Here is a 46,471-nt window from a genome sequence, read left to right on the forward strand (position 1 = left end):
CTATAAGCGACGATTTCTGGATAATGACGAGGAACATATCATCCTCAAGAATTACTTCACCGAAGATGAGCTAGTTGATATTTTCGCCCGCCGCTTTCACATCGCCCGCTTGATCCACAAAACGTATTACTGGTCAATCCTGCTGAAAAAGGGCGCCGTTTAGAATTGCGCTGACATCTGCGATTCAGTATTGACCGGACCACCCAATTCGTTATATTGCATCAGTTAATGGTGAACATTATGAATGGGAAGAACACCATATGTCCAGACTATCGGTTCTTGTGCTCTTCTTATCTATTCTGAGTACAATATGGCTGGCCTGCGGAGAACCGGATACATCCTTCGGACCGGTTGATCAGACAGAAAGCCCTAATCAAACCGCAAGGGCGACATGGCAGAGTAACGATATCGACAACTATACCATTGACCAAAAGGTTGGTTTCTGGGGACCGGCCGGATTTCAAGGCTGGGTGCAACTGGAGATTGAGGATAATGAGATAGCCGGGGCTGTCAATCTTGGAGAAAACCGGGAACCGGAAAACTACGAAATTATCTGGTTCAGAACAATCGACGATCTGTTTGATCTGATCGAATCTTCGAGCGATGCTGATTACGTTGTTATTACCTATGACAGCATTTACGGATATCCGAACCATATCTTCATTAACGGTAACACCGGTGTGCGTCACGACGAAATTTACTATAAGACGAACTTAATACATGCAGACAACTAGCAACTTCGTTCTTTTCACAATACTGTTTCTGACGTTGTCCCTTTGTTTTCCGTTCTTGGGGCAAGCAAGCGATAACCCTGCACCCCAGCAAGCAGTGACCTACTCACCGGTCATTTCCTTCTATGTGAAACCATACGTAGGAATGTCGTTTGGCAAAACCGAGTATGTGATGGAAATGAATTTCGAGGATGGCTCTGATAACCTGCACCTGAAAAGCCAACTCGAATTCCCACTGGATTGCATGATGGCTGGCGGCACAGCGGGATTCAAGAACAAATCCGCATCCGGACGTCCATTCTGGGTTGAGATCGGAGCCTACACAAATATCGGTGACCCCGGCGGGAAAATGCTCGATCATGACTGGTGGAATCTTCGCACCTACGTAATCGAAAAGTTCTCTTACACCGAATCCAATGTCGAGATGAAATCGCTACTGCTGACTTTGGAGGGGGGAATATCAGTAGCTACACTGGGGACATCGACAGACCTGGCCATTGTTGGCGGTATCTGGTATCACCGTATTGAGCAGGACGTCATTGGCTTCGATGGATGGCAGTTGGATTGGGATACTGGCGAACAGTTCAAAATAGCATTGCTCGACACAATCGTGGGCTTTTATCAGGTCACCTACAAGCTCCCACATGTCGGCCTTCAGCTTGAGTTAACTCCATCTCCCGCGCTTACAGTTCAGGGAAAAACTGCCTTCACGCTGGTCTTCGCATCAGATTTCGATGATCACATGCTACGCGGGAAAACGGCTGTTTCCAGCATAACGGGCAAGGGGTTTATAAGCGAGTTGGACGTGCGTTTCAATCCGGGCGGCAGCAATAGGCATAAGTGGTTTGTGGAAGCCAACTGCGATTTTGTCTATCTAACCTCATCGGGCACTCAAGTACAGGAATGGTACAAGGATGAAATCCAGATTGATCCTGATACGGGAGAAGAAATCGTGATAGTTGAAAAGGGTAAGAGATTCCTCGGGATTCCCCACGATATCAACGCCACACAGTTTCGCCTCGGCTTGTCTGTAGGGATTCGTTTCTGACCCAAACACTTGACGGCTATTGATCTTTGTTCGGCTTGGTCGGAACCACCATAATCGATTTCTCGCGTTCAACCATCACCAGCCCCGGCTTCGCCTTACGCGGTTTGCGTACATACTTTCGCAAAGTATACGCAACCGGCACCGAACTATTGTTACGGGCCTTGCTGAACCAGGCGGTGATTGCTGCCGCTTCCTCGATTTCCCTTTTCGACGGTTCAAACGACTTATTAGGAGCCTTGATTACCACATGCGAGCCGGGACACTGCTGGACATGCATCCATATCTCCCAGGGGCGGGCATATTCAAAGGTAGTTCGGTCGTTGTCACTGCCATCACGGCCGACATAGATGGTCAAGCCGGTAGATAGTGTGTAAGAGCGGAACGGTAAACGCGGCGATACGGTATCCGACCGCTCGGATGTCCGTGGTCGAAGAGCCGATAACTCCGCCTCATATTGAGCAAACGCGGCTTCGTAGTTGTTCTCCAGATCCGAGAACATTTCCTCAAGCGCCCCCAGCTCAGCAGTGCTGATCTCCCCCCGACGCTTCATTATATCAAGCCCTTCACGCCCCTTGCGATACCTTCGGAAATACATCTCGACATTCTCAGCCGGAGACAGAGCCGGATTAAGCGTAATATCAACCGATGGCTCCCCTTCGACATAGACGTCTTTGACTGCTATTTCAGCCATCCCACGTTTCAGCTGGTCGAAGCTAATCTGAAGCAACTCTCCCTGGCGACGATAATGATCGAAATCGGACGCCTCGGCAATATCGGCATCTATTTTCTTGAGTCGCGTCCTCAATCGCTTGATGGCCCGCTTGACCATCTGTATTGTCGTCTTTCGCTCGTCAACTTCTTCGGTTTGCGATTGACGTCTGGTACACATAGCCGCCACTGCCAGCGACAGCGTCTTGAACTTCTCCGGCTGTTCTTCCCAACCCGCCAGTTTAATGGGATAGACCTCGATCCTCCCGCCTGTATAGTAATAACCCGTACCAGCCTCACCGAATCGATCCGCAAGATCACTGATTGTGGTCGCCAACGAGACGACATCATCCCCGGACAGTCCCTCTCTGGCAACACCCGCTCGATGCACCGCCTCGGAAGCCAGCGTTCGGTTAAATCCAAGGACATGCTTCTCAATAACGAACTGCGCTGGAGTTTCGGGATGGTTGCCAAGCAACTCTTTGAGTTGATCTGCCGTCATCCCCAACGGAGAAAGCCCCTCCAGTCCCTTTGGTGGAGAATAGCGAGCACCGGTTTCAAAAGTCCGTCGGCGCAGGCTTGCCTGCACTTCGTTGTCACTATTGAGCAACCAGAGATTGCCATTCGGTCCCAAGGCTTCAGCCACGAGGAGAATCTCTTTTTTCCCCTGACTTATTTTGATTGTTAATATGCGATCCAGACCGATCTGAACCACATCGTCTATGGTACCGGCGTTGAGTTCGAAAAACGGCCAGGGTTTCTCACGGGTTTCCAGCCTGATCTTCGAAGCTGGTACCAAAAATACTCCCGCTCCATGAGGATGATACACAAACCCCAGAGCCAGGCGTCCCTTGCCGGTCTTTACGAACAGGTACGCCGCTCGTTCCTTCTTATAAAATTCAGTCGAGATGATTTTACCGCCAATGAGGTGATGTCTCAACTCGGCAACCAGGGACTTGATGTGCAGCGCAGTTTGCATGGGGCGAATATAGGGGAAGGTGTGGTGACTTTCCAACAAACTATTGCTGACGTGTTCACAATGACGAGAATGATCGGACCAGAAAAGCCACTTCGTAGTCATAAAAGTGAGGGTGGATGGGATCGAACCATCGACACCCTGCTTAAAAGGCAGGTGCTCTACCACTGAGCTACACCCCCAATGACGCCTGGATGGACGCCATCAGACCAACAAGATATGATTTGGATTCCGGTAGTCAAACGGTTTTTGATATTCCGTACGCTGATGGATAAAAAATGATGTCCCTACTGATGAACTCGAAATGAGCCTCAACCACCCGATGGTTAAAGTTGACTGACCTCGACCTCGGTGACATACTTGATCCATGTTTGGCGATTCAAGAAAACTTCTGACCGCGGTTTTGTTCGTCGTGGTGATGATTGTCCTGGTCAATATCGCCTGGTGGATTTTCTACTCGCGAACTGAGCAGCTTCTGGATAACCAGCTAAGCCGACGGCTAACCTCGGTGGCGGGTGCGGCGGCGGCTGTCATAGATTCAGAAACGGCTGACCGCCTTGCGTTTGGTGATTTCTCCGCTTATGTTCGGGTGGCGGACATACTGGAGAATATCCGCGCTGTCGATTCGCTCAGCGAACTGTTCATCATTGATGCCAACTACAACTATCTGTTTACAACCTCGCTCGAAGCGGACAGTATCTATTTTCTGGCCGAACTCAATGGTCGCTATATCGACTCTCTTGTTTTCGGTTCCAGTAGACAAACAATCGCTACTCCCTCCTATCGAACCGGATCGCTACGCCTGAAATCAGCCTTCGCTCCCCTTTTAAACAGCACCGGCTTAGTCGTGGCTGTCCTGGGAGTCGAGGCCAGCGTGGACTATTTCGACGCACTGACCGGACTGAAAGAGAACCTCTACTATTCAACCGCCCTGTCTCTGGCCGGAGGACTGATGCTGGGGGTCCTTTTTTTGATAATCCAGCGACGGCTCAACCGCCTTCAGCAACACCTCTTCCTTAGTGAAACCCAGTCCTATCTGGGACGTTTGGTCGCGGTGGTATCCCACGAGATAAAAAACCCGCTGGCGATAATCAGAGCCTCGGCTGAACGTCTTCGCAAGAAGCAGGATAGCCCGGAGAGTGATTTTGTGATCGAGGAAGTTGACCGCCTTAATGATATCGTTACCGGCTATCTTGATTTCGCGGGTGCCCGACCGGTGAACATTTCTCAACAAAACCCGGAGAAGTTCAACCTGATCGAAATGATTGACTCTCTGACACAGCATTTCCACGACAAGTATCCGGACCAGGAAATCGTCTGGCTCAAGCATTCTGTGCCCGACCGAGTAAATATGTCCGGACATCGCAGAGGACTCCGGCAGGTTTTGCTGAATCTGCTTATTAATGGGGCTGACGCCTGTCTGTCGGCGCAACGTCCTATTGAGATTGGTGTTTCCATCAAAGACCGGGATAACTCAGTGATTCTGGTTATCACGGATCATGGTCCGGGCATTCCCCATAAACAGTTGAAGCACGTTTTCGAGCCGTTCTTTACGACCCGACAGGATGGATCGGGACTGGGGTTACACCTCAGCAAGAAAATAATCGAAGAAATGAACGGCACAATTGTTATTGATTCTCAGGAGAAAACCGGAACCGACGTAACCATTACTTTGCCAAAACAACCGATGAGATAATAATGGCTCGTATACTCGTAGTTGACGATGAACCGAAAATGACCTCTCTGGTCTGCGGTGAACTGGAAGATGCAGGACACCGCGTGACAACCTGTGTCGATCCGGCCAAAGCATTGAACCTGATCGACGAGCACGCCTATGATATTGTCGTCACCGATCTTTCGATGCCGGGAGTATCGGGTTTGGAGATACTCCACAAAGCCCTGAATCAGGCCGGAACCGAGGTCATAATGATGACTGCCTACGGAACAGTCGAAACGGCTGTTGAGGCTCTGAAAAAAGGTGCCGCTGATTATTTACTGAAACCATTCTCACTGGAAGAGCTTGTCTTGCTGGTAGAGAGGCTCGTCAAAAAGCAACAGTTGGAGTCGCTCTCTGGTCACTTTGAACAAGAGCTAAAAACACTCACGTCCAGCAAATTCGTCGGTGAATCTCCTGCCGCACAAAAAGTCAGGGACCTGATCGCCAGAGTAGCCATGACGGATTCGACCGTCTTGCTCACCGGCTGTTCCGGGACCGGCAAGGAAGTAGCAGCACGGATGGTGCATGAGTTGTCCGCTAGGAGGAACCGACCATTTATAGCCGTCAACTGTGCTGCCCTGACCGAAACCCTGCTGGAATCGGAACTATTTGGTCATGAAAAAGGAGCTTTCACTGGAGCGGTTGATCGCAAAAGAGGACGGTTTGAACTGGCCCACACCGGTACTATTTTTCTAGACGAGATCGGAGAAATGTCACTGGGTCTACAATCGAAGCTGCTCCGGATTCTCGAAGAACACCAGCTCGTTCGCGTCGGCGGAGTTGACACCATTGATATTGATGTTCGGGTAGTGGCGGCAACTAATCGTGATTTGAAAGAGCAATTGGGCCAGGGTGCTTTCCGCGAAGACCTATTCTATCGACTCAATGTCTTTCCGATAGAGATGCCCAACCTTATCGATCGACCCGAGGATATTATCCCGCTAGCTGAACACTTCCTGGCTCATATGAACTATCAGCATCAATCGTTGGGCAAGCTAGTTGAGGACCTACTCTTGAAATACGACTGGCCAGGGAATGCTCGAGAGTTGAGAAACGCCATTGAACGAGCCATGATCCTGGCCGGTGATGATCCTCTGTCTACTGAGGATTTTTCACTAGAGGTTGACATTTCCCCACTGAAAGCTACCGACACAACCAACTCAGGGGGATTGGAACAGATTGAAAAACAGATGATTCTTGATGCTCTGGAGAAGACCAAAGGCAACAAAACTGAGGCTGCCAGACTGCTCCAGATCACCCGGCGACGCCTTTACAGCCGGATGAAGGCACACGATATCAGGAATTAGTGAGCCAAATGGTTCGCCGGACGTACCATGCGGTACAAAAAGAAAGATGTGACTGTAACACATATGATCGCAACTCGTTGTCTGACTGTAAGTTTCTAGTGTTTAGACAATTCGGCAGATGGTTTGATACGGTATAGAGCGGATTAAAAGAAGGAGATGAAATAATGACACGTGGAACGCTCAGAAATATCATTCTATCAACCCTTATCACAGTAATGGTTGCTCCGGTTTTGGCTCAGGATGGAGCGATGATTGCCAAGTTAGAGGACGAACTTCAACGTACCGATGAGGTCATCGATCGAGCACGGGAACTCGTCCAGGGTACCAATTCCGCCAAAGCATCGCTGGCCCTTGATCAGGCAAACGAACTTCAGGCCAGAGCCTGGAACAGGTTTCGAGCCAGACGTAATCGAATCGACCTGGAGACTGCAGCGAACCTCACTTTTAAAGCTCGTGAACGGGCTCAGGTAGCCCTTTCGGTTGCAAGACGTACGGCTCAGAACGAGGATGTAGTTGTTCGAGAACTTGAGCATGTTGAAGACCTCCTCGAACGTGCCCGAGAGTGTGCCGCTCAAACCACCGGTTCGTCATTGAAAACCCTTCACCAGTCAGCCCGCGAAAACCTGAATCAGGCCTGGCAACTATACCGCACTGGTCGTCATCAAGCGTCACTGAAACTGGCTACGCAGATCAAGAACTCCGTGAGGAAGTTCCTTCAGAATTGCCAGCGTCGCTCAAATGAAGCAACTCGCTATGACCACTGGACCGAGAGCGTTGGCGAACTCCTGAACCGGGCTCAAGAGATGGCCAGTGGTTGTGATTCCGAATCGGCGGACCAGCTCCTCGACCAGGCCCTGAAGGCACTCAGACTGTCCAAACGACTGGCTGATGAAGGCAAGTACAAGGCGGCTGAAGAGGCTGTCCTCTCGGCCCGGACAATGGCCCGCAAGGCGGTTCGGTTGTGCCAGGGAACTGATCAGATGGAGAACCGGTATATTGAACTCGGTGACCGTATTGATCGACTAGCCGAAAATGTATCGCCATCTGATGATGTCGCCCGTCTTCTCTTGGATCAAGCTCGGCAACAACTCCAGCTGGCCCGGGAACATCTTAATGAAGATCGGGGCAAAGCAGCCACGGCCGCTCTCAAGGCTGCTCAGATGACCATCGGACGACTACAACAGCACCTTGACGGAACTGACAAACTGTAAGGCGCCAGTCAGAAAGGAAATTTTGCGCTCGCGGGGACTTGCGACGAAGATATTCCTGATCCTCTCTCTTGTTGGGATTGGCGGTCCGGGACTTGAAGCCTTGGCCGCCGATATCTCATTTGAGACCGGACTGGGCTACGACTACCTGTCACAGGCCTACTTCCTTGACTCAATAGCAGTGGAGGGGTCTGACACTGTGCTTGCTGACTGGGAATTACGCTCAATCTACCTCAACGATCTCAAGACTCATCTGGGCGTCTCCTGGACCCCATCTGCCCCCGGTTTGATGGAACTAAGGTCATCCTATGAGCAAACCCGAGACTACCTGCGATTGAACCTAGCCGCCGATGTGCGGCATAAGTCCGGCAAGAATCGATTTGACGCATCAGGAGAACTGGAATGGCGCGACCGTTTCCGGGGGGATAATGGTTTTGGGGACAGCTACCTCCGGGCATATCTCCGCACTAAATTCAGGCGACAGCTCACTGGATCCATTGCTGGCGTAGTACAAATACGGACTGAGAACGTCAGTTTCCGAGATCTAAGCGAGCAGAGCTATGATTATCACCGTATTGGTGCCAAATTCGGACTTGAAAAATCCTTCGATAACTTCTCCTTCGCTGGATTGAACCTGTTTGTCTCTACCCGTCGGGTTCCGGATTCCAGCAGTCTGACCTATCTGACAACCGGAATTGAGGGGCTTTTCTTTGGTTCACTACCGACTGGAGAATTGGACCTCTCCCTGCGCCTGGAAGAGAAAACCTATAGCTACTCCAATGAGTACGATGATTATCGCCGCCTGGAGCTTTTGGCCCGCAATCGTCACCAATTGGGGCGTGACTGGCTGGCTAAACAGGAGATCGACCTGGAAGCTTCCCTCTATCGGAAAGAGAGCCTTGTCAGCCTCGACTATGTCCGGCTGGGGCTGGCGTTACTGGCCGGGATTGAAACCGGAAATCTGAGCTTGGCTATTGGTCCCGACCTGGAGCTCCTGGACGAAAAACAGGATGGACTAACGACCGGCGAAGACTACCTTGAAGCGGGCCTCAGGGTCGACCTTGACTACTTCGATACGGGGGTAGTTTTCGGCTCCATCCAGTCAATACTCGGCCGCAGGAATCTCAGCTTCGAAAATGACCTCCAAACCAATTTCACTTTCCAGCGCCTGGATCTTCTTGCCGAAATCAGGATTATTTCTGTCCTCAATCTCAGCATATTGGGCTCCGCTGAATGGGAATGGCACTCCCAGGGCCAGGGACGTACCGCCCTCTACCTCATTTCGACCGGCCTGACATACAGCTTCTAGCCAGTACATTTTTCATAGATTTGCCGCCATCACTGCACCTCACTTTGTGAATGTATTCACAAATCAAGTTGCTTGCGAACACAAATGACATTGTTTGTGAGCGTAATTGGTTTGGTTTAGTTTGTGATTACATTCACAAGACAAGTATCTGCGAACACAAATGACATTGCTTTCGAGGGTAATTGACCTGGTGTAATATGTGAATGTTTTCACAAGACGAGGGGTCTGTAGACACAAATAGCATTGCTTGCAAGCGTAATTGACCTGGCGTAGTTTGTGATTGTATTCACAAGGCGAGGTGTCTGCAAACACAAATGACATTGCTTTCGAGGGTAATTGACCTGGCGTAGTTTGTGATATCATTCACAAGGGGAGTGTCTACAAACACAAATGGCATTGCTTGCAAGCGTAATTGACCTAGCGTAACTTGTGAATGTATTCACAAGGTGACGGATCTGTAGACACAAATGGCATTGCTTACGAGCATAATTGGCCTGGCGTAGTTTGTGAATGTATTCACAATAATAGTCGTAGGGGTTCGAGTTTTATGCCGGTGGTCTTAAGGCAGAACTCTTCAGCGGTTTCGTATCCTCGGATCGGCAGAACTACTCAGGGAGGTCTGTCATGCAGAGCCTGCTTGGAGTTATTTTTAGACAGTTCTGTATGGATTATAAATGGTACAATTAGTATCGCTCTGGCCCTGAATATTGTTACTAAGCTGGCTCGTACATAAAATATAGAAAGTTTTTTCAAATTTCTCTTGACAAACTGGCAGTATTTCGTATTTTGTTGGCGTCTAGGGAAACAGTTGTGTGCTTAGTGCTTCTGTTTTGAGACCGTCGCACCTTTAGTAATGTTAAGTCTGACTTGATGTTACTTCCAACTCAAGCTCGTTAGATCGGTTTTCGTTAAGACATTGAAACCTTGATGGTTAGTTATAACCAGCTGGTTTTATTCGTCTTTTCATAAAGTTTCTTCAAAACAAACTCAGATGATTATGGCTGCGGTAGCTGCTAATTTAGCTTGGTAGTGAATGTAGTTATTTGAGATTGAGTTTGATGGGCCCCGACTCCCTTCCCTTCCGGGTAAAAGATCGGAAACGTTAGGTTAATAGTTCTGGTATATATCAGTTCTGTTTTCCTTAGATAATTGACCTTTTGTTAATAAAGGAGCATTCTAATGATGCAAAAAAGAACGCTATATTCTTTGTTGCTGACCTCCTTTATACTGGTATTTGCGTTTGCGTCGGCGTCAGCCCAAGTGGTGACGATCGAAGACAATACGGTAGCTCGCTGTCAGGCTGGTCAAGAGATCGACATTATGGTGACGAACTCTACTGACATCAGTGCTTTCGAGATCATCTTAGAAGTTGATTTCGTTATGCCTGACACTGCTTTCTTTACCGCTTTTGATTTTGTTTGGGATCCAGGTTTGACGGTATGCACAACCCGCGTGGTTGATATTACCGCTCATTATGATGGAACTCCCGATACTTTACGCATTGCTGGTATGTTAATTGCTGATGACGCTTGCCTTGTCGCTCCGACAAATGTCGTAGTTGGCAAGATAGTGTTCACCACTAATGATGTTTGCGATGGAACGATTGAGCTGAATGGTATTGACTATGTAGGATCGACTGCATGTGGTTGCGCTGTAAATGCAACCACTCAGTTTGTCGACTGTGCCACGACTGCTCTGATCACGGCTACTGTTGAAACCGGTACAGTGACGGTGCAGAATCAAGCACCGACAATCGCTGGTATCAATGATTCAACACTCCACTTTAATGAGACCTATCTTGGCCAAGCATCTGCCAGTGACCTTGATGAAGTCGCCTGTGAGGAGTTAACTTTCAGTAAGGGTACTCCCGCTCCGGCTAATCTGGTTGTTAATGGCGATGGTTCCATAAGCTGGGGTACAACCGGTCCAGACGTTGGTAGTCATGATGTTTGGGTTGTAGTCACCGACAAGTGCGGTGCTACGGACTCGACGAAGTTCGTTATCTGCGTCGAGAATACCCCACCGGTGATCACCTGTGAGGTGGACTGGGAAGATGGAGTTGATCATGTCATATGGGGTGATACAGCTACCGGTCTTGTCAGTGGTTTCGATTCTGATGGTGGACCCAATACTCTGGTGTACTCCGTAGTCAGCTTCGAATGTAGTTACGGTTGCGCGGGCGCTCCACCAACCGAACCTACGATCCATCCGGGCACTGGTATCTGGACGTGGCCTACAGTTGAAGGCGACAACGACTATATAGGCACGTGGAAACTGTGTTTGAAGGTGTCCGACGGTGGTAACCTTGATCCTCCGTGCGCTCCTGAGAATGCAGACACCTGCTGTGTCTTTATAACCGTAATTCCGACCATGTCGGTCTATATCGAGAAGACTCATAAGATCTATCAGGGCCAGTTTACGGATGTTTCTATCTATTTGGATAGCACCATTCAGCTTCCCAACGAAATGGGTGGTTTTGACTTCCTGGTTCAGTATGATGCGTCTGCGTTGACTTTCCAGTCAGCCGAACTGGGTGCCTTGCTTGACACCAGTGGCTGTGCATGGGAATACTTCACATATCGCTACGGTCCCAACGGAAACTGTGGTCCCGCTGCCTGTCCAAGCGGCTTTGTTCGCATGATAGGAATAGCTGAGACTAACAACGGTGCCAACCATCCCGAGTGCTTCAGCGGCACAGACGGCCAGTTGGTTTCGATGAACTTCCTGGTGACCAACGATCGTACCTATGAGTGCCAGTATATCCCGATCCGCTGGTCCTGGTATGACTGCGGTGACAATACGATCTCGTCAAAGAGTGGTGACACCCTGTTTATGAGTCGTTATGTCTTCGACTACTATTTCGATGGCGAAGATCCGGGCTGGATCCCGATCCATGAAACATTGATTTCTGAGTTCCCGACCAACAATGGTGCCCAGGAAGAGTGTCTAATTGGTGGTGGTCCTGACAAGCCATACCCGCTTACTTTGATCGACTTCTACAATGGTGGCGTTGATATTGCCTGTGCCGATTCGATCGACGATCGCGGTGACCTCAACCTCAACGGTCTGGCTTACGAGATCGCTGATGCGGTCTTGTACTCCAACTTCTTCGTCTACGGTCCTAGTGTCCTGGGCGAAGGTGAAGCATACCAAGCCAGAGTTGCTGCTTCCGATGCGAATGCCGACGGTATTCCGTTGTCGGTTGGTGACTTGGTTTATATGATTCGTGTCATTGTTGGTGACGCCATGCCGTATAATAAGAACGTTTCTCCGATTGCGGTTGAGATGGTTAACAACAATGGTCGCCTTTCAATCAACAGCGACGTTCCGATGGGTGCTGCTCTGATAGTAGCCGAAGGTAACGTGTCACCGGTTCTGTTAACCGAGGACATGGAGTTGCTGTATGCTTATGATGCGTCCAATGACCAGACTCGTGCGCTGGTTTACAGCCTGTCTGGTAATACCTTCACGGGCGAGTTCCTTGACGTTCAGAACGAAGTAGTAACGATGGAAATCGCTACTTTCGAGGGTCATCCGGTCAAGATCGACATGATCCCCGCCAATTTCGCTCTGGCTCAGAACTTCCCGAATCCGTTCAACCCGACGACTACCATCGCTTTTGATGTGCCGGTTGCAACCGCTTACACAATGACCATTTATAATATCAATGGTCAGGAAGTAAAACGTTTCGACGGTAATGCCGAAGCTGGTGTCTTCGAAATCGAATGGAATGCCTCTGATGTTGGTAGTGGTGTCTACTTCTACCGCCTCGAGGCTGGTGCCTTCTCTGACACCAAGAAAATGGTCCTGGTGAAATAGCAACAATTTCCTCAGGTTTCCATAAATCCCAAAAAGCCCGCCTTCAATTGGCGGGCTTTTTGGTGCTATCCCTTTGCAGCAATAAGAAGATTCCCTCGTTGCGACTGGTAGATTACGCTGGGTTAGGTGTGGTAGGCGACAGTTCCTCAAGAAGAGCAATGATCTTACTCGTATCGAAAGGTTTCTGAAGAAATCCGTCCGCTGGCATAGCGGCAGTACCGATCGCCTCAAAATTGTCGGCAAGAAACCCGGTGATGAGAATCACCGGCAAATCGGGATACTTGGCCTTGATGCGCTTTAGAAGCGCAATGCCGTCCATACCCGGCATCTTGATGTCGGCAATGACAGCATCAATCGAACCGTTCTCGAGTTCCCTCAACGCCTCCTCGCCGCCCTGGACAGCGGTCGGAGTAAAGTCATGGTAGCGCAAAGCTTCCGTGAGCGTCCGGCGGAAAAGATCATCGTCGTCAACAACCAAAACTTTTCGGATTTGCCTCTGGCACTCATCCTGGCGCCCCGCCAACGCCTCCTCAATCAACTGCTCCATGGCGGAGATTCGAAACGGCTTGGCCAGGAACCCATCAGGCGACGCCCGACCGATAATCTCAGGAGTCGCGAAACCGGTGATGAACAAGACTGGCATGTCAGGATAGTAGGATCGAACCTTTTGCAAAAGACGAATACCGTCCATCCCCGGCATCCTGATGTCGGATATCATCAGGTCATACGATTTCAGTCTCAGCTTCTTCAGCGCTTCAAAACCATCAACAGCTGCGTCGGTCGCGTACCCTGTCCCGATCAGGGTATCTACCAGAAGCTCACGGAGGTTGTGATCATCGTCTACTACCAGAATGCTGATCTTGGACTCATTCATCGTTATCAGACCCGTATAATTTCAAGCAACTGTGCAACTCTGCTGTCGAGCGTAGCCTTGTCTCCGGCTTCGACATTCAGTCTAAGCAGAGGTTCGGTATTTGAGGGGCGAAGATTAAACCAGAAGTCTTTGGCTGTGATTGTCAGCCCGTCAATAGTGTCCTGCTCGGCGTCAGCGAATGCATCACGGACCCGGTCCGTCACTTCCTCGATTGAGTGCACCCGGCTGTTGATTTCGCCTGAACGAACATACGGATCAATTTCTGCTGTCATCTCATGAAGTGGGCGATTTTCTGTCGACAGCAATTCCAGGCAAACCAAAAACGCTATCAAGCCGGAATCGGCGAACCAGTTGTCTCGAAAATAGAAATGCCCGGAGTGCTCACCACCAAAGATGGCGTTGTGTTTTTTCATCAGTGGTTTGATCAGGGCATGACCGACACGAGTGCGTACAGCCGTACCACCAAGCCTACCAACAAGTTCCGGGACAGCGTGGGAGCATATGAGATTATAAAGAATCGTTTCACCTGGATGCTTGTATAACAGCGACTTGGCCACCAGAGCCGTGACCATATCACCTCCGACCTGACGACCGTTCTTGTCAACCAGAAACATACGGTCTGCGTCACCATCAAAAGCGGCACCAAAATCGGCATCGACTTCTTCTATCCGATGGCACAAGTCCCGGAGGTTCTCCAATTCAATCGGCGAAGCGGGATGGTTAGGAAAACTGCCATCAAGATCAAAAAACAGCCTATCCACATTCACCGGCAGCCGCTCCAGAACCGGTGGAAGAGTGGTCCCAGCCATACCGTTACCGGCATCAATAACTATCCTGAAGGGCCGGATTTTGGTAACATCGACAAACGACAGACAATGGGCAGCATAATCGTCAGAGATATCTTTGCGGATGATTACACCCGGTGCCGGAGATTTTGCCATCGGATTACCGTCCTGAATGAACTTCAGGACTTGATTGAGTCCATCCTGCCCGGACAGAGGTTCGGCACCACCACGACAAATCTTGAATCCATTGTATTCTTTGGGATTGTGACTTGCGGTGATCATCACGCCACCGTCAAATCCAAACTTACCCACCGCAAAATAGAGACCATCGGTTGAAACCAGCCCGAGATCAACTGCGTCCACACCACCGTCGTTAATTCCGCGAACGAGACTCTCGAACAAATCATCAGAAGACAATCGCATATCTCGACCGACCGCAATTGATTTCGGTTTGAGCACACTGGTCAGGGCATAGCCGATCTGGTATGCAACTTCCGAATTCACTTGATTGGGTACTATTCCACGTATATCGTAGGCTTTGAAGATAGAGCTATTGATATCCATTTCTCACCTCTTTTTTATTAGAATAGAATCGATCCCGACTCCGGTCAATCTTTAACATGCGGCTACCAGGCCAAACAACTTCACTCGGGTGTTTGATACACTTAACTAGATGAATCAGATACTAGGATAGACCTTGACGTCACGACCTTCGTTAAGTATACTGTCTGTTGTGAGGGATGACGCATCCCAGTCTTATTGTCGATCGCACGACGGTTTGTCATATTTCTGTACAAGTGGTGTTCTGCCTGATGCAGGCGAGAAGCATGTGGTCTACTTCATCGGACCCGGATAATCGCCAGTTGAGAAGAGAAGACAGGCACGCGTACAACCCTGTCCGCGTGCCTGCGCAAGGGGGAAAACCCGCCCTGGCTCCAGGTAGCCGGGGCGGGCTACACGACATAAGGCCAGTATATCAACGTCCTGAGGGGCGTTCTTGTTTAGTGCCGTTCAGTAGGGCGGAACCCCCTGGTGGTTCCGCCAGGCATCGCCTGTTTTCTGGCAGGAGCGCAAAGGGCTCCTGTCCTACAATTCAGGTAAGAACCGTCGCCACCTCAGCCAGACTACGAACCACAATAGCACCCATGTTGCGCGCTAACATTGCCGCATTGGTCTCGCCCGCTTCACGATTAATCCTGAACTCGGTGGCCTCATCAGTACGAGGATCGGATGGTCGGTCGATAAGAATGGGACGTAGCCCCGACGCCAACGCCCCGGAGACATCGTTAAGGGTATCCCCCACATACACCGTATCTACAGGATCAGCATCAGTGCGCTGCAAGGCGAGGTCAAAAATGCCAGGATCGGGCTTACTGATGCCCACTTCCCCTGAGATCACAACCACGTCAAAGAACTTATCCAACCCAAACTTGGAAAGCATAACATATACTTGCGGTGGATAATCGAAATTGCTTATTAGAGCCAATATCCGATTGTTACTCAATTGGCTCAGCAGTGGTATTGAATTTGGATCTAATGAAATATATTGATGCCAGGCCTCGATTGATACTTGTGCAGCCTGGCTCAGATCGGTCTTTGACACCTCCAGACGTATGTCACGACACAGCCGCCCAATACGCCGTTCGTAGACTGTCAGTCCATCAGGTTCGATTGGTGGTTCGGGACGACTGAAAAACCCATCACAATGTTCCGCCAACCACTGTCGATCACCAGCCACGCCCTGTCCTTGGAGTGACTTGTACAGCGCGGTCAGCCAGTCCGACCAGGCGGCGTTCATATCGCCATAGAGAAGCAGCGTTCCGTATAGATCGAAGAATGCTCCGGGGGAATTCACAAACGTCCCTTGCTCTTACACATCCGGGGCTTCGTATTTCTTGACCCACGCAGAATACAACAGCATCCCGACCGCCGAGACAACACCAATTGCCGCGAACTGATACCAAAGTTCATACGGATGATAGGTATCCCAGAGCAACTTCGTTGTGTCAATGGCATCCATACCGGTCGCCGTCATCAATCTGGTCATGGCGTCCGTACGAGCAACATCCACAATTCCATAATTGTTGGCCAGGTAATCAATGGCCAGATTGGCTTTGTCGCCCATCCGGTCATATACATGACCAGCGAACAACGAACCTATTCCCCAGCCTATCCCCTGGGGAATGTTGGCATACCCCATGTACAACCCTTTCTGACCTTCGGGGGCAATAACACCGAGATACTCGTTCATTTTGGGCGACGACAACATCTCACCCACTGAAAAGACGAGAATACCGAGCATACACATGTACCCCGTGGCGGTAAACCCGGCCAGTACTAACCCAAAGGAAGCAATCGTGATTCCAATGAAAATTGAGTGAACTCGCCTCATTCGTGAGACAAGGAAATTGAGGAAAACTACGAACAGGATTATTAATCCCGGATTGGCATTGATCATCCACTCCTGCGAAAGCTGTGGTCCACGTGTTGAATTTTGTTGCAGCATGAAGTCAGGAAGATGCAGATCAGCTACTAATTTCGAACTGTCAACCCAATCGACAATAAAGTTTGGGAGCATGTCAAACAGCTGCATGAACATCAGCCAGAACCCGGACATAATCAGGATAAATACGATCAAACGCAGGTTGACTATATTCTTGAAAGTGAGGATTATAACTCGGAACGGGTTTCCCTTCTGTTCGCCGCCGGCTGATGGGTCTTTGTAGGTAAACAGCATCAACAGGTTTAGGGAGACGATAGCCGCACAACCGTAGAAAACTGCCGGCCATGAAATGCCGTACAGATAATGCGCCAGCGGTGGTCCCAGAAAGCCGCCAATGTTCACCAGCATATAGAACGTACCCCAACCCACAGATGAGTTCTTCTTAGTCAGGGACTGACACATCGTTCCCTGAACGCCGGGTTTGAAAATAGCCGTCCCGAGCGCCAGTGTGCAGCAACCGAAAAGGAAAGGATAGAACTCTGTCTGGGTAGCCATCAGGATATAGCCCAGAACCTTGATAAAAACTGAGACGGCTATTGTCTTCTTGTAGCCGTAGCGATCAGCAAACCCACCGGATACCATTGGTGTGAGTGATTGAAACAATGCCCACCAGAGGAATATTATGCCCTTGTCGGTCTGAGTGAAGTGGAGGCCACCGATTTCATCGGCCTGCGCAATATAGATCGGGATAACGACGCGCACACCGTAGTAGGCAAGACGCTCGAACATCTCCATAATATTGACCATCCAGAAAGGCCATGACAGGGATGCCATCTGGGCCATAAGCCCCGGGTTGGGATTCTGGTCGTATGCAGCGGAAGAAGCCATGAGTTTTCCTCGTGTAGGGTCGAAATATGTTCGCGCAAGAAAACACATCAAAGTAGATCGGTCAAGCCCGGCGACAAATTCAGTTATGGCGTCAGCAATTGAACTCTGCTATCTTAGATAGCTAAAGTGCTGATGAAAGGATTCTGATATTAGCCATGTCCTCCAACGATGAACCGGTTGAATTCCCGATTGACGGCACCCTCGATTTGCACCTTTTTGCCCCGGCCGATACGCTCGAAGTCGCCCTTGAGTACATTGATGTATGTTTAAAAAAAAGGCTCTCGAGCCTGCGGATCGTTCATGGAAAAGGCAAGGGTGTAAAGAGAAGGATTGTACAAAGTCTGCTTGAGAATCACCCCAATGTTGTATCATTCCGCCATGAGGGTGGCTCTGGAGGAAGTTGGGGCGCGACGGTCGTGGATTTGAAACCATTGGATGAGTAGGACGGAACACACAGCAGGCTGTGTACCACCCAGTGTAGAGAAAGTATATGCCAAATAGAGAGAGGAAAACGGATGCCTAGCACATTACGACCAATCGATCCCTGTCTCATCACCGATAACGCCTTCAAACTAATTTCCACCGACTGGATGCTTGTCACGGCCGGAAATCTCCAATCATATAATACTATGACTGCCTCATGGGGGGCATTGGGAGAACTGTGGAGCAAGAAGATAGCCATCTGTTTTGTTCGACCGGTTAGGCACACATACTCGTTCCTTGAGAAAACTGATAGCTTCACATTGACGTTTTTTGACGAAACCTACCGCGACACGCTCAAACTCTGCGGGACAAAATCAGGCCGTGATGTTGACAAGATGTCACTGCCAGGCATGACCCCCATAGAAGGATTTACTGGGTCTGTCTATTTCTCAGAGGCGAGGTTGGTGTTGGACTGCCGCAAGATTTACACCCACGATCTTGACCCGGAACATTTTCTCGACAGCAAGATACACGACGAATATCCCGACAAGGATTACCACCGGATGTACATCGGTGAGATCATACAGTGCCTGACAAGGTGATTGTATCGTCAAGTTGAGCAGACGTTTGACCGAAATCAGTCATAGTAGGTTGCCGTAGGCAACCTTCGACGAGAGCCGGGATTTAACAGGAGCCCAACGATTCTAAACGGAATACGGAGGCATAGACAGTGACGAATATCAAGTCCAAACGTGGTGTTATAGGAATACTGACCGGCGGCGGTGATGTGCCGGGGTTGAATCCGGCCATTAGAGCTATTACGATCAGAGCAATCAGAGAGGGCTTTCAGGTTATCGGGATCAGACGCGGCTGGGCGGGTCTGGTTGACCTGGTTCGTGACAAAGACGTCGACAACAGCAACTGCTTTCGTATCCTCTCCGAAGAGATCGTCAACAAGGCCGGGCGTACCGGCGGCACCTTCCTGCACAGTTCCCGTACCCATCCTGGGCATGTGGGTCTGGAGAACATTCCGGAGCATCTAAAAGACAACTATGCTTCCAAAATGAACGACCTGACGCCGGAGGTTCTGAAGAATCTTGATTTCCTTGGTATCGACTATCTTATGCCAATTGGGGGGGATGACACTCTCAGCTATGCGGTCCGTCTTTATCAGGAAGGGGTGAAAATCGTTGCTATGCCCAAGACAATGGACAACGATGTCCCCGGGACCGATTACTGCATCGGTTTCAGCACCTGCGTTACCCGAACGATACAAATGACCAACAGTCTCCGTACCTCGGCTGGATCACATGAGCGATTCCTCGTGCTGGAGGTATTTGGCCGCTACGCCGGTTTTACAGCCATGCTGCCAACAATGGCCGGAGCAGCCAACCGGTGTGTCATTCCTGAGCACAAGTTTGATATTGAGCGATTGACCGAACTGCTCACCTATGACCGCCGTGAGAATCCGAGCAAGTATTCGGTGGTGCTGGTGTCGGAGGGAGCTATGTTTCAAGGCGGCGAAATGGTTTATAAGGACATGGCCAAAGATGCCTACGGACATGCTAAATTGGGTGGAATTGGAGACATAGTATCATCCAAACTGACCGAATTGTCACCCAGTTTCAACCATGGGAAGCCAATCAGGACTATCACACAGAAGCTGGGCTACCTTGTGCGAGGAGGCGACCCCGACGCTATCGACTCTATTGTTCCTATGGCCTACGGCAACCTGGCTTTGGACCTGACACTCAAAGGAGTTCACGGTCGGTTGGTGGTCCTGAAAAACGGCCGCTACGACAATGTCCCTATTGACGTAGTCACCAGCACTAAGAAATTTGTCAACATTGAGAAGCACTACAACATGGAACGGCTACGCCCCCAGTACAAGAGTTTCGAGATGCTGCCGCAGTTCATTATGACGAGCGATTAACAGTAGCTACCCACCTCAGTTTCCAGCCAAATGTGGGGCAGGTTTCTCTTTCGGCTGTGTTCCGCACCCTGTCCATGGCCAAGTGGTCCCCCCAGCCTAGAAAAAAACCACTTTCCCCACCAGATACGCTTGATCTTTTGGTCAAAGAGTGTCTATTGGCCGCTTATGTGGACCGTAAATGTGGGTAGGTTTGTCCTCTACGCCCCTTTCAGCCCCGTCGCGGGTCATCTTTCTGAAAATAACCTACGGGAGAATACGCAATGGAATCTGTAGAGCTTTGGCTAATCTGCATCTCAGCTTTCACGATGGTTTTCGCCCTGCTTTCGGTACTTGCCATCATCATGCGAATCATCACCGCTGTATTCCCTCAGAAGGCACTCGGGATCGACGCCACAATGGTGGCAATCGTTACTTCGGCTGTCTCATCCGCTTTCCCAGGTACAAAAGTAACTGAGATAGAGGAGACGAAATGATTTTCACTAAGAAGCCTAAGAAAATTCGGGTGATGTTCACCCCGTTTCGGGATGGCCTGCAAAGTTCCTTCGGAGGCAAGGTTCGTCTCCAGGATATCCTGCCGGCTATGGTGGACTCGACCAAAGAAGTTGGTATTCGCCATTTCGAGTTCGGTGGCGGGGCACTAATAACCGAATTGGACGGTCTCTTACCAAGTATCAGGTTCATCGTCCCTGCCTGCTGCCACGCCGCCTGACAAGTGAACACACTCCGAAGGACTCCGAGCAAATCGAGTTTCGGCAGGTCAACTTGGGGGACCCCATTCTCGTGTTGTGGCGCAAGGACTTCCGTCGCAATGTGACTGTATCCTAGCCGTCTCATCGGATCTGCTTCAGGAGCAAGTCTGTCTTCGATCAAGTGTGTCTTCAGCCTGGAAACGATAGAGTTTGTGGGCTCTCCGTGACTGTTGCTTGTTCTGGATCGTCGTGTCAACCAGGCGCAACGGTCGATCCGGTGCCGCGCCATTTGACCAACACGTTTCTGTCCGCGTGCTGAACATCAGTGTTTTGCAGACACAATCCTCAGGTGGGCTCCAGGGGAGGGTATTCGAGCCACAACCCTCCCCCCGGTGGCAGCAATGACATCCAAGCGTGAGTTGACGGGTCTCATTGCCGGTTTCGCCCCCGCTGCAGAAGGTCAGCTCCACTCCGTCAATAATAAGTTGCCATCGCATGGACTTCTATGTACATTGGGCCGATGATTCTGAAGGATCGTCTCACGATATTGCGAGACGCGGAAAACAGTTAGTCCGATTTATAGAAAAGGTGATCAACATGTTAGAACTGAAAAAAGGCGACGACATTCTGTCGGTCGTCGGCGGTATCAAGTCCATTGAAGAAGCTAATGCTCTTTTCGAGAAGACTCTGAATGCGGAGACCCTCTCCAAGCTGTCCAAGATCAAGAACGAGGAGGCCCGACTGAAGGTCGCCAATGCGATCGCTATGTGCCAGCCTAAGGATGTCTTTATTCACACCGGTTCCGAAGCGGATTCCCAGTGGGTCCGCGAATACTCTCTGAAGAAGGGCGAAGAAAGGGCTTTGGCAATCAAAGGTCATACCATTCACTTCGACCTTGCCAAAGAGCAGGGGCGTCTGGTTAAGCAAACCTTCTACATCGTTAACGAGGGTGAGAAGCTAAGCCCGCTAGCCAAAAAGATGGAACGGGCTGAGGCGATGGACTATGTCAAGAAGTACTTGCCTGGCATAATGTCCGATAAGACCATGATGCTCGGCTTCTTCACCCGCGGTCCTGTCGGGGCCGTTGGCACTATACCGGCCATCCAGATTTCATCGTCGACCTACGTTCTCCACTCCGGCGATCTCCTGTATCGGAACTGCTATGACAAGTTCGATGCCGAAGTCGAGCGCAAAGGTATTTTCTTCACCAACGTCCACTCCGAGGGTGACAACACGCCGGAAGACCTCCAGAACGCCCGCATCCTGATGGATCGCAGCTGGTTTACCACTTTCTCGACTTTCTGCACTTACGCCGGTAACACCCTCCTGCTCAAGAAGGGCAACCATCGCTTCGCGGTCGACTACAGCACCTACTATAAACACGGCGACGAGCTCTCTGAGCACATGTTCATCACCGGCATGAAAGGCCCTGGCGGCCGGGAGACTTATTTCGCCGGAGCAGCCCCGTCCGGCTGCGGCAAAACAACCAGTGCTATGGCCGGCACCGAGTTTGTCGGCGACGACTTGGCTCAGATCTGGATCGACAAGGACGGTAATTGCCGCGCCGTAAACCCGGAACAGGGTATCTTTGGAATCGTGGCCGATGTTAACCGCGAAGGCGATCCCCACTTGATGAAGTGCCTCCGCGAGGAAGGCAGTGAAGTGATCTGGTCTAACGTCCTGATCGACGATGGCAAGCCGCACTGGACCGGCAACGGCGAAGAGCAAGCCAAGAAGGGTGTCAATTTCCAGGGTGAGTGGTTCGAAGGCAAGACTGATGCTGACGGCAAGCCGATTCCGATCTCGCACCCCAATTCACGATGCACCCTTCGATGTGACCAAATCTCTACCTACAACAAACAAGTTGGTGAGAGCCCCGAAGGTGCCAAGGTCAAGGTGTTCACGTACTCGGGCCGTGACGCAGACACGATGCCACCGATCTGGGTCTCCAAGAATCCTGATTATGGCGTGGTGATAGGTGCGTCTATCGTTTCAGCGGCTACCGCCACCGAGATCGGCGCTACCGGTGTGAAGCGTCAACCGTGGGCCAACGCACCATTCATCCCCGGTTCTCTGGCTGACTACATGGATGCCCAGTTCAAGTTCTTCAACAATTCCAGGTTCTCCGATGAAGGCCGCCCGATTACGGCCGGACTAAACTATTTTCTGACCCGCGCAGAGCGTGGCGGTTCCGGTAAGGGCCTGCTCGGTGAGAAGCGGGATGTGCCGGTCTGGCTGAGCTGGCTGGATCGTTATGCCCACGGCGAAGTCGAGGCGCTGGATACGCCGATCGGCTTCCTGCCGAAATACGACGACCTGAAGAAGCTATTCAAGGAAGTGATCAAAAAGGACTATCCCGAGGAATTGTACACCATGCAATTTTCGGTCTACGTCGACAAGATCATTGCCAGAATAGATCTTCAGGACGAGGCTTTCCGGGCCGAGGATAACATCCCGGCAAAGTTCTTCGAAGTGCTCAATGAACAGAAGGTAGGTCTCGAAGGCCTTAAGGCCAAGCACGGGGCGGTGATCAAGCCCCAGCAGCTATAAGATCCACTGGACTTACTTCTGAGAAGGGCGTCTCCAAACGGAGACGCCCTTCTTCTTTTTCTCAACTCTATCAGAAAACGCGGTCGCCTGGAAGCTCACCACCCATAGACCGGGTCGCCCGCACTTTTAGTGGGCTTCTCGCCACAGGAAGCTGCCTCGATTGGCATTATTGGCGGGGCCGACGGTCCGACGTCGATTTTCCTGGCCAGTCAACTGGCTCCGCACCTGCTGGGACCGATTGCTGTGGCCGCCTACAGCTATATGTCGCTAGTACCGATTATCCAGCCGCCTATAATGCGTATGCTTACGAGCAAACAGGAACGGGCCATTGACATGCCTCAGGCCAAACCCGTTTCCAAGACCGCCGCAATCCTGTTCCCATTGGTGACCGGCATTGTGGCCTCGCTGGCGATTCCATCGAGCGCCCAGTTGATAGGGATGCTCATGTTTGGTAATCTCCTCCGCGAGTCCGGCGTAACTGAACGTTTGCGCAAAACAGCCGGTGGTCCGATGATCGACATCGTGACGATTTTCCTGGGATTGGTGGTTGGAGCCACGATGGTAGGTGCCAATTTCCTGACCTACCAAACGCTTCTTATTCTGGTACTTGGCGCGGTAGCATTTTCGTTTAGTACCGCTGGTGGTATCATATTCGCCAAGATCATCAATCTCTTCCTTTCAAAGGACAAGAAGATCAACCCCTGCATAGGCGCGGCCGGTGTTTCGGCGGTTCCGATGGCAGCCCGGGTGGTACAGAATTTCGTTTCTGAAGAAACCAACGGGAAAGTCAATCCGCTTATGCCGGCTATGGGACCCAATGTGGCTGGTGTGATCGGCTCTGCGGTTGCTGCTGGCGTATTCCTGTCGCTGCTGGGTTAATTAAATTATTGGTGACCAATACCAGGCGGTGTTACAGCCGCCTGGTGACCATCAGGCATTGTCAGATGGCTTCTTCCGAATAGAGACAGATTCGAAGGACCCCCAGTTTATCACGCCATTCGAATCGCGGGTTGAGGTGGACTCTGTCAGCTGTTAGCTCGCAATGGTCGCTATCTTTTTCCCTCATTATTCTCGCAACATGTGACAGTTCCCAAGAAAGATCAGCACTGAATAATCTGAGGCTGCTGTATTGACATAGAGTACGCGCTTGCCTATCTTTGTTGGGAGGTTACAATGAAAATACATATGCCTCGTGTATCGCAGGTTGCACTTTTCTCTCTAGTGTTTCTGACAGTCTCAAAACAGCCAATTTCCGCCGTGGCGGATGATCATTCTTATGACAGTAATCCTGTTGAGAAATCTCTTGCGATCCAGGATGGAGAATTAATCAAATGCTCTGATGTTGAGGGTAATGAGATCATAGGGTCTTATGTCAGATTCTCAAATGAAACTCTCTTCCTGGTGGTAAATTTTAAAACGAAAACTATAACAACTGAATCAATCGAGATGCTATGGGCGACCAAAGGTAAGACCTCTAAAGCGTCGGGAATCGGAGCCGGAGTTGGTGCCTTGGGTGGCATGCTTGCTGCAGGTATCTGGAAGGCTTCGACACAAGACTCACGTGACACTCCCGGAGGCGGAGTGTATCCGGTGCTTGGCGTAATGGGTGCGGGTGCTGGAGCCATATTGGGCATCCTGTTTGATGATCCAGAGCAGGATTGGAAACTGATTTATGATCGTAATCAGTCTTCACCAGACCCACTTAACACAGAGTCGGGGTCATTGAAGTTCGTTGTATCTAACCAGGCCAACTATAACACGGGTGGCTTAGGCTTGAAATACGGTTACAATAGCATTCCATCCCCTTATTATGATTCGTTCATTATCAACTTGAGCTACTTCATTGCTGTTACCAGAAAGTTTTCATTCGGACCGGAAATTGGATACACTGAAGCAAAGAAGCTCTTTCGCTATTATCCGGAGTATGATAATCGCGTTTATTCAATCAAGAAACATGTTTTCACGTCAGCGCTAATCAAGTATACGCATGGAAAGTACCAACGATTTCATGTAATCGGCGGACCAACTTCACTGATAACTGGCCATTCAGTGATGGGCTTCAGTGTCGGAGCCGGTGCCGATATTGTTACAATATCAGGGTTTGCAATCAACACCGAATTTCGATGGTATGCCTTTCTATCTGAACATATGCCCGATTTCAGATGCATCAGAGCAGGAGTGGATTTGCGATGGTAATTTGCAAGATGAGCGGTTCGCCAACAGTTTGCTATCTATTTCTCATTGTCGTTTTCATTTTGTTTGATCAGCCGACAGTGCAAGGTTTTGACAACAAACACGAGGGCTTTGTTCTTGGCTATGGAGTTGGGGCTGGAGTGTTTTCTGCTGGCTATAGTGCCGATTATTCGAGCAGATCCGATAATGTAGATCTGCTTGGTTTGTACACGGATTTCAAGATTGGAGCCGGGCTGTCAGATCATGTGATACTTTACTATACAGGCAAGCAATGGTTTGGCTTTGACAATGGCGGATGGTATAATGGCTTCCCTGCTATCGGAGTCAGTTACTACGTCAATGACAGATCACCATCACTAATCATGCTAATGTCAGTAGGCATTCCTATTGGCCTTGGTATAGAAGAAGTTGGCATCGGGAGTGCCGATGGAGTTTCATCCGGAATAAACATAAATCTCGGCCTGGGGTACGAAGTAAAACATAGTGTTGGATTTGAGTTGAACTTTTCCAGAAATGTTGGCTGCTTGAATGACGTAATCAATCTTAAGGCCGATCATGATTCCTGGCAATTGGCCGTCTCATTGAATTATCTAGAGTATTGATGCAATTGGATTGATAGTTTTGAAACCAGAATACTACGTTTGGACCAAGTTTGAACAGTAAGGTCTTACCTGATTCCAACCGGAGCGTAACCCAAAACTCAATCTTGTGTGGCAGAGATCAACCTGTTATCACATCCTGTAAAGTAGAACCGGCGTGTGAAAGGTGTAATATGTCATGATCAAAAAAATCCTCTTTTCCGTTATTGTAGTTGTAGTCCTGGGACTGGTGACGATCTTTTTTGTGCGAAACGCACTGGTTGAAAGGGCAGTTGAGACTGGTTGCACCTACGCCCTGGGAGTCGAAACGGATCTCGGTTCGGCCAGTCTCGAAATCGGTGGCGGCAGTCTTGAATTGAAGAATCTCAACATTGCCAACCCCGAAGGATTTGAAGGTGATAACTTTCTGTCCTTTCGTCGCATGATGTTCGATGTCGAGGCGGGGTCTGTCCTGGATGATGAAATAGTCATCGACTCCTTCATAATAGAAGGGGTTGAACTCAACCTGGAACAAATCGACAAGATGGGCAACTATCGTATCTTGCTGGACAAAATCAAGCAACTGGACATGGGGGAATCGTCCGACGAGGAACAGAAACTGAGCATCGGGCTGGTGGCGCTGCGGGACATACAAGTGACTGGGTCCCTAAACTTGTTGGGTAAATCCTATGAAAAGTCCTACACGGTAGAGAACATATCCATTCGCGACGTCGGCAGTGATGGCGGTGCTACGATTGGCGAGTTGGCCGCCACGGTCGTTCAAGCGTTGACCACAAAAGCCCTGTCTGCAGGGAGTGGTGTTTTGCCCGAAGGATTCGGGAAAGATCTTTCCGATTTGAAGGATGAGGGCACTGAGAAGATCAAGCAGGAGGCGTCGGATAAACTCAACGAATTAGGCAAATCGTTGACTGATGGCCTGAAGTGACCTTTTTTGTCCCCTCATAATAGCTTCAAATCCAGTTTTATATTGCCCGATCGCACGACAAATAGTAAACTTATCCGCGTTGGCTTACGATAAGTTGCATAGGTATGTTTGTGCAACGAGAACTGACTAAGGAATAGATTTTGGGACTGTTTGACGCTCTCTCTAATGACATCGGAATTGACCTGGGCACTGCCAACACCTTGGTATACGTCCGCAACCAGGGGATAGTACTCAACGAGCCCTCGGTGGTTGCCATTGAGAAATCGACCGGCAAAGTTCTGGCAATCGGATCGGCAGCCAAGGAGATGACCGGACGAACACCCGGCAGCATTGCTGCGATTCGTCCCCTCAAAGATGGCGTCATCGCCGATTTCGAAATCTCTGAAAAACTGATTGCCGATTTCATTCGCCGGGTCGTCAAACACAAGTACTTGATGAAGCCACGGATCGTGATCTGCGTTCCGTCCGGCATTACCGAAGTAGAAAAACGCGCCGTACGCGATTCGGCCGAAAATGCTGGAGCGCGTGAGGTCTACTTGCTTCAGGAACCAATGGCCGCTGCTATCGGCGTTGGCTTGCCGGTAGAGCAGCCTTCCGGTTCAATGATTATTGATGTTGGCGGCGGAACATCAGAGATTGCTGTCATTGCCCTCAACGGGATCGTCAATGACACTTCAATTCGCATTGCCGGCGACGAAATGAACGAAGCTATTATCCTGTATCTCAAGAAGAACTATAATCTTCTCATTGGCGAACTGACTGCCGAACTGATAAAATTCAAGATTGGCTCGGCCTTTCCACTGGATAAAGAACTCTCCATGGAAGTCAAGGGGCGCGACCTGGTGGCCGGTGTGCCGAAGAATCTTAAACTCTCATCGGTTCAGGTGCGGGAAGCGCTGGCCGAAACGGTTGATATTATAGTGGAGGCCGTTCGTCAGGCTCTTGAGCGCACACCTCCGGAACTGGCATCTGATATACTCGAGCGCGGGATCATTCTCACTGGCGGCGGGGCGCTCCTGCGTGGGTTCGATAAACGCCTGCGCCAGGAGACCAATCTTCCCGTCATCGTAGCCGACGATCCTCTGACCTGTGTTGTTCGCGGAACCGGCAAGGTACTGGAGGATTTCAGCGCCTATTCCAAAGTCCTTGAGCGCAGCCGCAAAGACTGAGAGACTGTTGTAAGTCCCTTCTCAAAAACGCACTGATTGCTAAAACCCCAGAGCCAAGGTCGAAATCTGTCTTCAGTTTTGACAATCTTGTTGCTCATACTCGCTATGAAACCCGACAAAAGCCTGATATTCGTCTTGCTGAGCGGAGTCGAAGCATGGTGATTTTATTGAATCTTGTCACCCCTCGACTCCGCTCGGGATGACGATTGGCGGGAGACTAGCCGCTGGCCAGTGCATGAGATGTGCCTGACGACTCCTCCTCCATTCCCACAAACCACTTCCCCGGTATTAATCTTTTTCTGGATAAGCCTGTCTTATTGACGGAAATTAGATGAATGGAGAAAGCAAACAACGAGACAATCACCCGGCTTGTGGATCAAGCCCAACATGGTGACCAAGAGGCGTTTTCTGAATTGGTGCGACTCAAAATGAACGACATTGTAGCCCTGACATATCGGATGACCGGCGATCGCGAGACGGCGAAAGACCTGGCCCAGGAAACATTTATAACCGCCTGGGAGAAGCTGTCCTCTTTTCGCGGCGAAAGCGCGTTTGGCAGCTGGCTGTATCGGATTGCCACTAATAAGACTCTCAATTTGCTGAATCGACCGTCATCCCACGAGACCCAGCTTGAAATTGAACCGACAACATCATCGACCCCCGAATCCCAATTAGCTCGCAAAGAATTACAGAACGACATACGGGAGTTCATGCTGCAACTTCCCCCCGGGCAACGAGTAGTGTTTGATCTTCGTTTCTACAAACAACTGACTTTCGACGAGATTTCACAAACTACGGGTCGTGCCGTCGGAACGGTCAAAACCCATTATCGCCAGGCAGTAATCAAACTGCGTCAGTGGGCTGTCGAGAAAGGATGGCGGTCATGAGTTGCCGGAACATCCAAGAGCAATTGTACGAGCGACTGGGACAGAAGACATTGCCTCCGGACATCGAAGCACACATTTCTCAGTGTGAGGGTTGCCGAGATCTTTGGAACGAACTGGAACAACTGCAGCTGCAACTGGGGACCGATGAAGTCTTTTATCTCGAGACCCATGAGATTGACGAACTGACCGAGGGCGTCATGCGGGAGATCGATGCTTCGACTCCGGCGGTCATCACACCGTTCTATCGCATAGCCCGAATGGTGCTGCCGGTGGCGGCTTCGCTATTGCTGTTGCTTGGTGTTTCGCAACTTCCCGACCGGCCCATTTCTGACGACTGGTCGAGCGATATTACGATCTCTGACATCTTTAACGATGATTACTACCCGAGTGGTTATGACGACACCAGTGGGATGGACGCCGCGACTCTTGAGCTGCTTCTGAGCGACTATGCCTCCAGCGATGTCGTAACCCCCGACGAAGCTTTGCTGGACGATCTTTCTGATGAAGAATTTGAGTACCTTAAAGATAATCTGGACATGGGAGAACTATTGTGATACGCAATGGCAGACTCATTTCAATCATAATTCTGGCAGCGGTGGTAATGCTCGCGTGGCCGGGAGCAAATGCAGTGGCGGATGAAACTGTTTCTTCCCCTGAGCGGAATTCCGAAAAACAGATTGACGCCTGGCCCGACCATGATTGCTATCTGGCCCAGGTCGATGAATCAACATCTCCAGTTCAGAATCACAAACCGCGCCAACGCCGCAAACATATCGAACAGTTACGTCTGCTGAAACTGTTGGAGTTGCTCGACCTCTCCCCCGATCAGGAGACACAATTCATTGTAGCTTTCAGACAATTTCGCAAGGGACTGCGCGGTATCCATCGCGCTCGTGTTGAGATCATTGACCAACTGGCGACCGGACTTAAAGATAATTCTTTGGCCCCGAAGAATATCTATGAGTTCATCGCTAACCTTGAAAAACTCGCTGTCGAACGACGAATACAGGATAAGACGTTTATAGAGAAGGCTCGAGAACTTCTGGATGCCCGGCAACTCGGCAAGCTGGTCATCTTCCAGGAACGATTTGAGCAAGCTCTGATTGAGGATGTGAAGGCATTTCATGATCGCCCCAGCCGCGGTGGACATGGTGGCTGGTAGAAAATGAAAAATGCGATGAATAACAAATGAAACAGAATAACTTAATTAAGGAGGTTGTTATGAAGAAGACATTAGTTGTGACAATGGCGTTGGCACTCCTGGCCACAGCCGCATTAGCTCAGTCCGGCTTTCACGGGAAAGGTCATGGTGGTGGTCAGATGCAAATGGGTCAACATCCCCAATGTGCAGGACCGCATCATGGAAAGGGACCGAATCAGGGCATGAGCAAACTGTTGATGTTCGCCGATGAAATCGGGCTGACTGATGACCAGCAAGAGAAGATCAAAACGCTCTCACTGGAACACAAGATGGCAATGGTGGACCTGCACGCCACCGCGAAGAAAACCAATCTTCAGGTGAAGGCTCTAATGACCGACGATGCCCCTGAGTCGGAAGTTCTCAGGGCTATGGAAAAGGCATCGCAGGCAAAGTTTGAGATCTCCAAGGCTAAGTACCTTCAGCGCCAACAATGCCTGGGATTTCTCACCGACGAGCAGCAGGACAAGCTGAAAGAACTACGTCAGGACCGCCGTGGACAACGTTTCGAAGGTAAAGGTGACGGTCGCCGGAAATCATTCCGTGATGGCCGGCACGGTCGGTAGATCTGTTAGCTGATCATTACGATTCTGTCATAACCGCCGGGTGGAAACATCCGGCGGTTTTTTGTCTATCCTCTGCCATAACGGCACAAATGCGCCATATCTGCTTGACTTGTCGTGACCAGGCAACTACGTTTCCTTTCATGAATTTCACACCAGATCAAATCGTGGCCTTCATCCGCCAGAAATCCGACCAACCGATGAAACCTAAAGAACTGGCCCGGGCGCTGGATATCCCTCGTCCTCGCTACCCGGAGTTTCGCCAGGTGATAAAGAGTCTGCTCGCCTCCGGCGAACTGGTCAAACTCAAACGCGGCCGTATTGGATTGGCGCAGCAGATGGATATCGTGGTCGGAGAAATCAGCATTACCCGTGGAGGGCTTGGCTTTGTGCCTCAGGAGGGAGAGGAGAAAGACATCCTGATTCCCGCCCATGCTCTGTCCACGGCGCTTATTGGCGACCGCGTGATGGTCCGTCTGACGGGGACACAAGTTTCTCGGTCGCTCGGTGATCGTCGTACTGGTACAGTTGTCAAGATCGTCGAACGGGCGCAACGCAATATCGTGGGTGTGTTCCGGCTGGGACAACATTTTGCTTATGTCTCGCCCGACAACGTCCGCATACATCGCGATATTTACATCCCGGCCGAGCAAACTACCGGCATCCTCGAAGGTCAGAAGGTTGTCTGTGTTATCACCGAATGGAACGATCCCGCGCTTAATCCCATCGGGGAAATCACAGAAGTACTTGGGTTCGTCGGCGATCCGGGCGTGGACATGCTGACCGTAATCAAGAGCTTCAATCTGCCGGAAGAATTCCCCGACGAGATCATCAACGCCGCAGAAAGAGTCACAGCAAGAGACATAACTGACGAGATGACCCATCGCCTCGATCTTACCGCTGACTGTGTTTATACTATTGACCCGGCCGATGCCAAGGATCATGATGACGCCGTATCAGTGGAAGAAACTCCGAATGGTTATCGTCTCGGCGTTCATATCGCCGACGTTTCTTTTTGGGTTGAACCGGGAACAGCCCTGGACAAGGAGGCATTTCATCGGGGTAACTCGGTCTATTTGCCGGGTATGGTGATTCCGATGCTGCCGGAAGTTCTGTCTAACGATGTCTGCTCTCTTCGCCCCAACCGGAAACGACTCGCCCACTCGGTTCTGATCGATTTCGACAAAAAGGGCAAGATGGTCTCGTGGAAAGTAGCCGACACGCTGATCAAGTCATGCGCCAAATTGTCATACGAGGACGTTCAGGACTTCTTTGATAATGGCCTTCCGCAAGGAACAGCAGCATCTCGGCTTAGTCATATAGCTGACAGTCTGACCCTGGCTAAGAAACTGGCCGCGATCCTTAGTCGGAAACGATTCGGCGAAGGCTCACTTGATTTCGATTTACCCGAGGCTAAGATCATTCTCGATGACGACGGCGATGTAATCGAGCTTGGCAATCGTGTTCGTCTGGAATCGCATCGTCTGGTCGAGGAGTTTATGCTAGCGGCCAACCAGGCAGTGGCGCTTGAATTGTTTCGCAACGGGTTGCAGTTGTTGTACCGTGTTCACGGACGACCGGACCTTGAGAAGCTCGAAGCTTTCTCATCGATGATGACTAAACTGGGATACTCGTTTCCGGTTTCAGACACGATTCGTCCTATCCAACTAGCCCGGTTTCTTGAGAAGGTCAAGGGAGTTCCAGAAGAAGAATTTATCAATGAACTGCTACTACGTTCGATGCAGAAGGCAGTTTACCAGCGTGAGAATATCGGCCACTTCGGATTGGCTTTCACTCACTATGCTCATTTTACATCGCCCATTCGACGATATCCTGATTTGCTGATCCATCGTCTTCTCCGGGCGCGGAAGAATGGCCGTTACGAATCATCTTTTGCAAAACGGATTTCCAGCGTGATTGACCATGTCGGCACTCACTGCTCCGAGACTGAGCGCACAGCCGAGAAAGCCGAGCGAAGGGCAGTGAAGGTCAAACAGGTTCAGTATATGGCACGCCATGTCGGCGACGAGTTTGACGGTATTGTGGCTGGTGTAATGAGCTTTGGATTTTTTGTGCGGCTTGACGGTGTCGGTGCAGAGGGATTAGTGCGGATTTCAAACGTGGATGACGACTACTACCGCCATGACGAACAGCAATCACGGCTGGTGGGACGAAACTCCGGACGGACTTTCCGTCTCGGCGACCGACTACGGGTTGGTATTACCAAGGTAGACACTGATAATCATGAGATAGATTTGTTCGTAGTTGATGACAAACCTCCCAGGAAACGAGCCTCTTCTAAGGGACACGGTCGAACGGGCAGGAAAGCTCCACAGACACGCTATCGAAGACGAAAGTAAACACTCTGGATAATAATAAATGCCGAATATCATGAATCGTACTTTAATTCTGATCGATCCGAAACGAGAAGAAGTCGAACCGATCGACTGGACCAGTATTGGTTTCGTGGTGGAAGAACTGTCTGAGTTGTACCAGATCGCCAGAGAGAGTCAGGTTGATGTTATTTTGATCGATGATACGAGGATCGAACTGAAACCGTCTGTGGCGACCAAGCTCCGCCGCTACAATGGTCAGATGGAGATGTGGTTGTTGACGGGCGATGATTATTACGAGAATTACGAAACCGACTATATCGACGGCCTTCTCCCCCGCAGTCTGGGACAGACAAAGATCGCGCAGAAGCTCAAACAGATACTGCACTCAAAAGACCTTCTGGAACAATACGAAATGGTCGGCCGTTCAGCACGTATGAAAGCCATCGCGGAGACAATCGAGCGCGTCGCCATTACTGATATACCGATCCTGGTGGAAGGACCATCAGGGTCCGGAAAAGAGCTGGTAGCTAAAGCACTACATCGCTATTCCGAACGACAGGGAAAGCCGTTTGTGGCCATCAATTGTGGCGCCCTCGCCGAGGGTCTATTGGAATCGGAGCTGTTCGGTCACGAGCGGGGAGCTTTCACCGGTTCGGTGTCGAAACGGGAAGGGCTTTTTCACAAGGCCAGCGGGGGAACGATGTTCCTCGACGAAATCGGCGAGACCAAACCTGACATGCAAGTGAAGCTCCTGCGTGTCCTTGAGGATGGCACCTATTATCCGGTTGGATCATCGACCGCTCGTCGGGCTGATGTGCGGGTCGTGGCCGCTACCAACAGGGATCTGGCAGCAGCCATAGCCGAACGGTCGTTCCGCGAGGACTTGTATTTCCGCATCGGCGTGGTCAAGATCGTGCTCCCGCCGTTGCTTGAACGCAAAGGTGATATCCAGCCGTTGTTGGCTCACTTCTGGGTGGGGTATCCCGAGATGCAATACTCCGACGCCGCACTGGACCTGCTGATCAAGTACGACTGGCCGGGTAATATTCGCCAACTGAAAAATTTCACTGACCGTATGATCGCTCTTAAACCGACAGGCCTGATTGAGACCGATGATGTTGAGAGTTTCCTTGAGGAACAACATGCGCAGAGAGACAATCTTCCGGTATCAACCGGTCGAACGGTTGAGGAGGCGGGTCAGGAATTGATCTACCGGGCCATCATGCAACTCGGAAATGAAGTTCGCCTTCTACGCGATCTGATCACCGCGCATATGCCGGGTAACCAGGAATTGCGAGCGTCGGGCGCGGTGCCGAGCAGTCCCGAGCGCGGAAACACAATGGAGCAGATGGAGGAAATGCTCATCAGGCAGGTTCTTGATGAAACCCACGGGAATCGTAAAGAGACGGCGCGTCGTCTCGGTATCGGAGAGCGCACCCTGTACCGTAAGCTGAAAAAATACGACCTTCGCTGATGATACGTATTGCGGGGCTGATCATTCTTGTTCTTCTGCATTGGGCTACAATCTCGGTTGCACAACAATTATCAACCGCCGTTTATGCCTCTGAAGACGAATTGTTCGAAGCTCTGGAACTCGGCGAGATCAGTTTTACCGAGTTTCTTATCCTCAAGGAGATTATCGTTCACGGCATTGACTCGACCGACGCCCACCTCCTCGATCGTGTCCCCAACCTCTCATTCTTCCTAAGTGATACTCTTGAGCGCCGCACTCATCTTCAGCAGGAACAAGAGCAGGCCTTCGTGGAGAAAGTCCGGCTTCGACATGCATGGCGAGTCAAATTGAAATACGCTTATCATCAGAAACTTCAGACCGATGGACCGGCACGATACCGCTCGTTGGCCACAATACAGATCACTGATAATCTGATGGCCACCATGGATATAAGGAAGGAATACAGTGGCCGGGAAAGAGTGACAGCACGATCTGTTTACTATCGTGCGCCAGAAAAGGCACTGGCCGAACTCAAGTTAGGGAGTTATACCAAACGGCTCGGGCTGGGAAATATCGCAGGTTATCGGGGACGATTGCTTGACCGGTCGGATCGTATCGACGGTGAATCGCTGGTAATTCCCGACTACGGTGGAGCTAACGGAGTGTACATCCACCTGAGACCGGGCCGATCATGGGCGGTGCAGTCGATGGGTTCGATTGTTCGCGATGACCAGCACCGTCTATCAACTATGGCTGCCATGGTTTCCCGACAAATCAGGGGTCTTGAATTGGCAGGCATTGTCGGGTCGAACCGGATGACCAATCGTGTCTCCGAGAAGACAGTACACGATCTCAAACTCGGTTTTTTCTCGCGCCTGGGGTATGCCGAGGGTCACGCGGTAATGGAGATCACGCATCAATCCGGTGAACGTGATGGATTCTGTGGCGCATCGCTGGAAGGGCGACATCGATTCCGGCAAGCCGACATCCGCTACGCGGCCTGGGCGTACGACGACGAATATCTTGATCTCACCTCAGGCAGCAAAACCGGAAGCGTCAGTAGTCGCGACAGTCTGGATTCAATAGAGTTCGGTTTTTCCAGCCGGAGAAGAGGCGCCGTGGGGGGTATGTTCAAGACGATTGTCCAGATTACTCCTCAACTCGAATTAGTTAATTCGTTTGTCGGATCAGCGCTGAGTAGAGACTCAATGACTGTCCAATTCCTCAGTGGTATAATCTCCCAATTAGAGTCCGGTTTGTCACTTCGCCTCGACTTTCTGAGCAAATTGTCCAGGAGAGTTTCGCCATCCAATTCAACCGAAACTGTCGACCGACGCACACGGCTGGAGGGCAGGTTCCGCTCGGGAAAGCTGTCGCTTAAGAGTTACTTTTGTTATCATACGAAGACCGGCCGATCAGACTATCTTTCGGCCTTCCTGAGAATTGGTACCTCTGTTGAAGGACTCGGACATGTGGAGTTGTGGTCGAACCTGGGACGATGGAATACACGAGAGAAATGTATCGATTACTGGTACGGTTATATCAGTAGTCAGCAGGAGATTCTCTCCGATGTTTCGGCGGCAATTAAACTCAGTCATAGCTATCGACGACAACCACTCAGTCGGCATGAAACAACTGTCGCAATGGAAGTAACGGCTATGGTATGGTGATTCGCATGAACAATATGTTTCTGTACATAGTAATTGGCATTTGCATGCTGGCTCCATACCTCCGCGCCGAAGTCGTTGTAAACGAAGTGTTGGCCAACGAACCGGGCGGATCGGTTACGTTGGAATGGATAGAGCTCTACAACGATGCCGATGAATCAGCTTTGCTTGACGGCTATCGGTTGCAGGTAGGGATCAAGTCCATTTATCTGGATGAAGTTGGAACGATCGATGCCAAAGGATTTCTGGTTATCTGCCGGAGACTGTTTACCGAGGGCGGCTCTCCGGGATTCGAAAAGGAATGGGGAGACAACTCCGGTTTCTGGGGTGATACTGATTTTGAGATGATCTTGCCGGAGCCAGTTGAGGCTTCATTCTCGCTTACAAATTCGGCGGGTAGTGTCGAACTATATGATGCGACAGATCAGCTTATCTCACAATTGGTCTGGAGTGAATCCGGCGCGGATGGATATTCATGGGAGCGAATACATTCAACTTCAGATGATATCCATCAGTCCGCTGACATTCGAGGATCAACCCCCGGAGAGATCAACTCCGTGACCCCAGTCGCCAGAGATTTGGATATTGGCGTTGTGAAGGTTCAACCAAAGCCAAGCGGAGCGACTTTCATCCTTACAATCTTCAACGCCGGTACGAATACTGTTACCGAAGCTACTCTCCATCTGGTTGACATCGGCTTTGAATCAGAGGGCCTTGTACCCGACACCCTTGAGGTCATATTTGTTGAGGCAATACCTCCCGGCGAATTAGTAGCAATGGAACGCACGTTATCATTGAGCGGAACTTATACTGTTGTCGAAGCGACACTCTCCGACGATGATTGCCTGTCCAACAACCGGATTGAAATCATCCTGCCCGGGGTTGAGTTCCCGCCGCTAATCCTGACTGAGGTTCTAGCCAATCCAACTAACGGTTTCCAATGCGAGTGGATCGAGATTCTCAATCGTAGTGAAACGAATATCGACTTATTCGGCTGTCAATTTGGTGATTCGGTCGCACTGCGACAGATAACGACGGAACCATATGATGTCTTGCCCGGTGAGTATGTTGTTCTGGCGCATGACACGGCAGAGTTTCTAGACTACTATCCACTATTCGACGGCATCGTTATTGAACCACCGAGTTGGGCTACCTTCAACAACAGCACACCGGATATCGTTCGCCTTATAGACCAGTTCGGCTTTGTGCTTGATCGGTTTTCGTATCATCGGACCTTTGACAACAATTACACCTGGTCCCGCGATGAACAAACCATTCTGGACCCTGAATGGAGTTCCGCTGAGAACCGTGGTGGAACGCCCGGCGAAGTCAATGACATTTACTTTGGCCCTACCGGGAACAGAGTTGGCATTATGATTGAGCCGAGAGTCTTTTCACCGGACGGGGACGGCATTGATGAGACAGTCATAATCGACGTTGAAGCTCCGTCGGATCAAGAATACGAAATGAAGATATTTGATGTACAGGGTCGGGTCGTGTTCGATTTCGAGCGGGTCCGCGACGAGAATGAATGGGACGGCCGCAACAACAGTGGTGAACGCTTGCCAATTGGGATTTACATCGTGTATCTCGAAGTAATCGGCGGCGAGTCCGTCAAGGAAACGGTGGTCATTGCTCGATGATTATGCGTGGCCGGTTCTTGAAGTTCATTTGCGCATTTGCTCTGTGCTGGGTGGTTGCTCCGGCGGCGGCGATGGAGCTTCCTACTCCTCGTGCAGTAGGATTGGGACAGGGTGTGGTACTATCTGACCTATCCTCATCGTCCCTTCTGCAGTTTCCCTCAATTGGAATCACTAGCGGCACAGCGATATTGGAGTTGGGATTGCTCAGGCGTTTCGAACTGAAGGACCTGGATGAAGCCTTGATTGCCGGCGGCTATCGTTGGGGACAATTTACAGCTGTCGGCGGCTTCTCGCAATTCGGACAAAGTGAACTGTACACCGAAAAGACATTCAAACTTGCAGCGGCATATCATTTCGGCAAAGCAGGAATTGGAGCAACCTGGTCACACCAATCGTTGGACTTCGGCGGCGGATATTCAGGATTGAGCGCATCAACGCTTGGCGCGTCGGTGTCATATCGACGGCACCGCGTAATACTTGCTCTTGCGGCAGATAATCTAACCTCACCGGTTCTGCAAGTTGGAAGTCCGGCGATCAGACCTCAATATCGAGCGGCGGCGGAAATGATCGGGAGGGGGTCATTCTCGATTGTTGTCGGGGCGCTTTTCGAAGAAGAACACAAACCTCGGTTCAGCATCGGCCAGAATATTGATGTCTCAACGCGAGCTTCCTTGCTCTGGTCATTCTCATCGAAACCCTTAACCGGTGCCGGAGGGCTGGAAGTATCAATCACAAACGGTCGGATCGGTTATTACCTGTCGTATTATCCAACCCTTGGCTTTACACATTGCGTTTCCTTATCATACTGTTGGCGAGATGATACCCTAAAGGCAAGTGACTGAACACCCGAGTCTAAGTATTTATGGAGACAGAATTCTGACATGACACTCCGAACGCGAAAGAATATTGAACAATACGAGCTTGACTCTCTGGCTCCGTGTGCCGTCAAAGCAGCTCAGTCGCGGGGTCGTACCTATCCTGCCCGGGAGCATCCGTTGCGTACGGCCTTTCAGCGGGACCGAGATCGCATTGTTCATTCGGCTGCGTTTCGTCGACTGGAATACAAGACCCAGGTCTTCATTCCGCACGAGACCGATCATTACCGCACCCGCCTGACCCACACCATTGAAGTGGCACAGATTGCCCGCACCCTGGCCCGCAATCTCGGTCTCAATGAAGACCTCACCGAGGCGATTGCCCTCGCGCATGATCTGGGACATACTCCCTTCGGTCACGGCGGAGAAGATGTCCTCAATGATCTTATGTCTAAAAAATCTGGTTTCAATCATAATCGACAGTCGCTGCGCATCGTCGATCTCCTCGAACAACGCTACCCGGATCACCCCGGACTGAACCTGAGCTATGAAGTTCGAGAAGGAATCGCGATGCATGAAACTTCGGTCAGTATCGAACTGCCGGAATTTGCGGCCAACCTTCAGCCGAGCCTGGAAGCTTCGCTTGTCGATATTGCCGACGAGATAGCATACAATGCACACGACATCGATGATGGATTGTCATCTGGCATTCTCACGCCCGAAATGGTTCAGACAGCTTCTTTCTGGCCGGAAATCGCCTTTGATAATGATGGCGAGTTTACCAATCTGGAGCCCGACCAGAGGCGATATGCGCTGGTACGGCACATGATCAATTTGATGGTCACCGATGTTCTGAACGAATCCCGGCACCGAATTGATCGTTTACAAATCTCCGACTTGGCTTCTGTGCGTTCGTGTCCAGAGAAGGTAGCCTGTTATTCTGAAGATACTGCACAATTGGTGTCGCAAATCAAAACCTTCTTGTCGGTCAAACTATACCGGCACCCGCACTTGAAAGAGATGACAGACCAGGCACACACGATTCTGAGGACAATCTTTGGTGCTTTGCTGGACGACAACAATCTGATGCCGCTACGATTTCAGGAGATGTTGCTGACCCAACGTCCGGAGACGGTAATAGCTGATTACATAGCCGGCATGACCGACCGCTTCGCCCGTGAGATGTACCGCCGAATAACTCGGTGAAAAAACCTACTGCATCGGAGTATCGGGACCCTGTTGTCGCATAAGAGTAGACTCAATTCCCTGCAATATTCGATCCATCTCTTCCCTTGAGGGACGGGCATGTCTTCTATCCGGGGGACGCAACAACTTGATGAGTTTGCCACCCGCCGCTTTGACTAGTTTGTCGGCCAGAAGCTCTCCCGGTCTGGTAGCGACCTCTGATTCGAAGGCTGGATTGATCACCAGTAGCATCAGCCCGGCCTTGCGATAGGTTCCGGCCGCATTAAGCGAGTTTCGATAGGCTGGGTCCTCGAAAACATGTTCACACCCGCGTGTGAGGGGCTCAGGGTAACAATCACTCAACAGGATCACGATACTCTTTGAGCCCGGATTTTTGTTCCGCTCCAGTCGCGCCATGTTAAGCGATTTGAGCAGTCCATCCGCTATGGGGGTTTCACCGTGAAACTTCAGCCTGCTCAGCCCTCGCGCCACAACCCGAAAATTATGGGTTGGATGATTGTAGATTTTTGCCTGGAGTCCCTGTAGTGAAATCAAGCCAACCCGATCATTGTGCTTATGGAAGTACCCTGTCAACGATCCCAGAATTTCCTTGAATACTTCGATAAATAGCCAGGTCGATTTACTGACATCGACCAGAAGTATCAACGTCAGACTCTCATACTCCGTGCGATGCCACCCCATTAGATCGTCTTCGACCACTCTGACAGCTCTGCGAACGGTATCATACCGCCCGTTGGACATTGATCTCAACACAGTCGGTAATGCCGCCAGACGGTTCTTGCCAACAGCGTATTTTACGAGACGCACATTTCGGCCAGTATTGATCGAAGTCACTGCGCTTCTTCGCCGACTACCCCGGGCGGCTCGTACCCTCGACTTGCGAAACTTCTTGAGAAAGCTAAATAGCGATGATTTGGCAGACCGATACAGACCATCAAATGACGAAAACAATTGCTCCGCCTCAAGTTCCGGCAACGGTATTTTGACTGAGGGTCTGTCGGCCTTCGGATCAAAGTCGTACGAGGTGGATGGGTCCGCCTTCACCCTTTGCTTGCCGCCCCTTCTTATGACATCGCCGTCTCTGCTATCTATTTTTTTTTTACCGGTGCGTCGTCCGACGAGGTATCGTCGGTATCAATGTCATCATCGCTTCGATCGAGGAACTCGTCCGCGTTCTTGTTAACTTCACCTGATGAACTGATATACTTCTTGGTGACTTCCGATGAAGCTTTGTTCGGTTCAAGCTTCTGCAGACAACCGCTAAAGGCAGCTCCGATTTCCTCGGGCGTTGGTGGTTCCAAGAGCCCCCCATCGCGAGTGCGATGAGATAGTGCCAATTCGGCAGCGAGGAGAATATCTTCAGCCCCAACGGTGGTTCGGCCGTCGAGCGCGGCCACAGTCTGACAAGTCTTTACAATAATGATGTCAGGCCGCTGACCATCTACTTTCAATTCTGCACAGGCTTCGGCGATTGCAAAAAGGAATGACTCTTCCATCGCCACCCTGGGCAACAACTCCTTTGCTTTGATTGTGATAGCCCGGATCGCCTCTTCATCGCGTTCGAATGTCTCGGAGAATCTGTCGGGATTGCTCTCGTAGAGAAGGTTCCGCTTCACTATCTCTACCCGTTGCTCTGGATCAAGAATCGACTCCACCTTGATGCACAAGGGGAAACGATCAAGTATCTGTGGCCGGAGCTCCCCTTCCTCCGGGTTCATGGTTCCCACAAGAATAAATTGATCGGGGTGGGAAATTGAAATGCCTTCGCGTTCAATCGTGTTCCATGGCGAAGCCGCAGCATCGAGGATGTCGTCAACCAGATGATCCGGAAGAAGATTCACTTCATCAACATAGAGAATATTTCGATTGGCTTCGCCCAACAGCCCGACCAGAACCTTCCTCTCTCCGTTCTTGAGTAGTCTTTCGATGTCTATACTCCCAAGCAGCCGGTCTTCGGTGCAACTCAGCGGAAGATTAACAATCTTCATCTTCTTTGTGGAACGATCAATTCGGTCTCTTTCACGGCAAAGGCTGCAGAACCGACGAGGACGGTCCGGATCGCAATTGAAATCACATCCGTCGACAGTTTCATATTCTGGCAGGATCGTCTGTACCGAGTGTACAATCATACTCTTGCCTGTTCCCTTGGGACCGCTGATGAGCAAGCCGCCTATCCTGGGATTGACAATGTTGCAGAGATAAGCTGTCTTGAATTTTTCCTGCCCTACAACAGCAGAGAACAAGTACGGTTTCTTTTCAAGGTCCATGTTTCCACCCACCTGATACAATGACAGTACCGGACGATAGGTAGTCATTCAATCGCTGTCAACCTCAAACGCTGTAGATACGGAGTCGGCTATGCAGGCTCAATGATGATCCGCTAAGAATCGACACCATCAACCTACTCTGTGCTGACATAATATTCACTTGAGCAATAGCATTTTCCGGGTTTGACTAAATGATCCCGATTCCAAGCGATAGAAATATACTCCGCTTGATACTTCCCTGTTCAAATCATCCTGACCATCCCAACACACCTTGGCATAACCGGCACTCAGTTCCCGATCAACTAATACTGTGACTCTTTGGCCAAGCAAGTTATAGACGGCAATTATGACGTGTGATCGTACCGGGACTAAGTATTCAATGACAGTTTCCGGGTTGAACGGGTTGGGTGAGTTTTGCTGCAATACAAAATCGGATGGCATCACTTCCTCATCATGCTCGTCATCTACTGCTGTCCAGATATGGTCGCATACATCTCCCAGGCCATCGTGGTCCGAATCCAGTTGGTCAGAGTTATAGTTCTCGGGACAGTTATCACAATTATCCCCTACCCCATCATAATCGAAGTCGGTCTGATCGTGGTTCGCTATCAGAGGGCAGTTGTCCCAGGCATTGGGAGTGCTGTCGGAGTCAGTGTCTTCGAGATTGCTGAACTCTACTATTGACCAGAACAAACCGTGATGGTAGTACCAGATTTCCCACGTGCCAAACCACCCTGGATATGTAGCGCTATTGCCCCACATCATGATTGGCCCACCATCGAGATATGGAGCTGGTTGGCCGAATGCCCAGAAAATCCATCCACTCGCCTCGCCCGTAACCCAGCAGACAGTATCATCCTCGACCCAACCACCCAGACAGTACTCATCATAGGTGGTTGTATTCACAATGTTGGCAATCACGCTGTCCATGATGAATATGTTCTCTTCGAAGGATGTTACTGTCGCAAGATAGCCATTTAACGTGTCGAGCTTGAGTGTTCTGGCAACACTATCAGCTTCATCCCACCACATAATCTCGGCAATGATACCGTACCAATGACCATTACCACCGCTCTCCTCCGTCCACTGGACAAGATTGACAAGAGAATCGTGTGGGAGTGGCGAGGCCAACGGACCGGAGCTGAAAGCTAAAAGGATGCCGACTGTCAGGCCCAGGGTGCATTTTCCCACTTCCGAATCTCCTTTCGATTCGAGCATGTTGCATGCCGCCAGTAATTGCGACAGAATAACCACGCTACAGACGTAAGGCAATCTCCTTCTGTTCAGCGCAGATTCGCTGATAGTTCGAACAAGGCTGTGCTGGAGCTATTTCCCTCCGGCTAAGAAACAGCCCTGAAGTGCCGATGAAGTACAAAGGTGGCAGAAACTGAGGTAAAGCATTGAGTACAAATCGAGTTCTTCTAGTCGGGGGTGATCAAGGTGGGCTTGGTAATCTGGAACAATTGCTGGCGGCACTTCCTGAAGGTTGGAATACTCAGACCTTGAGTAATAGCGATGAAGCCCTGACAGCTCTCGACGAGGCTGAACAAAATATCATAGTTTCCGCAATGCAGTTGCCCGGAATGAACGGGGCCGAACTGTTGAAGGAGGCAGCCGACCGACATCCGGGAGTTCTACGCTTTCTTGTTTCCGATCAGGGGGATAAGGCAGCTATCCAGCAATCGGCAGGTTTTGTCCACCAGTTCGTGGCAGCGCCCTTTGAGCCCGACACTCTTCGGAAGACTCTGGAAAATTCGCTTGGTTTGCACCAAATACTTTCGGACGAAGAAATATGCTATCGAATTGCAGCAGTAGGTTCCTTACCCAGTCCGCCCAAGCTGTATTCTGAACTCACTACCGAGCTGAGATCAGATACAGCCAATGTTACAAAGATCGCCGATCTGATAAGTCAGGATGTGGGAATCGTGGCCAAGCTACTCCAGACAGTGAACTCGGCCTTCTTTGGTTTATCAAGCCGGGTCGAAAATATCTCGCATGCCATCAATCTATTGGGACTGGACACAGTCAAGAGCCTAGTTCTGTCGGCTGGAGTTTTCGGTGAATTTGAGGATCCCCATCTTCCAGGCTTCTCTATTGAAGACATCTATAAACGCAGCACTATTGTGGGTGCCAAAGCAAGATTGCTGGCTCATGCTTTCGGTTCGGATAGACGCATGACCGATGACGCACTACTGGCGGGCATGTTGTACGATGTAGGTAAATTGTTGATGCTAAGCTATTTCCAGGTAGAATACCATCAGGCGCTAAGTCTCAGTGACGAAAAATCGATTCCGCTGTATCAGGCAGAGCGCGAAGTATTGGGCGCATGCGATGCCACCCTGGGAGCATACCTTCTCTCTCTCTGGGGTCTACCCGATTCAATACTTGAGGCAGTAGCGTTACATTATGAACCGAGAAAGGCGCCCAACCCGATGATCAATGCCACCGCCGCCGTACATCTGGCTTACGCTACCGATTACGACGAGACTCACAACATCCGTAAAGAAGAAGACTCGGTGGCCGACATGGAGTACTTGTCTAAGATCGGCGTCGCCGATCAACTCCCCAACCTGCGATACTTCTGTACCGGAGCCGTCGCCTGACTCTGACGACCGTTCGAACGTGAAGTACGGGGGTAGCCTGTTTGCAGGCCACATTCCTACCATCTCGGTTGACATATCAAACATAACCCTTATCTTGTCGGGATAGTATTGGGTAGCATCGACAATTAGGTCGGAGTTACTGCCATAGCGAAATGACGCCGCGCATCCGCCAACACCGACGGCCGGCATCGACATCGGGAGAGCTTCGTGGAAAAACTGATCTATCTTGACAACGCCGCCACTTCCTGGCCCAAGCCGGACAATGTCTATGATTTCATGGTCGAGTTCTATCGCAGTTGTGGGGTCAATCCGGGTCGCAGTGGTTTTGATAAAGCCATCGAAGCCGGTAACATTATCGAAGATCTTCGCAAGCGACTGACCACTTTCTTTGGCGGTGATGAAGATACTCCCGAGAGACTCTGTTTCGGATTCAACGCCACCGATGCCCTCAACCTGATTATCCAGGGACTCCTGTCTTCGGGTGATCACGTCGTAACCACCAATCTCGAACACAATTCTGTTATCAGGCCAATCAACCACCTGGTGCGAGATGGCGGAGTCGAGGCTACTTTCGTACAGTTTGACGAACAGGGATTCGTAAACCCGGATGACATCAGGAAAGCAATCAAATCCAGCACCAAGCTTGTCATAGTTAATCACGGCTCGAATGTTCTCGGCACAGTCCAACCGGTGGCCGAGATCGGCGCCCTGTGTCGCGAGGTTGGAGTAACATTTGCCATTGACGCCTCCCAAACCGCTGGTATGGTTCCCGTTAACATGAAAGAAATGAATGTCGACGTGCTGGCTTTCACGGGTCATAAATCACTCATGGGCTCGACGGGTATTGGAGGACTTTGTATTCGCAAGCATCTCGAAATCCGTCACTCCAGAAGCGGCGGCACCGGTGTTCGTTCGGCTTTCCCATACCACCTCGATGAGTATCCTTACCGCATGGAATATGGCACGCCCAACATGGTTGGCGTGGCATCACTGTGGGCCGGGCAGGATTGGATAGATGAGTTTGGTGGGATTGGGAAGATCTACGAACATGAAATGACTCTTGCCCGCAAGCTCGTTGACGGCTTCCACCAGATTGATGGCATCACAACATACTGTTGCAACAACATGGATAACCACCTTGCTACCGTATCCATGAATGTCGATGGACTCGAAGCCGGGGATACCGGAATCATGCTGGATGTCGACTTCAACATAGCGACTCGCACCGGTCTCCATTGCGCTCCGCTGGTACATAAGCAACTTGGCTTGATCGAAAAACATGGAGCCGTCCGATTCGCTATCGGTCCTTTCAATACTGAACAACATATTGATGTCGCCCTTGAAGGTATTACGGAAATCGCCGCTCGGGCCAAAGCAATGAAGCGACCCGCGGTGCAATCCACCTGACAAAGTTCGCAAGGGGTTGTCCCAAAAGAACCCCTTGTTGCTGTCACGTATAGACTGGTGACATGTTTTCTACATATTTGTCACCCTGTCCAACACATATCTGTCACCCTGTCCAACACATATCTGTCACCC

The 46,471-nt window shown here is 50.6% G+C and carries 39 protein-coding genes and 1 tRNA gene (1 of these 40 running past the window's edge); 31 read left to right on the forward strand and 9 right to left on the reverse strand.

Going from position 1 to position 46,471, the window contains the following annotated elements:
- The 3 genes from KOO62_00885 to KOO62_00895 form a co-directional block, all read left to right on the forward strand.
- Positions 1-163, forward strand: the final stretch of a protein-coding gene (locus KOO62_00885; protein ID MBU8932538.1) for a methyltransferase domain-containing protein. Its footprint begins 500 nt before the window's first position; only the last 163 of its 663 coding nucleotides appear in the window; its start codon lies beyond the left edge, outside the window; the stop codon is at positions 161-163.
- A 97-nt stretch (positions 164-260) separates the two neighbouring features.
- Positions 261-734, forward strand: coding sequence for a hypothetical protein (locus KOO62_00890; GenBank protein MBU8932539.1), 474 nt, complete (start codon positions 261-263; stop codon positions 732-734).
- A 142-nt stretch (positions 735-876) separates the two neighbouring features.
- Positions 877-1,779, forward strand: coding sequence for a hypothetical protein (locus KOO62_00895; protein ID MBU8932540.1), 903 nt, complete (start codon positions 877-879; stop codon positions 1,777-1,779).
- A gap of 16 nt (positions 1,780-1,795) precedes the next feature.
- Here the strand turns inward: KOO62_00895 and KOO62_00900 are convergent, their stop codons facing one another.
- Together KOO62_00900 and KOO62_00905 are read right to left on the reverse strand one after the other, a co-directional pair.
- Positions 1,796-3,466 carry an NFACT family protein gene (locus tag KOO62_00900; protein MBU8932541.1) on the reverse strand — a complete coding sequence of 557 codons (1,671 nt, stop codon included), beginning with the start codon at positions 3,464-3,466 and terminating at the stop codon, positions 1,796-1,798.
- 107 nt (positions 3,467-3,573) lie between these two features.
- A tRNA-Lys gene (locus KOO62_00905) sits at positions 3,574-3,645 on the reverse strand.
- A gap of 185 nt (positions 3,646-3,830) precedes the next feature.
- Here KOO62_00905 and KOO62_00910 point away from each other — a divergent pair.
- From KOO62_00910 to KOO62_00930, 5 genes are all read left to right on the forward strand, one after another.
- On the forward strand, positions 3,831-5,159 hold the full coding sequence (locus KOO62_00910) for a HAMP domain-containing histidine kinase (GenBank protein ID MBU8932542.1): 1,329 nt from the start codon (positions 3,831-3,833) through the stop codon (positions 5,157-5,159).
- A 2-nt stretch (positions 5,160-5,161) separates the two neighbouring features.
- Positions 5,162-6,487: a sigma-54 dependent transcriptional regulator gene (locus KOO62_00915; GenBank protein MBU8932543.1), complete on the forward strand. Its 1,326-nt coding sequence runs from the start codon at positions 5,162-5,164 to the stop codon at positions 6,485-6,487.
- A gap of 164 nt (positions 6,488-6,651) precedes the next feature.
- On the forward strand, positions 6,652-7,698 hold the full coding sequence (locus KOO62_00920; GenBank protein MBU8932544.1) for a hypothetical protein: 1,047 nt from the start codon (positions 6,652-6,654) through the stop codon (positions 7,696-7,698).
- Positions 7,699-7,720: 22 nt separating this feature from the next.
- Positions 7,721-9,004, forward strand: a complete 1,284-nt coding sequence (locus tag KOO62_00925; protein MBU8932545.1) for a hypothetical protein — start codon at positions 7,721-7,723, stop codon at positions 9,002-9,004.
- Between the two features lie 1,179 nt (positions 9,005-10,183).
- The gene (locus KOO62_00930) at positions 10,184-12,823 is read left to right on the forward strand and encodes a T9SS type A sorting domain-containing protein (protein ID MBU8932546.1); all 2,640 of its coding nucleotides are present in this window, start codon (positions 10,184-10,186) and stop codon (positions 12,821-12,823) included.
- A 112-nt stretch (positions 12,824-12,935) separates the two neighbouring features.
- Here the strand turns inward: KOO62_00930 and KOO62_00935 are convergent, their stop codons facing one another.
- From KOO62_00935 to KOO62_00950, 4 genes are all read right to left on the reverse strand, one after another.
- Complete coding sequence (locus KOO62_00935; GenBank protein ID MBU8932547.1) at positions 12,936-13,697, reverse strand: response regulator; 762 nt, start codon at positions 13,695-13,697, stop codon at positions 12,936-12,938.
- Between the two features lie 5 nt (positions 13,698-13,702).
- Positions 13,703-15,046: a phosphomannomutase/phosphoglucomutase gene (gene manB / locus KOO62_00940; protein MBU8932548.1), complete on the reverse strand. Its 1,344-nt coding sequence runs from the start codon at positions 15,044-15,046 to the stop codon at positions 13,703-13,705.
- Positions 15,047-15,575: 529 nt separating this feature from the next.
- Positions 15,576-16,337, reverse strand: a complete 762-nt coding sequence (locus KOO62_00945; protein MBU8932549.1) for an HAD family hydrolase — start codon at positions 16,335-16,337, stop codon at positions 15,576-15,578.
- A 15-nt stretch (positions 16,338-16,352) separates the two neighbouring features.
- Entirely contained in the window at positions 16,353-17,813 is a 1,461-nt protein-coding gene (locus tag KOO62_00950; protein MBU8932550.1) for an MFS transporter, read from the reverse strand.
- 155 nt (positions 17,814-17,968) lie between these two features.
- Here KOO62_00950 and KOO62_00955 point away from each other — a divergent pair, with 155 nt between their 5' ends.
- From KOO62_00955 to KOO62_01055, 21 genes are all read left to right on the forward strand, one after another.
- The gene (locus tag KOO62_00955; protein ID MBU8932551.1) at positions 17,969-18,256 is read left to right on the forward strand and encodes a Smr/MutS family protein; all 288 of its coding nucleotides are present in this window, start codon (positions 17,969-17,971) and stop codon (positions 18,254-18,256) included.
- 72 nt (positions 18,257-18,328) lie between these two features.
- Positions 18,329-18,838: a flavin reductase gene (locus KOO62_00960; protein ID MBU8932552.1), complete on the forward strand. Its 510-nt coding sequence runs from the start codon at positions 18,329-18,331 to the stop codon at positions 18,836-18,838.
- A gap of 128 nt (positions 18,839-18,966) precedes the next feature.
- The gene (locus KOO62_00965) at positions 18,967-20,169 is read left to right on the forward strand and encodes a 6-phosphofructokinase (protein ID MBU8932553.1); all 1,203 of its coding nucleotides are present in this window, start codon (positions 18,967-18,969) and stop codon (positions 20,167-20,169) included.
- A 260-nt stretch (positions 20,170-20,429) separates the two neighbouring features.
- Positions 20,430-20,642 (forward strand): hypothetical protein, encoded by a 213-nt coding sequence (locus KOO62_00970; protein ID MBU8932554.1) that lies wholly within the window; start codon positions 20,430-20,432, stop codon positions 20,640-20,642.
- Complete coding sequence (locus KOO62_00975) at positions 20,639-20,878, forward strand: hypothetical protein (GenBank protein MBU8932555.1); 240 nt, start codon at positions 20,639-20,641, stop codon at positions 20,876-20,878. The genes KOO62_00970 and KOO62_00975 overlap by 4 nt, the downstream gene beginning before the upstream one ends.
- A gap of 577 nt (positions 20,879-21,455) precedes the next feature.
- Positions 21,456-23,408 carry a phosphoenolpyruvate carboxykinase (GTP) gene (locus tag KOO62_00980; GenBank protein MBU8932556.1) on the forward strand — a complete coding sequence of 651 codons (1,953 nt, stop codon included), beginning with the start codon at positions 21,456-21,458 and terminating at the stop codon, positions 23,406-23,408.
- A gap of 129 nt (positions 23,409-23,537) precedes the next feature.
- Complete coding sequence (locus KOO62_00985; GenBank protein ID MBU8932557.1) at positions 23,538-24,287, forward strand: sodium ion-translocating decarboxylase subunit beta; 750 nt, start codon at positions 23,538-23,540, stop codon at positions 24,285-24,287.
- A gap of 294 nt (positions 24,288-24,581) precedes the next feature.
- Positions 24,582-25,604, forward strand: a complete 1,023-nt coding sequence (locus KOO62_00990) for a hypothetical protein (GenBank protein MBU8932558.1) — start codon at positions 24,582-24,584, stop codon at positions 25,602-25,604.
- Complete coding sequence (locus tag KOO62_00995; GenBank protein ID MBU8932559.1) at positions 25,598-26,203, forward strand: hypothetical protein; 606 nt, start codon at positions 25,598-25,600, stop codon at positions 26,201-26,203. The genes KOO62_00990 and KOO62_00995 overlap by 7 nt, the downstream gene beginning before the upstream one ends.
- 175 nt (positions 26,204-26,378) lie before the next feature.
- Positions 26,379-27,125, forward strand: a complete 747-nt coding sequence (locus KOO62_01000) for an AsmA family protein (GenBank protein ID MBU8932560.1) — start codon at positions 26,379-26,381, stop codon at positions 27,123-27,125.
- Between the two features lie 146 nt (positions 27,126-27,271).
- A complete protein-coding gene (locus KOO62_01005; protein MBU8932561.1) occupies positions 27,272-28,294 on the forward strand; it encodes a rod shape-determining protein in 1,023 nt (340 codons plus the stop codon).
- Between the two features lie 335 nt (positions 28,295-28,629).
- Entirely contained in the window at positions 28,630-29,181 is a 552-nt protein-coding gene (locus KOO62_01010) for a sigma-70 family RNA polymerase sigma factor (protein MBU8932562.1), read from the forward strand.
- Positions 29,178-29,735: a hypothetical protein gene (locus tag KOO62_01015; protein ID MBU8932563.1), complete on the forward strand. Its 558-nt coding sequence runs from the start codon at positions 29,178-29,180 to the stop codon at positions 29,733-29,735. The genes KOO62_01010 and KOO62_01015 overlap by 4 nt, the downstream gene beginning before the upstream one ends.
- Positions 29,732-30,343, forward strand: coding sequence for a hypothetical protein (locus KOO62_01020; GenBank protein ID MBU8932564.1), 612 nt, complete (start codon positions 29,732-29,734; stop codon positions 30,341-30,343). Before KOO62_01015 ends, KOO62_01020 begins: the two co-directional genes overlap by 4 nt.
- Positions 30,344-30,402: 59 nt before the next feature.
- Positions 30,403-30,945: a Spy/CpxP family protein refolding chaperone gene (locus KOO62_01025; protein ID MBU8932565.1), complete on the forward strand. Its 543-nt coding sequence runs from the start codon at positions 30,403-30,405 to the stop codon at positions 30,943-30,945.
- 140 nt (positions 30,946-31,085) lie between these two features.
- The gene (gene rnr / locus KOO62_01030; GenBank protein ID MBU8932566.1) at positions 31,086-33,302 is read left to right on the forward strand and encodes a ribonuclease R; all 2,217 of its coding nucleotides are present in this window, start codon (positions 31,086-31,088) and stop codon (positions 33,300-33,302) included.
- Between the two features lie 31 nt (positions 33,303-33,333).
- Positions 33,334-34,752, forward strand: a complete 1,419-nt coding sequence (locus KOO62_01035) for a sigma-54 dependent transcriptional regulator (protein ID MBU8932567.1) — start codon at positions 33,334-33,336, stop codon at positions 34,750-34,752.
- The gene (locus tag KOO62_01040; GenBank protein MBU8932568.1) at positions 34,752-36,401 is read left to right on the forward strand and encodes a hypothetical protein; all 1,650 of its coding nucleotides are present in this window, start codon (positions 34,752-34,754) and stop codon (positions 36,399-36,401) included. Before KOO62_01035 ends, KOO62_01040 begins: the two co-directional genes overlap by 1 nt.
- Before the next feature lie 5 nt (positions 36,402-36,406).
- Positions 36,407-38,041 carry a lamin tail domain-containing protein gene (locus KOO62_01045; protein MBU8932569.1) on the forward strand — a complete coding sequence of 545 codons (1,635 nt, stop codon included), beginning with the start codon at positions 36,407-36,409 and terminating at the stop codon, positions 38,039-38,041.
- Complete coding sequence (locus KOO62_01050) at positions 38,038-38,883, forward strand: hypothetical protein (protein ID MBU8932570.1); 846 nt, start codon at positions 38,038-38,040, stop codon at positions 38,881-38,883. The genes KOO62_01045 and KOO62_01050 overlap by 4 nt, the downstream gene beginning before the upstream one ends.
- A gap of 39 nt (positions 38,884-38,922) precedes the next feature.
- Positions 38,923-40,062: a deoxyguanosinetriphosphate triphosphohydrolase gene (locus KOO62_01055; protein ID MBU8932571.1), complete on the forward strand. Its 1,140-nt coding sequence runs from the start codon at positions 38,923-38,925 to the stop codon at positions 40,060-40,062.
- Between the two features lie 6 nt (positions 40,063-40,068).
- Here KOO62_01055 and KOO62_01060 read toward each other — a convergent pair whose 3' ends face one another.
- The 3 genes from KOO62_01060 to KOO62_01070 form a co-directional block, all read right to left on the reverse strand.
- Entirely contained in the window at positions 40,069-41,106 is a 1,038-nt protein-coding gene (locus KOO62_01060) for a VWA domain-containing protein (protein MBU8932572.1), read from the reverse strand.
- A gap of 44 nt (positions 41,107-41,150) precedes the next feature.
- Positions 41,151-42,329, reverse strand: coding sequence for an ATP-binding protein (locus KOO62_01065; protein MBU8932573.1), 1,179 nt, complete (start codon positions 42,327-42,329; stop codon positions 41,151-41,153).
- A 156-nt stretch (positions 42,330-42,485) separates the two neighbouring features.
- Complete coding sequence (locus tag KOO62_01070) at positions 42,486-43,547, reverse strand: thrombospondin type 3 repeat-containing protein (GenBank protein MBU8932574.1); 1,062 nt, start codon at positions 43,545-43,547, stop codon at positions 42,486-42,488.
- A gap of 182 nt (positions 43,548-43,729) precedes the next feature.
- Between KOO62_01070 and KOO62_01075 the strand changes: the two genes are divergently transcribed.
- Together KOO62_01075 and KOO62_01080 are read left to right on the forward strand one after the other, a co-directional pair.
- Positions 43,730-44,932 (forward strand): HDOD domain-containing protein, encoded by a 1,203-nt coding sequence (locus KOO62_01075; protein MBU8932575.1) that lies wholly within the window; start codon positions 43,730-43,732, stop codon positions 44,930-44,932.
- Positions 44,933-45,139: 207 nt separating this feature from the next.
- A complete protein-coding gene (locus tag KOO62_01080; GenBank protein MBU8932576.1) occupies positions 45,140-46,339 on the forward strand; it encodes an aminotransferase class V-fold PLP-dependent enzyme in 1,200 nt (399 codons plus the stop codon).
- The last annotated feature ends 132 nt before the right edge of the window (positions 46,340-46,471 follow it).

This window comes from Candidatus Zixiibacteriota bacterium (genome assembly GCA_019038695.1).
Taxonomy (GTDB): domain Bacteria; phylum Zixibacteria; class MSB-5A5; order GN15; family FEB-12; genus B120-G9.

Excerpts from the sequence above, each read along its gene's own strand:
- KOO62_00890 (MBU8932539.1), top strand. The coding sequence starts at position 261 with ATGTCCAGACTATCGGTTCTTGTGCTCTTCTTATCTATTCTGAGTACA.
- KOO62_00895 (MBU8932540.1), top strand. The coding sequence starts at position 877 with ATGTCGTTTGGCAAAACCGAGTATGTGATGGAAATGAATTTCGAGGAT.
- KOO62_00900 (MBU8932541.1), bottom strand. The coding sequence starts at position 3,466 with ATGCAAACTGCGCTGCACATCAAGTCCCTGGTTGCCGAGTTGAGACAT.
- KOO62_00910 (MBU8932542.1), top strand. The coding sequence starts at position 3,831 with ATGTTTGGCGATTCAAGAAAACTTCTGACCGCGGTTTTGTTCGTCGTG.
- KOO62_00915 (MBU8932543.1), top strand. The coding sequence starts at position 5,162 with ATGGCTCGTATACTCGTAGTTGACGATGAACCGAAAATGACCTCTCTG.
- KOO62_00920 (MBU8932544.1), top strand. The coding sequence starts at position 6,652 with ATGACACGTGGAACGCTCAGAAATATCATTCTATCAACCCTTATCACA.
- KOO62_00930 (MBU8932546.1), top strand. The coding sequence starts at position 10,184 with ATGATGCAAAAAAGAACGCTATATTCTTTGTTGCTGACCTCCTTTATA.
- KOO62_00935 (MBU8932547.1), bottom strand. The coding sequence starts at position 13,697 with ATGAATGAGTCCAAGATCAGCATTCTGGTAGTAGACGATGATCACAAC.
- manB (MBU8932548.1), bottom strand. The coding sequence starts at position 15,046 with ATGGATATCAATAGCTCTATCTTCAAAGCCTACGATATACGTGGAATA.
- KOO62_00950 (MBU8932550.1), bottom strand. The coding sequence starts at position 17,813 with ATGGCTTCTTCCGCTGCATACGACCAGAATCCCAACCCGGGGCTTATG.
- KOO62_00955 (MBU8932551.1), top strand. The coding sequence starts at position 17,969 with ATGTCCTCCAACGATGAACCGGTTGAATTCCCGATTGACGGCACCCTC.
- KOO62_00960 (MBU8932552.1), top strand. The coding sequence starts at position 18,329 with ATGCCTAGCACATTACGACCAATCGATCCCTGTCTCATCACCGATAAC.
- KOO62_00970 (MBU8932554.1), top strand. The coding sequence starts at position 20,430 with ATGGAATCTGTAGAGCTTTGGCTAATCTGCATCTCAGCTTTCACGATG.
- KOO62_00975 (MBU8932555.1), top strand. The coding sequence starts at position 20,639 with ATGATTTTCACTAAGAAGCCTAAGAAAATTCGGGTGATGTTCACCCCG.
- KOO62_00980 (MBU8932556.1), top strand. The coding sequence starts at position 21,456 with ATGTTAGAACTGAAAAAAGGCGACGACATTCTGTCGGTCGTCGGCGGT.
- KOO62_00990 (MBU8932558.1), top strand. The coding sequence starts at position 24,582 with ATGAAAATACATATGCCTCGTGTATCGCAGGTTGCACTTTTCTCTCTA.
- KOO62_00995 (MBU8932559.1), top strand. The coding sequence starts at position 25,598 with ATGGTAATTTGCAAGATGAGCGGTTCGCCAACAGTTTGCTATCTATTT.
- KOO62_01000 (MBU8932560.1), top strand. The coding sequence starts at position 26,379 with ATGATCAAAAAAATCCTCTTTTCCGTTATTGTAGTTGTAGTCCTGGGA.
- KOO62_01010 (MBU8932562.1), top strand. The coding sequence starts at position 28,630 with ATGGAGAAAGCAAACAACGAGACAATCACCCGGCTTGTGGATCAAGCC.
- KOO62_01015 (MBU8932563.1), top strand. The coding sequence starts at position 29,178 with ATGAGTTGCCGGAACATCCAAGAGCAATTGTACGAGCGACTGGGACAG.
- KOO62_01025 (MBU8932565.1), top strand. The coding sequence starts at position 30,403 with ATGAAGAAGACATTAGTTGTGACAATGGCGTTGGCACTCCTGGCCACA.
- rnr (MBU8932566.1), top strand. The coding sequence starts at position 31,086 with ATGAATTTCACACCAGATCAAATCGTGGCCTTCATCCGCCAGAAATCC.
- KOO62_01035 (MBU8932567.1), top strand. The coding sequence starts at position 33,334 with ATGAATCGTACTTTAATTCTGATCGATCCGAAACGAGAAGAAGTCGAA.
- KOO62_01040 (MBU8932568.1), top strand. The coding sequence starts at position 34,752 with ATGATACGTATTGCGGGGCTGATCATTCTTGTTCTTCTGCATTGGGCT.
- KOO62_01045 (MBU8932569.1), top strand. The coding sequence starts at position 36,407 with ATGAACAATATGTTTCTGTACATAGTAATTGGCATTTGCATGCTGGCT.
- KOO62_01050 (MBU8932570.1), top strand. The coding sequence starts at position 38,038 with ATGATTATGCGTGGCCGGTTCTTGAAGTTCATTTGCGCATTTGCTCTG.
- KOO62_01055 (MBU8932571.1), top strand. The coding sequence starts at position 38,923 with ATGACACTCCGAACGCGAAAGAATATTGAACAATACGAGCTTGACTCT.
- KOO62_01065 (MBU8932573.1), bottom strand. The coding sequence starts at position 42,329 with ATGGACCTTGAAAAGAAACCGTACTTGTTCTCTGCTGTTGTAGGGCAG.
- KOO62_01070 (MBU8932574.1), bottom strand. The coding sequence starts at position 43,547 with ATGCTCGAATCGAAAGGAGATTCGGAAGTGGGAAAATGCACCCTGGGC.